A 57,671-nucleotide genomic window follows, 5' to 3' on the forward strand; every position below is an offset into this window, starting at 1 on the left:
ACCGTCGCATATAGCATGGTGGAATTGCCCGGATAGTGGCAGCAGTATTTTGTCTTCCTGCTGAAAGTATTTCCCCATTGTAAGGATGGGGAGCAAAAAGGTCCCCTCGTTATAGATGTTCAAATTAAAGCCTGTGAAGCTAACCCAAGGAATGCTGGAAATAGGGAAAGTATTGGGCGGTTCGTTTGGTTTAGAGGCAAATTGTTTAACCTTTCCGTACTTTTTCATATCATCAAGATAACGACTGTAGAAATCATTAAAATCTTCGCCGTACAAAGTCCACATGCTTGAAAAAGTCTTGTCATCATCATGGAAAATGGTAAAGCTAGGAGACAAACGATCCCAATAGCCTAATGTCCCCTCCGAATTAAAGCATGTGCGAAATTCATGATGGCGGTTTACCACAGTAGCTATCATATGGATGAGTGCGGGATAAAGCTTTATTTCCTGACTCTTGAGTTCTTTCAGCAGCCGGGTAATATCCATATTTGCCGTCATGCTAAAGGTGCATCTGACCTTGTTTAAATAATGCTCAAAGTATGGTTTCCTACTCCAGTTATCCATAATAATCGGATTGAAGTTCATTTATTATAACCTCCTAAAATGATTGCTTTTTCGTTTTAGGAGGTTTGATCCACTGCTTTAACCATATCCTCTTCACAATCCCTTTTATTATTTTAATGCGGAGAAAAAAAAGCCGCTCTCTTTGCGACTTTTTTCATTTATGTTATCCGAAATCTTATGTCTATTCACCTAAAATCCCGACCGAGAGGGATTGCCATTATAACAAAGGAGCACCCAAGGAGTAGCCGACGATCATCAGCAGCAGCACCGTGATGTGGTTCAGCGAAAAAATGAACATCGAACGCGCCCACTTTTCCTCCGGCTTCCGACGATATCCGTCGACGCTCAGAATTAACCAGGCCAAGCTCAGGAGCGCATTCGCCACAGCGATGTACGGATTAAAGGACCAGAACATGAAGCTGCTCAGGAACAATGCAACCAGATATACATTCATCTGCACGTACGTTCTCCGAATGCCCTTGACGACCGGCAGCATCGGGATGTTAGCCGCCCGGTATTCCTCCATACGACGAATCCCGATGGCATAAAAATGTGGCATCTGCCAAATCACCATTAACAGGAACAACGCCATTGCACCAGGGTGAAAAATGTCAGGTGAGATTGCGGCCCAACCGATCAGCGGAGGCATTGCACCTGACAAGCTGCCCACCTCCGTATTATAGATGGTTCTGCGCTTCGTCCACATGGTATAAGGCACGACATAGAGGAACAGCCCCAGAAAGCCGCAGTAAGCGGCAAGCGGAGAAGAAATATACAATGCGACAAGGCCGCCTGCCGCGATCCAGATCCCCATGATCAGCCCGCTCCCGACGTCAACGATTCCGGATACAGTCGGCCGATTTTTCGTCCGTTCCATAATGGCATCGATATCGCGATCGTATAAATTATTGAAGATGCCGGCCGCTCCGATCACCAAGGCAGATCCGATCAAAGCCAACACAATGTTGCCGATCTTATCGAAGAACGATAAGTTATGAACGTACAGCGCCATGCTAAGCCCTGCGATCATCGCAATGAGATTCGACTTGATAATACCAAACTTTATCGTTTCAAAGAGCACCTTCGTAATGGAGATCGGCATTCGTTCGATACTATTTGTATTGCTTTGCATCAGCATGAGAATAACACTCCCTGTATGTGTTTTCATTTCTATAGGTTATTTCTTTAGGTTACTTCTATAGGTTACCATAAAGCTTCATTAGATGTGCCATTATTCCATCAACCCTCATGATTCTGTCAAAAACCCTTGTCGCTTTCGTGAACAACCCGTTTGCATGTCCAAGACGGCACTGTAATCAAGCTTTAGACTGACTCTTGAAATTTATGAACTAAATTCAGTTTACTCCTATAAATTGGATTTATTCACAAATAAAAAATGAGTTGAGGAAGCTAATAAGCATAGAAAAAGAGGATCGTTCAACTGGATAAAGAGGAGGTAAGAGAAAAGGGGCAGGCTGCAAGCCAATAGGAAAAAATCGAAAAATTTCATTAACTTTACCGCAGAAATGTTGGGATGAAATAGATCAAATAAGGGTAGCCCTATAAATAACTTAGGGCTACCCTTGATGAATCAACAATCATTGTAGTGACCAAATTTTAAGGTCTAATCAATACTTTGAGCGCTTTACGGTTGTCAATGGCTTGATACCCCTCCGGTACGCCATCAAATCAACCGTTACGTCAAACACGCGTCCTGGTTCGAGGGTTCCGTCCAGAATGTCCGGCAATAATTCTTCCATGTATGCACGTGTTGGTTGATAGAAGAATCCTTAAAACCCAGGAAGCCTTAAAAACAGCAGTTATTGAACTTATGTCTGAGAAAAGTTTTGACGATATTACCATTCAGGATCTTTCGGATCAAGCAAACATCAGCCGTGGAACGATATATCTTCACTATATGGATAAATACGATTTGCTGGATAAGCTCATCGAGAAGCATATTGACGAGCTCCGGGAAAGATGCGAAGCATCAGCAGATTTGGATTTTGTAACGGGGTCCGTAATATGGACGGAGTATTTTGAAACTAATTACGCATTTTTCTCCACCATGCTGGCTAGCAAAGGAGCCTCCCTCTTCCGCAGCCGTTTTCTCGAATTTCTTATTGAAGAGTTCCAAGACGAAGTCGATAACAACCATGGCAAGAATGAAGGGTTGAATAAAGAGCTTGTCGTGCAATTCGTGGCATCTTCCTATGTAGGCGTAATCGAATGGTGGTTTATGAACGAGAGACCGGTAACTTATATCGTATTAGCAGAGCAATTAGGGGCTTTATTGGAAAGAATTTGTGAGTAGGAAGCTATACATTCGTCATTAATCAAATCGGTAATAAGACCAGGTTTATTTATACAGCCCACACAAGGCGATTCCTAAAGGGTCAATTTCCCTTACTGTCCATAATGAATTATGATTCTATAAAAAGGGAAGTGACTCCTCTGCCCATGAAATTAACGAGGTCTCAGCAGTTAGCTCAAGATCATATAACAAATTACGCAAGAAGCCGCAAAAATGAGGTGGAGCAAACCATTAGGGAAATTCTTCGAATGTCCAACATCGAGCCGAAGACATTTGAAGAGGCTATCACTAAACTAAAATCTCACGCAAATGTCGCGCTACACTTTCACCCAGATAGATTAGACCCGACCATGAAAAGCGTTGCTGAAGCACTACTTGAGCAGGGAATTTATAAAAGCCAGTTTGAGACTTTCCTATCGAATGGAAGTGTATCAGCATTTTCAGGTGGTGAACGTGACGTTTGGGAGAAGAAAATGTTTGGCGGAGCGTACCAAATAAATGGCTCAACCAATAGCGAACGGCCCAAGTATGGGGCACTCAATGTCATGTTACATCCCGATGGACCTGCTCCACGTTTTGGATCATGCTATTTCCTTTTATCCACTGAGGTCTCTCATCGTTGCACTTATACTTATTTGGATTCTCACCAAGACCCCAAGGAAAAAGGGACGTATGAGGAATTTGACCTCATTTTGGCCGCTCTCATGAGGGATGCGTTCTATAGTGATTTTGCCATTGGTGAAAAAAACCTGACGGTTCAAAAGTTAATCGACCATATGCTCGTTAATCTTGAGAAACCATTCCAAAATCCATCAAATAAAGAGCCAAACCGAAATCTTAACCACTATATCGAAGCTCAGGTTCATGGTGACATTTTTCTTAAAGAAGACGTAAAGATGCTTGTTGCCGATCCATCATTTAAGGGCACCCATACAGGACGAATCTTAGAACAGATATGTTTAAAGTATTCAATCGATCTTTACTGGCACATGGGCTTTACACTTTTGGTTGATGAGGTTCCTATGAATTTTAGAGGTCCTTCGATGCCTTCACTAGCCAAAAGAATTGCGCAAAGTCATTTTATTGATGCAAATATGATTGGCTCTGCAGCTATGGACTTGAAACGAAATCCAAGCAATTGGAGCGATAGAGGAACCTATAATGAAGTTCTGCAACAATTAAAATTACTCTGGCATGTTTTAGTGAGATATGGAAAGCCAATGGAAAAGTGAATAATCTTCCGTGAAGATGGAGCAATTCTGTACCCTTATCCTTCAGTCACAAGGAGTTTGAATTGTTGGCAAGTTTCTGGAGGATCCTCTAGTTTGGAGTCTTGGCCAACCCAATTTACATTAGACACTTATATAAGTTCGTGATATAGTTTTGTTCATGAAACCTAAAAATAACCTGACTGAGTTGAACGTTAGCGACTTCGCTATGGTGTTCGAAGATTTAACGAGGATTTTCATTCGGATGCCGTCCATTGAAAAACTAAGCTTCACTACCCTTTCCGTCCTGCACACGTTGTCCCTCAAGAGCCCCATGCGGCTTACTGAGCTGACCGTTAATGAGCAAGTTACGCAGTCGGGAATCACACAATTGGTGACCCGACTTGAACGAGACGGGCTCGTCGAGCGCCGACCAGATCCAAATGATGGCCGAGTCGTTCAAGTGCATATTACCACGCTGGGGGCAAATGTTATTGATTCGCGTCGTTTGAATCGCATAACGAAGCTCTCGAAATTCAGTGAAGGGCTCACTCAAGAGGAAAAACAGGCAATTGCCTCCGCCATTCCCGCATTGAAGCGTCTGGTCGAACTGGGAACCGATTCGTAGTCGCGGTTGCATTTCCGTTGTTCATACCCGAGTGACGGACGAAACAAACGAATACAAGGAGGAACACTTATGACAACAGCTCCTTTCGTGCTTGAACCGAGTCCGATCCACGTATCAGATGAGTTACTTGCTGATCTTCAAAATCGTTTAAAGTCCACCAGATGGCCACTCGATGCCGGTAATGATGACTGGTTTTACGGTGTTAGTCGGAACTACCTTGAGAAACTTGTCGACTACTGGATTAACGAGTTTGACTGGCGCAAATCCGAGAAGGCGATCAACGCCTACCAACACTATAAAGTAAATGTTGACGGAGTTCCCGTGCACTTTATGCGTAAACCTGGCGTGGGGCCTAACCCTGTACCCTTGATTCTGTCCCATGGCTGGCCTTGGACGTTCTGGCATTGGTCCAAGGTCATTGATCCACTAGCGGACCCTGGCGCATTCGGGGGCGATCCGGCTGAAGCATTCGACGTAATCGTGCCCTCCCTTCCTGGCTTTGGATTCTCGACGCCACTGCCGAGCCATCCAGACATGAACTTTTGGAAAATTGCCGATCTCTGGCATACGCTCATGACCGATACTCTCGGCTATGCGAAATACGCGGCAGGGGGATGCGATGTAGGTGCTCTAGTGACCGGTCAACTGGGACACAAATATAGTGACGAGCTCTACGCCATACACATCGGGTCTGCTCTAAAACTGAACTTTTTCAACGGAGATCGCGGTTGGGATTTCGCCGGAGGCCGTCCCATTCCCGACAACATCCCTGAGAAAATCAAATCGCAAATTTTGGAGTTTGATCGCCGTTTCGCATCGCATCTCGCCGTTCACGTTCTTGATCCAAGCACACTCGCCTACGGTCTGAGCGACTCGCCAGTTGGAATGCTCGCATGGATCTTGGAACGATGGACCAAATGGAGTGACAATAACGGCAATGTCGAGAATGTCTTTACTAAGGACGACATCCTTACACACGCAACCATCTTCTGGGTCAACAACGCCATTGAAACCTCAATGCGCATCTATGCAAACAATAACCGCTATCCATGGACACCCGATCATAGTCGCTCGCCTGTCATTGAAGCACCAACCGGTATTACCTTTGTGGGCTACGAAAATCCGCCGGGTATCACGACCGAAAATCGCGTACCGAATTTTCTCGACAGCGATCGGGCTCTTTGGTATAAACATGTCAACATCACAGCCCACGAGCATGGTGGACACTTCATCCCCTGGGAAGTTCCGGACAAATGGGTTGACGATTTGCGCCGCACCTTCCGAGGACGTCGATAAAGGATTCAACCGAATCGAGCTTTCAATAAAGGATCGTGGTTCTTTGGTCGTTTAGGATAATTAAACAAAAAGGGTACCACCTATTAGTCATGCATAATAGGTAGAACCCTTTTTGTTATTTGATTTTATTAAGTTTAGGTTTTGATAGATCTTAGTCTAATTCTTTTGAGGCTTCTTAATCATTTCTACGCCGTCAAAGGTAAGGCTTTCAATTTCCGTTTCCTTTTTCAACATATATCTATCAAAAAACGCCTTTGTATAAGAGGTAATAATATTGCGCTGTTCCATGGCATCTCGGGTTCCTCTGGAGGCTTCATTTGTAGTAGTAAACAAGGAATCGGAGAAGTCACCATGAGTTACATTATCAATAATGGCAAAGTAGGTTTCCTGGCTGTTGGATTCAAGAAGAAATGCATTCGTATTATACGCAAGCACGGTGCCGAGCTGCATGAAGGGTTTCTTAAGGTCGCTATCCAGGGCACCTAACATATTACCGTCAAGATTTACAGCGCCGACAAATCGCTCATCGTCACGGCTAACAATTGCCGCTGTCGTTCCTCCAAAAGAATGTCCAAACACACCCATACCGATTTCAAGCTGCAATTTGCCTTTAAACATGGATTCAATGTCACCTGTATTCATTTTGTACAGACTATCTGCGACATATCTAATATCCTCGCTCTGTAAAACGGCATATTTTGCAAACTTCACTGCTTCAGGCGCCGAAGTCAATTTGCGAGCAATCTCAATCGCTTCTTCTTCCTCGAGCTTCTCTGTCACAATTTCAGGGGGAGTTAGGGAGGCCGCTTCCATTCCGTATTTCGTTAATTCGTCCATAAATTCCTCTGTCATACCAACAGTTCGTCCATCCTTGAGTTTGTACACACCACTTTCGGCATGGCCGATTGATACCACAATATAGCCGGAGCTTGCCAGGTCTTGAGAGAACAAAGTGCCTTGCTGCGGGTAAGCGCCTGCGCCATGAACAAAGAATAAAACCGGATATTGCTTTTCCTTTTCAGACAAGGCCAGATCTTCGTAAGACCATGTCTTAAAATTGGAGTCAAAAAGCTGCTCACCACCCGCTGTAGCCCCTAATCTAACCAGAAGCTCATCCCTCAATGAATGAAACTCCGGAAATGCATATTCTGCCGTTGGCTTGCCTTCACTACTGTCGGACGGATAGAAAAATAACGCCGTCAGTTCCCTTTCTGAATTGTCTGATGCTTTGTACTTGAAGTCCATCTGTGTACGCCCGACCGTATAACTTCCGACCGGTTTTGGAAATTCATCCTGTGCAGAAGTGCCGCTATTTTCCGGTTTCGGAGATTCCTCATGTGCGGAAGTACCGCTATTTTCCGGTTTCGGAAATTCCTCATGTGCGGAAGTGCCGCTATTTTTGCCGCAGGCGGAGAGCATGGTCAGTGCGAGAACAATTGCCAGTGTCGCTGTCAGTATTTTTTTCATAATTTCTCCTCCAATTTAAGTTATTGAATCGTGTTGACTTGTCCTGTGAAGAAGCATTCACCGAAGAGCATTCGACTCACTACTCTTCATATTCAGAGTCTTTTATTAATCCATGAAGGAAAAATTTATCAAAATATTTGCGAACCTTGAGTTGCATATCTTCTTCCTCAATGCCGGCCTCTCTGTAAAATAAAATCAGATTAAACTGTACAGTCGCATATATAAAGGAAATCAGGTCGTCGTCAATGTCGGGCCGGAGCTTGCCGTCGTACCTCAACCGGCGCAAACTGTCCTTGAATATGGCGATGGATTCGTCTTTGAACAGATCCAGGTATAAGTGAAGCAAGACATCCACGGGAAGATTTATTACTGTTTTAACAAACTTGACTTCCAATTCATTCAATGGCTCAGCCGTGTTGTCACGAACCATAAGTTCGTAAACGTACTCTTGACCATCGTTTTTTAAAAAATCCTTTTTTTTCTGCGAAACATTACATAACATTACATAATAAAGATCATCCTTATCCTTAAAATACCTGTAAAATGTTGCCGGATGCAGAGACAATGTTTCAAGAATCAGCTTTATCGTGACGTCTTCGTACTTGTGATCGATAAAAAGTTGCATGGCCTTATTCAGCAGCTCATCCTGCTTCTCTTTATCCAAATTAAGAAATGCCTTTTGGAACATGTGAATCACCTCTCAAATAGTTGTGAATTAATTCATATTATATTGATAAAACATTATTAAGTCAAATCAAGTCTATTTTCACTAATTGAATGCCTACTGAATAAATGCCGATTTTCTACTGGGCAGTGCCCATGGCAGCAAGACCATGAGAATTTGGTAAAGAGCGTACTGAATTTCATCGGTGTCTTTTAGGAAGCTCTTTAACACGTCGGTAGAAAGTTGATTTTGATAGTCCACTCCGATGTATGGCCCCTGTAGCCGCAAACGCTTTTTCACATCTTTTGAAACGGTAAAAATGGGCAAAAAAATACGTCTCAAAAAGCATGCTTCTTGAGACGCTTTAGTACATAAAACTTGTTCATTATATCAATTAAAACTGTCTCTCGAAATCACATTCCCCCAGCCTAGTGTCTCGGATATTTCTTCATACTCTTGTACTTATTTAGAATTTTGTAGTTGCTCCCTTAATTCTTCCTCTAGAAATCCAGTAATCACTCCATTTTCAATCATGAAATAATCAAGAAATTTTTTCTTCTGAAAACTAGCTATGTGTCTTTGAAATCCCAAGCATTGTCTACATTACCTTCTAAATAAAAAAGTCCCGATGACCTAACTAAGCATCATCGGGACTTTTCTAGCGGTTCCACACTACCCCTTAGGAGGATGATATCCCTTAATCGTTTTACCCATAAAACAAAGATGAACAGATTCAAAACATTAAATCACTAGCTCACGTACGTTCACGATTTCCGGTAAGCTCTCAAGCGAGAGTAAAACCTCTTTCGAAGTCTGTTTATCGATGGTCAGCACCAAGATCGCAGAGCCGCCAACGACCTTCCGGCCTACCTGCATCGTTGCAATATTGACATCATTGTCGCCGAGCAAGGTCCCCACTCTGCCGATAATGCCCGGTTTATCGTTATGCGATACCAGCAGCAGATTGCCGGAAGGCGAGACATCTACCGGATATTGATCAATCAGGACTATACGCTCCCCTATCCCGGTCAGGAGCGTTCCTGCCAGCGTCTTTTCCTCCTGCTTTGTTTTTATAGTGACAGTTAAAAGGTTGGTGAAACTGCTCGAGGTATTTGATTTCTGAACTACGATGTTCACATCACGGATTTTGGCTAAGTGCATCGCATTAACAATATTAATGGATTCCAACTGATGCATAAATATACCCTTTACAATGTGACGCGTGAGCGGACTCGTATCTACATCAACCAGATCTCCCGCATAGTTAACCACAATCTCATGCACAGCGCCTAGGGCAATTTGTCCGAGAATCGCACCAATTTTTTCCGCAAGGTTGAAATAAGGCTGTAGCTTGCTCAGCACGTTGGCCGGTATCGTAGGCATGTTGACTGCGTTCTTGAACGGCTGACCTCTTAAGATATGCAGTACTTCCTCAGATACATCAAAAGCTACATTTTCCTGGGCTTCAATTGTAGAAGCGCCAAGATGTGGCGTGACGATAATGCGCGGATTGTTCAAGAAAGGATGATCCGCCTGCGGAGGCTCCACTTCAAATACGTCGAACGCAGCTCCTGCGACGATGCCTTCGTTAACGGCATCGACCAGTGCAAGCTCATCAATATTTCCGCCGCTTTCTTGATTCTCTTCTTTACTGACAGCCATGCTTCGTGCAAATTTTTCATTTGGTATACTTTATCAATCAAGGAATAGTATCATCTTTTCAATTTCATTGGTGTTTCACCACCTTCCCCCTACTCTTGATGCGCTCATACTCTTCGATTAATCGTTCTAAATCTAGCTTTGCCCGCTGCCGATTATGCTTCTTATACCCTTAGCAGATATTCGTATTGTTAGCGTTACAGCGGTTGAAAAAGAAGTACCATCAAACGATGGTTGATCGCCATTTTGGGTACTACTCTGTTTACAAAATCATCTGGATTCTTTAGATGAATCATTAATGAATGCTGTTTAATGAAACGCTTCGACATACAGAAAAGGTGCTTAACATTAACAGCTCAAGTTAACGTTAAGCACCAGTATTTTTGTTACAACAATCTTATTGCTGTTACTATCCCTTACAGGCTGCTTTTGGACTAAGCTTATTTTCTTCGCATCAACACAAAATTTTGAATCATTTCCTCAATCAGCTGATCCGGTGAACGATCGATTAGCCAGTTTTGACCGAACATTTGAAACACTTTAATCGTCGGAAAGTCACTCCAGAAACCGACAAACTCATCCGTCAACTCTACTTTGTCGAACACATGCTGGTTCATCTCCGTAAGATTGTCCAAGAGAATCGATTTCGCGGTCGAATCGCTGAGCCAATCGCTGAGCAAGCTAAATTTATGCAGCGTCATTTCCTCGCTTTTGAACTGGCAGTGTATTCTTTCCCTGATTCGAATGTCTCGGGATGAACTGCCAATAACAAGCTGGAAATAACCTGTTTCAGCGACCCATTTATTATACTTGGTGTTATAATACGCGAAATCCCGTTCTTCCAGGACGAAGTGAATATCCTTGCTTTCCCCTGGCAGCAGTTCCACCTTCGCGAAAGCTTTCAATTCCTTGTCGGGACGTACCCACTTGCAATCCTCATCGTGCACATATAGTTGGACAACTTCTTTGCCTGGTACACTCCCCGTATTCTTCAATCGGAAGGTAACGGACACCTGGTCTCCCTGCTGCACGGCTTTTAAATCCGTGTAAACAAAGCTCGTGTATGACAAGCCATGTCCAAATGGGAATTGCGGTGCAATCTCCTTACTATCATAATACCGATACCCTACGAAAAGACCCTCGCGATAATACAGCTTGCCGTTCTCTCCGCGAATCCGCTTATGGGATGGATTGTCGGAAAGCTTGACAGGGAAGCTCTCTGAAAGCTTGCCCGAGGGATTCACCTTACCAAACAAAATTTCAGCTATCGCTCTGCCTCCACCCTGGCCTGTGAGCCATGCATGGAGAATGCCAGGAACGTGCTGCGCCCAAGGTCGCATCGCAAGCGCTGTACCGCTGCTCGTCACAACGATGCATCTCGGTTGAGCTGCGCATACTTGTTCAATCAACTTCACTTGATGCGGCGGCAGATTGATTCCCTCTAGATCACGCATTTCTGATTCGGCATATTCTGGCTGTCCTACGAACAAAATCGCGATATCGCTACGCGCCGCTAGTTGAACGCTCTCTTGAATCAGCGCATCGTCCACTTGATCATCCTGTGGATATCCGTCAGCATAGGAAAGCGTAATCGATTCCCCCGCAAGCTCACGAATCTCTTCCCACGGCACATCAACCCGAGATGCGGTAACCTTGGCACTCCCTGCACCTTGCATTCTCGGCCGTTTGGCAAAGCTGCCGATCACAGCGATCGATGAGGTCTTCTCCGGAAGGATCGGTAAAATTTGATTATCGTTTTTCAGTAGCACGATACTTTCTGCCGCGGCTTTTCTTGCAAGTTGATGGAAGTCCAATTCTGATTTCTCCACTAGGTCTACAGGATCCATTGTTTTACGAACCAGCTCCAGAATACGGTAAACGACACGGTCTAGGTCAGCCTCGTTCAACTTGTCGCTTTTAACTGCCTCAATAATGGCTTTCGTATTGTAGTGGGCAGGCCCCGGCATTTCGATATCCAATCCAGCCTTCAAACCACGGATTCGGTCATTCACCGCTGTCCAATCAGATAGCACTACACCCTCATAACCCCACTCATCACGGAGAATGTCTTGGAGCAGATGCTCATTTTCACTGGTGTACGAACCGTTCAGCAGATTATACGAGCACATAATCGTCCAAGGATTGGCCTTCTTGATAATTCGTTCAAAGGCACTCAAGTAAATTTCTCGCAGTGTACGCTCGTCCACCTCCGAGCTTGTGACGAGCTTCTCATACTCCTGATTGTTGCCGGCAAAATGCTTCACTGAAGCGCCAACCCCTTGGCTCTGCAGCCCATTCACGAACGCGGCGCCAAGCTCGCCGCTGAGGCAAGGATCCTCCGAATAATATTCGAAATTCCGCCCTCCAAGCGGCGTACGTTTCATATTAATCCCAGGACCTAGCAAGAGCTCTACGCCCATTTGCTTGCCCTCGATGCCCAGCGCAACACCAACCTCGTGCAGCAGGTCGATATTCCATGAGGAACCGATCGCCGAACCCGTTGGATAACAGGTTGCCGGCATATTTTCACCAGTGATTCCCATTTCATCGTCACTATTCGTTTTACGAATACCGTTGGTGCCGTCGTACATATGAAGCGGTGGAATATCCAATCGCTCAACGCCCTTTGTCATCCACATATTTAAACCTGCGCATAGGCCCGCTTTTTCCTCCAGCGTCAATGCTTGCAGTAGTATCTCTGTCTTTTGTTTCATTAGTTGTCAGCTCCTCTTTCCTCATAATCCTCAGCTTGCTGTTAGTGATGTACTTCTTGCTGTTCTTTCTTTAACTCTTGCATATCGTAAATTTTGTAGAACGGGTACCAAACTGCGAACATAATAAGTAGCACAACGGCCAGCAGCAGAAGCCCGTTAAGCCCCGACATCAAATACGTCGAAATCCCAATTGGGGTATACCATAACTGGAACACTTTACTCGGAATTGCCGCCAGCCCCCAATCTAGGGCGAGATAAACGATAATTGGTGTAACGATACCATTAATCCACATCGGAATCATAAGAATCGGATTAAACGCGACCGGCGCGCCGTAAATGACCGGCTCATTAATATTGAACAACGAAGGAACAATCGTCGCTTTGCCAATCGTCTTCAGCTTTGTCGACTTTGCAAAAAGAAACCAGATGACCAGTGGTAGTGTTGCCCCCATGCCTCCTACACCGAGCCAGCCGCTGAAGAACGTTTCGAACGTATTAATGTTAATCGGATCCAGACCTTGCGCGACTAATTTCGCGTTCTCTTCAATCGCTGGAATCCAGATCGAATACAGAATTGGCGTAATGACCCATGGGCTAACTCCGAACGAATAGAGCACGACCCCGATAATATTAAATAAGGTGAATCCGACAAGTGTTTGGCTAATAGTATGCAGGGGTTTAAAGATACTGACGATCAAGCCGAAAATGTCGAAATGCAGCTGATAGATCAATATCCACCCCAAGGTAAGAATCAGCGCAATGGGAACGAGAAAGTCGAACCAATCGACGATGAACTCGGGCAGCTTCGTATCTTTTTTGAACCAGGAAAACTTATTGAACGCATTCATGATGGCAGCAACGGCAATTCCGACAAGCAAAGCTGTAATCATACCCGACGGACCGAACCGTTCCAGCACGAATTGAATGGTACCATCATCGCCAAATGTTGGCTTTAACAGTATCAAGTACAGCGAAAGTCCCGTCGCGCCTGAAATGAGCTTGATTTTGTGGCGTTCTTTTTTCTGCATGACCATATACGGTGTCAAAAAGGCAATGAAAATGCCGAGAAGTCCAAAACTGAACGTTGTGATCGGCGTCAAATCCGGCATACCCGGAATATAATCCTTTAGAATAGACACCAGCGTAATTAAGGAACCGATAAAAATCATTGGAAGCGTAACCATAATTGCTTCCTGAATCGAATCTACCCATACGTTCTTGGTAAAGGCTTCAAGACGCGGGGCAAACCGCTCTGTCATCCACTTCATAAGACGATCCATCATATTAATCCCCTCCAAATGTATATCTCTCCTAAACATCTACAAACTCAGTATATATCGATGTGATAACGCTTTCTTGTCCTTCCTTGCGCAGATCAGGGTTCTTTTTTGTTTAAACGGTATTCCTATCCTAGCTTTGCCTTTAATAAATTAAGGTTATACAGCAAATAACACCCCTGCCTAAGAGCAAGGGTGCTATCGTACACAAAAAAGATCCTTTAGTATTGTTTCGACAAGGTGATCAGTACCACGCCGTGAGGCGGGAGAATGCAGGTATCCTCATAATGCTCTGTATTCTGAAGATGAAATGTCTTCATGGTCGGGCCACATCTGCTGCGCAAATAACTTTCTTCCTCTACGCTCAGGTAAACTGGTGCGCCTAACCGAATCCATTCGTCATACACAGAGCCTTCCTCACGGTTCAGCTGATACTTTGTTACTTTGTAGCTCCCCTGTAACTCCTCCAGCCTAACCTGGAAGGCCTTGTCCCCTTTTTCTTCGAATACTGTATACCGGCTCGTTTCTGTAAGGCCTGACCAATCCCCGCTTGCAAAGAGCTGATCGACGTGCACGTAATTGTACATCAACACCTGTATGCTGCCATCGCTGTTGCCTGTTACGATAAAACCCTCGCCTTCTGCCATTACACAATCGCCGAGCTTCCCCAGCAGTTCAAGCGCATAATAGCTAGGTTTTTTCAGCCCTAACCGATTCATAAGTCCGAATCCGCCGTAAAACAGGGAAGGCAGAACGCGGCTTTCTTCGAATACATCTGTAAAAGACCAATAAGCGATTCCCTCCACCAGTCCTCTGGTGTGCAAGGCATGATGAATAACGAATGGCGCCATAAACATGGTATCGTGGAGGTAGTTTCGATCATAAAGCGAAAAATTCCATTCGGTAATAAACAGCTCAAGCGATGCATTTGCTTCTGTCCCGATCTGATCTATTAAACGATGAATAGTGTCTATATAGAAGGAAGGCGGCATAATCGTAGTGAGCTTCTCCGCCTCTTCCTTCTTATTGGGATACTCGGAATAGACATGAAAAGAGAAAAAGTCCAGCGGTGCTCTTTCCTGTTGACAAAAGGCCATAAAATCCCCCGCCCAGCTATCATTCCAAATCGATCCGTAACCGAGTGCGGGTCCCCCTACTTTAAGCTCCGGAGCAATCGCTTTAATGGTATCGGCCGTTGACTTATAGAAGCTAAAAAACTCTTCCTTCGTTCCGGCCCAACATAAACCTGTGAGGTCAGGCTCGTTCCATACTTCAAAGTACCACGTTGCAACCTCGTCCCGCCCATAGCGATTCAAACAGTGACGCACAAAATTGCCGACTAGGGCATCCCATTTGCTCTGATCAGCCGGAGGAGCAATATTCCCCTTCCACCAAAATATCGTCTCATCCGAGCGCCGAAGCAAAGTCGGCATGAAGCTCAGCTCCACAAATGGCCGTATGCCAGACTCCAGCAAAAAGTCATACAGCTCATCGATATAGGCCCAATTATAAATGGCGTTCCCGTCTTCGGTCTCTTGATACACCATCATTTCGTCATTGAAAATGCCGTGGAAACGAATGTGTGAAAATCTTAAGTTTCGCTGCAGGTCGCGAAACTGCTCCTGCCAGTCCGAACGTAGTCCTTCAAGCGCCCTTCCGGCACCAATGATTTGCTTCCATGGCTTTACGCAAGGTTCTACGTTAACATTTGACCCCACATGAATACGGCTGGGTTCCTGATTCAATCTTTTCAAGGAAGATATATGGGTGTCTCCTTTATCCTCCTCTAGATAGCGGAATAAAGTCTCCATCGCTTGTATGGTGTCGATCACATAGTAATCGCTATTCGGTGACTCTTTGGTAAGAGATGCCAATTGATCACGATTACGCGTTACAACGGTTTTCAGCGATTCCCTGAAAGACGTTGGCGTCATATCGTACTTTTCCTTAAAGTACTTATTAAACAACTTGACGTTAGCGAAGCCGCAGTCTAAGGCAATCTGGGTTATGCTTTTGCTGCTTGCTTCCGTCATCTCGGCCACCGCCTTCTCCAGGCGAACCGACGTCAAATATTTTTGAAATGGCATGCCGATTTTGCCGCTGAAAAAATGAGCGAAATAATGCAAGCTTAAATACTCTTGATCGGCGATCGATTGAAGGGTGAGTTTCTCTCTATAATGACCATCAATATATTTTAAAACCCGGTTAAGTCGGGTATAATCTTGCGGCTTGCCATCGGTCTGCAGCGCTTCGTTCTTGCCGGCGGAAAATTTTCGGGTAAGATACCCTGTCAATTGATGCAACAGACCTAACGAGAAGCTGCGAAAACCTGGCGCAGTTTTGGTCGATTCCCAAACAAGCTGGGCTAAATATCGACGGATTTGGTTATAGTATCCCCGATCTTCCACCGTTTGACGGGAAGAATTGCAGGCAATATAAGTTTCTTCCTCCAATAATGTAGGGCTGAATTGTAGCGTAAGAAGCACATTGTCTTGCTGGGTGCGTTCTACCTTGTGTACGGACATGCTATTTACTACAAGAATATCGTCTTGTTCTAGCTCATACTGTTGCTGGTCCACCAGGAGCGTTACCGCTCCTTGCAGGACATAAATGATCTCAACTTCTTTGTGCCAATGGTAAGGAACATGCGCAACACTATTCACGAACAAGTGCATAGGCATGTCATCCTGATGTTTGATAAATTCGTATAGGTATCGCATGGGGTGACCTCCCTTTCCGTACACATAGTATGTACTGAAAGAGAGGAAGATACAATATGAAGTCACTTATACCTTAGTTTGCAACTCACCTAGGTGATAGTACTGCTGAACTCACCACCATTTCTAGTATGATCCAACCGATAGCGTAAGGGATGAACTGGCATTTCAAATAAAGCCAAGAATCTATAAATACAAAAATGGGTTGAGGGTAATGTCCTCAACCCATTTAGTCAACAGCCCTAACCATTTAACAAACTTTTCCTGGTAGTTCTACTACTCGTTACTTTTATCGTACTGTTATATGACACAAGAACTTCCCTCCCATGGTCACTCATCAGACATAATCGAAATCTTGTATCATTCTTGTCGTGCGAAATGACAATGATTATATCTTCAAGGCCGGATTTGCCCGCTGCCAGTGATTTTGTACTTGTGAGAAGTAAGCTCTGGGAGTCCCAAAGGACCACGGGCATGCAACTTCTGAGTGCTGATGCCGATCTCCGCGCCGAAGCCAAACTCGAAACCGTCGGTAAACCTCGTCGAAGCGTTATGATAAACGGCAGATGCGTCGACTTCATTCAAGAAAAGTAAAGCGTTCCGGTCATCTTCGGTTATGATGCATTCGGAATGCTTCGTACTATGTGCACGGATATGAGCGAGTGCTTCCTCAAGTCCGCTGACCACACGTACGTTCAAAATATAGTCATTATACTCCGTGTCCCAGTCTTCGGAAGAAGCGGGATACATATCAGGTACGAGTTCGATTGATCGGCGGTCACCTCGCAGCTCCACGTTCGCTTCGCGGAACGCGGTAGCAAGATCAGGCAGTTCTCGGACTGCAAATTCCTCATGAATAAGAAGAGTCTCAATTGAATTGCATGCGGATGGCCGCTGTACCTTGGCGTTGAGGGCGATGGCTCGAGCCATTGATGGTTCGGCACTGTCGTCGATAAAAGTATGACAAATGCCGGTACCTGTTTCAATGACGGGCACGCTGGAGTTCTTAAGGACATTCTGAATCAGGGAAGCACCTCCGCGCGGAATCAGCACATCGATATAGCCTTTCAGCTTTAGCATTTCGTCGATGGATGCACGATCTGAGTTTTCAATCAATTGAATGGTACCGGCAGGGAGTCCAAAGGAGGCAAGTACTTCAACCAAAATCTCCACGATTCTTTTGTTCGTATTGATTGCCGCCGAGCCGCCACGAAGTAAGACTGCATTTCCTGTCTTAAAACAAAGGCCGACAGCGTCGACAGTGACGTTTGGCCGGGCTTCATAAATAATGCCGATGACTCCGAGCGGCACACGCACCTTCTTGATGCGCAGCCCGTTTGGGCGCGAAAATTCCTGCAGCGTCTCGCCGATCGGATCCGGCAACCCGGCGATTAGTCGTAGCCCTTCGGCCATCGCTTCGATCCTCTTCTCATTCAGCGTGAGACGGTCGAGCAGGGATGCGCTAAGTTTTTCGCCGCCTCGCGCCAGATCAGCCGCATTGGCCTCGATGATGTTTATCGTATTCCGCAGCAGTGCGTCGGCCATGCGATTAAGCGCCTCATTCTTGCGTTTGGCGGATACATTCGCAAGCAGTGGAGTCGCTCCCCGCGCCAGAGTTGCTTTAAGAATCACTTCAGACATAGAGCACCTCCAATTGGGATATTGTTCCTGCAAGTTAATAAGCTCATTCTATCGTTTCAATAGATGAATGAGAAATCTGTGCATACAGGAACGTTCATTCTACTAAAAACAAAAAAATAAAATCATTATCTTTGTAATATTTTCATCGTTAATTTTACTGTTCGATGAAGTTTTTCCTTATAAGTGGAAGTTCTCGCCATGTTGGAATGTTCAGTAAAGAATTGATCATCACCTCTGAAGGTCATTACCATCATTTTCAGCAAATTTCCTGACGGCGGATTTATAAAATTATTATATGTTCAGCCGAAGCAATCTACTCTTTTGTGCAGCTCCCGTATCGTCGCTTCCATTCCCTTTCCCTTTTCTGTCAGCTCATACTCGATACGCAGAGCGTCTCCGGATACACATGGCGAATAAAGATACGCGCCACCAGCACCAAATCATTTCCGCCCTTGGCGAAACGATCCGCCAACCACTGTTCCGTATATTTAACTCTTGGTTTGAGCCAGCATTTTATCAACGGGTTTGCTCATCTGATTTAAAATAAACTGAGGTGCAACACGACTCATGAACTTCAGCGCACTGCTCTGGCCCGGTAGGATTTCAAAGCGATCCTTTTCCAAACCCTTGATTGCGTACCTAACCAGTTTATCGGCCTCCATTGGCTTTACGCCTTTGATCTCGTAACCTTCAAGAGCTTTAATTAAAGGGGTCTGAATAGTTGGAGGCGCCAATTCAAACACTTTAATATTAGTATTTTTTAGCTGCATTCGCAGTGATTGTGTAAATGAGTGAATACCGGCTTTCGTCGCACAATATACCGGGAATACTGGATAAGGAACAAATGCAAGTGCGGATGAGACATTCATAATCGCAGAGGATTTCTTCGCCTTTAAATGCGATAAGAATTGGTTCACCATGCGGATCGAACCGCTGAGGTTAATTTCAATCTCGCTACTAATATCCTCTAAGTCAACCTCTTTGGTATGAAAGTTCAATTTACGCATAACCCCAGCGTTATTGATCAGAAAATTCAGTTCTGGAAATTGACTGGTTACTTTTTCAAAAAGGTCGGAAATGGCCTTCGGATTGCTTACATCACACTGAAATGTGTAAATGAATGGAAGTTTCTTTTTTGCTAGATCCAGCTTGGACTGATCCCGCCCGGTAATAATTACGGTGTTCCCAAGCTGAATGAGCTGAGTAGCAAGCTCGAATCCAATCCCGGATGTTCCACCCGTTATAAGAATTGTGTTGGAATCCATTTTCATAAAAATCAATCCTTTCTCTTTGAATGATTTATATAGTGGCTTTGCATGCTTTATTGTGCAAGCTTATTGCCAAAACTGAGAATCTCATCGAACATGCTTTACTTCGTTCGTTTCCATCCATTCATAATGAAAGCTTCCGTTTGCTTGATCCGCTCGAACGTATGTGCCAGGCGTTGTTCAAAGCGTCGATCGACAACCTTCAACTTAAATCATATCGATCGCCGCCTTCGGTTTTGAATGTTTTTTCATGCGCTCATTGAACCACCAATGATTGCCGTGTTTCTCCAATTATGCATCGGGTTCAACCCCCTACGCACAATAGTGTATACACACTGCCATTAAGCAAAGCATTTCTCAAAGTTCATCAACAATTTGGGATTCCCTTTGATTCGCAGTTTTCTTGTCAGCAATGCCGCAGCCACATTTTTTTCCTTCCCCACGATCTTAAGCCACGTTCTGCTATCCACCGTAATCCGAATATCCGGCTTGCCGTGAAAACCGTCCCGAATCTGGAGCTTATTGTCACGAATGTCGAATGTCGTTTGTCTCCTTTCATCTCCAGTGAATGTAAAATGATAGGTGCTGTTTAAACCTGTTGCCTGCTTCGGCTGGAATGCATGAGGCATCAGGGTGATCAATAGGCGGATCGTGTTCGGCCTGAGTCCATTCCCGACGCGCTTTACCGTTTTATGGGGAAAACGTTTCATGACATACGCTTCCGCATCGGAGCCCGGGGTTACATAGATCGTCTCCTCTTTGGCCTGCAACGGCTTTAATATATCATTCAAGAACCCTTTACGGTCTTTCAAAAACGGCCCAATCACATCATCGCCCGCCGGACAAACCGATAAGCAATAAGCCGCTTTATAGTTAGCCCCGAAACTCAAACTTTGCCACCAGGAAGTCGTTTCGGTTATCGGTACTTCATTCCGATACTCTTTGAAGTTCTTACTGTCCACGATCGTTTCCACAAAGTCGCTAAAACCGCCCATAAACTCACGATAATTGTGCGTAGCGCATGAAGAAAAATTAAATTGTCCATCCGCACCGATTGCGCCCACAGGGCAGGCAGATACGCAAAGCTTGCATTCCAGACACGGGTTGTAGTCAATCGGTCGGTCTTCCTTGTTGACCCGGGCATCGATCATAACGGCGCCAAGCAGAATAAAGTTTCCGAATTTCGGATGAATCACGTTGCGATGGATGCCCATATGGCCTAACCCTGCCGCAACGGCAACAGGCTTAAGAGAAACGACCCAGGTCTTGCCGGGAAACTTATCCATCTCCATCGGGAAACCCATAACTGAATTTAATGCCCGTATCCCTCGCGCTTCCAATGCGGACACGATGTGATGGGCTGTCTCCGCTACCTTATCGCCGGTATGATGAAATTCAATATTGGCAAGGGATCGTGCCGGTGTGCGGATCGGTTCTCGATTCATTTTGGCAACGAAACTAATCATCGTCTTAGCATGCGGAAATGCGGACAGAATGTCATTACGCTGATCATCCAATTCGGAGCGTTCAATGGATATAACCCCGACATCGTCAGCTCCGGCCTTAAGACACAATTCACGTATCCACTCATAATCAAGCGTTTCGTTGTCAAGAGTGGCGGATTGCGCAGAGGACTCGTAGTAACGCACAACAGTGGGATGTTTTTTCATATCGGCCACTTTCATCTATCCTTTCTAATTACGTGTATATACACCTATTTGACGAAAAAAATTAATCTCGCTTGTTCAGCTTAACGACATCAGATAATTGACCAAGCAAAGCTTTGTAAGGGTCCTCACCCATATAGTCTCGAATACGGGTTTGCGCCTGTTCCCATAACGGCAGCGTACGCTTAAGAAGGTCCTGTCCATCGGGTGTCAGAGCAATAAATCGTTTCCTGCGATCCTCCCCTTCCGTGATCGAAACCCACCCCTGTCTCTCAAGCGGCTTGAGATCCCGTGGCAATGTGGTCCTATCCATCAGAAGTATTTCGGAGAGAGATGTAATGGTGACAGACCCGGCCTGTTCAAGTGCCATAAGGACAGACAATTGGGTTGCCCGAAGCCCGACTGGTCTTAAATATTCATCATATACACTGGTAATGAACCGGGACGCTTTTCTTAAATTCAAGCAAGCGCACTCTGACATATAATTGGTCGTCCCTGAAAAATCTGAAGTTGAATTATGTTTTCTCATAAATGCGAGTATATACACATATTGTGTCGATGTCAATCTTGATAATCATCTTAAACCTGGACGGATCATTTTTAAGCAGAGTAGAGAACTGAAATTTCATTGGAGGGCACAAGCCTTCTTATTTCCATTTCATTTTATCTACAATCCCATTATCGAAACAAAAAAACCTACTGCAGGTCCGATTGGTAATATCCAAGTTCCTGTCCTCATTTCCGTACAAGAACTTGGTTCCTAAAAAAAATTCGCTAATTTAGCGATTTTGATCGAAAAAGATTTTCTTTTCATCAACCAATTTGGATGGGGTGACATCATTACCTTTAGAATCTACCACGGATACCGCAAGCATCGTTGTTTGAACTTGCCCTCGAATCATTTTCAAGTAATTTTGCCGAAGCTCCTTCTGTTCTGATCTCTCCTGGTCGGTCAAACCACTACTACTTTGTTTCCTGCTTAATTCATTAATTCTGTCCAGATATGGGATAAGCATGTTCATACGCTCCTCTGTTTTTATTTGTGGAACCAAGCTTGATTAAACTTAGCAAATTTGATCATACATATTTAGCAAGCTAAATATATGTCGAAGAAATAGAGAGTCATACTATATTCCTCTCCATTTGTTGCATTAGTTTTCTTAATATCAACCGATCTTCCGTAGAAATGAATTGAAGCAATTTCTCCTGCTGTTCTCTCCATTTCATCTCAACCGGTATTTCTAATTCTTTTCCTTTGTCCGTTAGAAAAATACGCATGATTCTTGCATCTTGTACATCACGTTTACGATATATAAATCCGTTCTGCTCCAGTGATTTAACCATGTTCGTTACCGTAGGCGGTTCGCACTTCAAGTGTTCACATAGTTGCATCTGTGTTACCCCATCACCCAACCACAGACGATACAACAAATTATCTTGTCCTACATAGAGATTAAGTTCCCTAAGAGATTCACTATAATTTCGACGCATTTGGAAGGAAATCCTATCCAACGACTGTCGAATATCACAATCTACTGCATCTGTCATGAACTATCCCTCCGAGTCATCCAATTGATATTTAGCAGACTAAATGTATCACGGTGAACTACAGGTGTCAATTTACCTTAGAGCTACCGCCTATTGGGGGGCAGCTCTAAGGTTCAAAAGGACTTTGTTCGAAACTTATTTTTTGGCAAATCCTTGTTTGTTCAAATACTCCATCATTTGAGGCTGAATACTTCTCTGGAGATGATCTTGGATGTGGTCACTCCATCCTTTTACTTTTTTCACGGTGAAAGGGGCTCTCGTCGGACGATTTTCATAATACTTCAACATGGTTTCATCATAGATAGCTAATTTTTCTTGATCAAGAGATTGATACTGATTTTCAAGTAAAACCATGGATTGAGGCAGCCGAGGTTTCAGCTCAGGCTTTTTTTCAGCTGGATGACCGATGCATAGCCCCACTAAAGGAATCACATACTTCGGTAAACCCAATACGTCAGATAGTTCGTTAATATTTGCTCTGATCCCACCAATATATACCCCGCCTAGCCCCATGGATTCGGCAGCAGTCAACGCATTTTGTGCTACCAGTCCGGCGTCGAATGAACCGATTAACAGAAATTCAATATATTCGATATCCACTTCCGGAGCAATTTGATGATTCCGGTTGAAATCTGCACAGAAAATCCAAAACTCAGCCGCTTCTTCAACATAAGGTTGATTGACAGAAAGGTGTCTGACTTTTTTTCGAAGAATCGGATCGGTGATTCGAATAATGGACACGGCCTGCAGGAGACTGAACGATGAAGTTTGATTCGCTGCCTGAAAGATCGCATCGATTTGTTCCTGAGTTAGGGGTTGAGATGTGTAAGAACGAAATGATGTATGGTTATGAAGCAATTGAGGTGTATGATTCATTAAAATTCTCTCCTCTATTCGTTTATTCCATATTCCCGCATTCCATATTCGTAAGGAATGCTCATATTCTCGCGTAGTGTTTTTCCTTCATATTCCTTATGGAACAAACCACGCTCCTGCAAGATGGGTATAACCTGATTTACAAAATCCGCAACACCATCAAAAGATACATCGGGTACGACTGAGAATCCGTCACATGCTTCAGCCAAAAACCATTCTTCTAAAAAGTCAGCAACCTGTGTGGGTGTGCCTGCAACGACGGGATGATAGTTGATTACCCCGTGAGCGAGAACATCCCGAACGGATAGACCTTGCAACAACAATTTCAAGGCTATTGGAGAACGTGGGTCCCTTGGGTTGGCATATGCATTTTTCAACAAGTCAGCCGGTATTGGCTTATCGATATCAACCAAGTTTACCGATAAGGGTACACCAATCATGGAACCGAGATAACTTACCCTATTGGGGATTTCCTGGGGATTGAAGTTCATAAGCTGTTTCCGACGATTCAGAGCTTCTTCTTCCGTTGAAGCCAGAGAAAACATAAAACCTGCAAACATCTTGATATCATCAGGGTTTCGACCGAAACGGACAGCACTTTGTCGGATTGCTTGTCTGTGTTCACGAGCAGACGCTATATCATAAGGATTGGCGTAGACACCCGAAGCATATTTCCCCGCCAATTCTAGTCCTTCTCTTCCTCCACCTGCCTGGAAAATAACAGGCTGTCCTTGCTCGGAAGGGGGAATGGGCAGAGGACCACGAGATGCATAATATTGACCCTGAAGGTTTATAGGCTGGATTTTGTCCATATCGGCAAATTTCCCTCCTTCTACATCTAACGTCCATGCGTCTGATTCCCAACTCCCCCACAAGGCCTGAACAATTTGTATGCTCTCATGTGCCTTGTCATATCGTTCTTTGCGTTCGGTAACCCGGGCACCGAAATTTGCTGCCGCTAAGGGGTCGGATGTGGTAACCGCATTCCATCCCACACGTCCATGACTGATTACATCCAGTGCTTTGAACTGACGTGCGATGTTGTATGGGTAATTAAATGTCGTAGAGAGAGTAGCAACAAGCCCAATGTGTTTCGTCTCTCTTGCTACAGCCATCAGTGCCAACATAGGATCCATAGGGAACATAGGCGTCTGAGAACCTAAGTTGTTGGATAATACGGGAGTATCGGCAATGAAGATCATTTGAAATTTTCCTTGTTCAGCTAATTTAGCCCGCTCCACATAACTATCCATATTGGTGTAAGCTGCAGGGTCCGTGCCAGGCATCCTCCATGCGCTGAATTCAGCACCATATCCAGAAACCATCTGTAGTGCCAGTTGCATCTTACTTCTTTTTTCCATAACGTTCTTCTCCTTCATTACGGATGGGCCAAGAGTGGAATCACCCTTTTGTAGCGCCATAATAATTAGCCTGCTAAATAAATATTAAATGATTTTGTTCTGTTCAGTGACATTGACACCATCATAAATTTATTTGTTACATCTGCAAAGAGGGCAATTTGAATGAACATAGTACAACTTTTTGTACCTTTAGATTAGGAGTGTTTGCAAACGGTAAAAAATCCGCAGCTGCAATGTGCTTGCTTGTTCGCTGCGGATTCGAGTTTTTAAACATTAAAAGTATTGACGTTCACCGGTCTGTGCTGATTTTTCAACGGCATCAAGTAACTGATGAAGCTTCACCGCATCCGCGAAAGTAGGAGCTAAGGATGTTCCCTCTTGAATATCTTGGGCGAACTTACGATAAGCTTGAGCCATATTCAGAACAAACCCTGAGTCATTCTTTAGAGATTGCGGGGCCCAGTAATAGGAATCCGGAATGGTTAGTTCACGAAGCTCGTTATCAGTAGGTCCTGCACCACGTAATTGGTGTGATCCGAATTGAATGGATGCAGGCGCACTCAGCACGATTGTGCCCTTATCTCCAAAAATTTCAAGTGTTAGTCCTGTTTGATGAATTAGCTCAATAACTGCATGATATCCATAGGGAATGTCTCTTCTGCTTGTATTCTACGCTCGTATAGGTCGTACCAGCCTCTGGCCAACTCAATTACTATTCCAATTACTGTCCTTAATCCCCCTCAACTCTTTGGTCAAATCGGTCTGCAAACTGCAGGCGCAGGCACAAATCTCAGAGTTCAATTTAAGGGAACTGTTTCTGTACAACTCCCCTTAGCCCTTGTAGGAATTACTATTACCGTTGTAAGAGGAACATTGGCAACCGATACTGTTATTTATTCTGCAACTTCTACATTTGGTTCTGACTAACTCTAAATTATGATAATAAGAGACATTTTACTCTATCAGTTTATTTACTGGTAGAGATTTCTAGTTTGATAAGTTCTGATTACACACAATGTCTGGATTGCTACATATCATATTAAGTTAAATTGGCGAGCAGAAATTAAGTAGATAGATGACTAATCGATAATCGTTACAAGTTCTTGCCCTTGGCTCGGGACAAGAACTTGTAACGAAAAAGTACGTTTACCATCAAGCTCAAACGGATCAACGACTTCAAGAGAAGCCGTTCTTGCACCAAAGCCCGACATTAAGTGCCTGTGGAGTCTTTTGATAATTATTGCTGATCAGCATATTGACTCTCTCCCAACGATAATTTTTATTTGCTATCAGCTTTAATTGAGGCATAGCTTGGTAACAATGAAACCGACAGTCATAGAAGGATGAAATTAATGGTCTGTTGCTGCTTTGGTCGCCATATCGTTAAGTTGCATTACAAAAGCTCCTTCATTCGGGCCTTGATTATCACGAATCATTTTCGCTTGTTCCACTAGAACCTCTTCAGCATCCGTACCGAGTAATCTTATTGTTTCTTCAATGAATGCTTCAAGTGGCATCGCATGCGGACTGTCACTAAGATCTGTCATGAGTTCCGTTTGAACCCCAGGTGGTATGATTTCTAATACTTTTACTGTTGTATCTTTAAACAAATAACGTTGTGATAAGGTATAGGAATGGAGCGCTGCTTTGGTCGCCGAATACACCGCAGTCGCTGCGTACGGAACAAACCCGACCGCAGAAGTCGTATTAATGATCACAGCTTCTTCTTTAGACTTCAAATGTTCGATTAATGAAGACGTCATTCGAATTGGTCCAAGCAAGTTTGTTGAGACCGTTGAAACCAGAACCTCTTCATTAATCACACCCGCAGCCTCATCGAAAAGCATGATGCCAGCGTTATTAAATAAGACATTCAAATCAGGGAAGTCCCGAATAAGTTGCTTAGCGGTTGCCTCAATACTGGAAAGATCCTGTATGTCCAGTTCAACTGAAGACATTCCGGGATTAGCACTTATTACTTCCTCCAGACGCTCTTTTCTTCTACCTGAGATGATTACTTTGTTTCCAAGGTTGTGTAAAGCTTCTGCCAATGCACGTCCAATTCCTGAACCGCCACCTGTAATGAAGATCGTGTTTCCTGTAAGTTTCATTTAAAATTCCTCCAATATTTGATTTTTAATTACTTTGAAATTTTATTACATTGTTAGATGAAATCTGTACTTACAATTAACCTTGCACTTTAAAGTTTCTGAATGGACTAACCACCTTCTTAGTATTATACTATTACAACAATAGTTGCTTTAGTAGTTCAATTGTATCCGGAACATCATTGAGGAACAACCAACAATGCGAGCCATTTGTTGGTTTTAAAAAAGGAGCTATATCCATGGGACTTAAAGTAAGAAATATTCGTACAACTCGAACAAGAGAATCCATTTTTGAGTCACTTTTTGAACTGATGGAAGAAAAAGATTTTGATAAAATAACAATACAAAATTTAACGGAACGGGCCCAAATCAATAGAGCAACTTTTTATGCTCATTTCCAAGATAAATATGAATTGTTGAATGAGATTATCCGAAAATCAGCGGAAGAACTTATTCAACAACATACTAATGGTGTGTGTACATTTACAAAAGACAATATGATGCAATTAGTATTCGCAGCATTTGAGTATCATCAACAAGTCAAAAAGAAATGTCGCCGGAACTATAACAAAATTATTCCTCTACTCTCTTCAAAATTAGTCATTGCACTAAAGCATTATTTGAATCTTTGTATGCAGGAAATATACTCTGATGAACGTACTTTGTACGTACAAATCTATGCCAACATGATTAATGAAGCAGTTACTCTGCATACTGCTGAACAAACTAAACTAACAGAACAAAGTATAGCTGAGCATATTGTTCAAATGATACAAATTGACTAATCGAAAACATCGAACTAAGCATTAAAAGTATTGACGTTCACCGGTCTGTGCTGATTTTTCAACGGCATCAAGTAACTGATGAAGCTTCACCGCATCCGCGAAAGTAGGAGCTAAGGATGTTCCCTCTTGAATATCTTGGGCGAACTTACGATAAGCTTGAGCCATATTCAGAACAAACCCTGAGTCATTCTTTAGAGATTGCGGGGCCCAGTAATAGGAATCCGGAATGGTTAGTTCACGAAGCTCGTTATCAGTAGGTCCTGCACCGCGTAATTGGTGTGATCCGAATTGAATGGATGCAGGCGCACTCAGCACGATTGTGCCCTTATCTCCAAAAATTTCAAGTGTTAGTCCTGTTTGATGTTTGACTCCTCCTTGAATATGAACACTGGCCGCGGCACCACTCGTTAATTTTCCAGTAATCAGTATTTGATCATCTGTCGTCTTCTTGATGACTTTCTGAATATCCACCAATTCGACTTCAGGAAACTGCTGTGCTGTAAGGGCAGAAAGTTCGGTAAAGTCCCCGAGCATGTAGGTAAATGCATCCAGATTATGTCCACCTACAATTGTTAGCAAGTTCCCTCCAATCTTCCGATCAAACAAGTACGCACTGGACTTGTCACCCACGCCACCCATGCCATCAATGGAGATCTTTAGATTGGCAGACAATACTTTTCCAACATAACCTTCTGCCAATAAATCTTTCACATACTGAATGGCTGGGGCTTGTCTGGCCTGTAATCCAATCGCATTTGGCAATTTTGAGGAAGCTACCCATTCTTGCATTTCAAGTGCTTCATTCGTATTTGATCCCAGTGGCCATTCGCAATAGATCGGTTTTCCAGCAGGCACAATGGCTTTAACCGCATTATAATGTTCCTTGACGTTAATACTGACGACGACCATGTCCACATCAGGATGTTGAGCCAGATCCTCCATGTTATCAAAGCCGTGATCTGCATGGAAAGCTTCTGCGCTCTTCTTCGCACTCGCCATATTACTTGTCCCCACTGCAGTAAGCTCAAACTCATCCAAATGCTCAATGGCTGGAATATGTGTACCACTCGCCCAACCATTATTAATTGAAGCACCTATGATTCCTGTACGAATTTTTTTATCCAATGAAAACATCTCCCTTATTTTTAAATGTACTAATTCAGCTGTATCCTGTTCTTAATCAGATCAATCACTTATGAAAAAATCTTGATATGTTCTACTGTTCATCTCATTCAACTGTTCTGCGTATTGATTAAGCTTGTCCTGGCTTCTGGATACCAGAGCGATGCGAAAACCATGTTTTCCAAAAGTTTAGGCCAGTGAGAAACCTAGGCCGGGCCCAGCGCCGATTATAGCCATTGTTTTCAAAAAGTAACCTCTCTTCTTTGGGTAATTACACAATTGGAATAGCAACTCCAAATAATCTCTTTGCTCATTCTGATATTAAATCAAAAATATTTAGCCTGTTACATACATAAAGAAGATGGAGAGCTCATGATAAATTCCTCTCCAATTTCTGAATTAATTGTCGAAGGTTCAAACGCTCTTCTATAGTAACGGCCTGTAGCAATTTTTCCTGTTGTGCTTTCCATTTGATCTTAACAGGAACCTCTAATTCTTTTCCTTTGTCGGTGAGATAAATTCGCATGACTCTTGCATCTTGTTCATCACGTTTCCGGGTTATAAACCCATTTTGCTCTAATGATTTAACCATATTGGTTACCGTAGGAGGTTCGCATTTTAGATGTTCACTGAGTTGCATTTGTGTGATTCCATCATCTAACCACAAGCGACACAGTAAATTATCTTGACCCGCGTAAAGGTTTAGTTCTCTTAGAGAGTCGCTATAATGTCGACGCATTTGAGAGGAAACTCGGTCTAACGACTGACGAATATCACAATCCACTTGATCTGTCATTCATTCATCCTCACTCTCATTTTATTTAGCGGGCTGGCTATATCGAGGGAGATGGATGTGAAAATTAACGTATGATGAACTTCCTTCAAATTTTATTAACATAAATAAAAGTGATAGTATATGAGGCTTTGATTATAGCTGGCCTCATATACTAACTTTAGATTTGCAACCTCTTGAGACTGCCCTAATCTTTTGATGGGTATTTCTTGCGCGCGTTCTGTAATTTGGTCTTTGCTCAGAGCCTTGGATAAAGCTTGAATAGCAATGCATTGATATCTAGTGCCAAGTTCCAATAATCAATGGTTGTATCCTTGTAGGACTTCGTAGCTGCAATTCCAGCATTGTTGACTAAAATATCAACTTTCCCATAAATTTCCACGATTTTTCTGACTACCTCATTCCAATCGTTCTCGGAAGATACATCAGTCGATTAGCCATGTCTTCTGCACTCGTTGATTTTTCCGTTTGACCGGTTCATTTCTCCTCTTTTCTAACAATTTATTACTTCTTATACCTGTTTTCAGGGTATGGCAGTTCTAAATTACCTCGTAGTGTGTTGTCCTCATATTCCTTTCGGAATATGCCCTTATCTTGCAAAATAGGTACAACTAATTGAATAAAATCCTCAAATCCTGCCGGATAGTCTTGTCTAATCAGCAATATATCCATAACGCCTGCTCTATACCAATGTTCTATTTTTTCTGCAACATTCTCAGCGGATCCCATCAATGTAGGTTTTGGCATGCGATAACCTTTAGGCATCCATGATTCCATTTCCCTTAGCTTTTCTAATGCTTCTTTTTCCGTTTCGCCAACTATGGGGCTATGTGAAGGCATAATCAGTAGATCGTTTGGTGAACGTCCTTGATTTTGCACTCTTTTTTTGAGTTCAAAAACGAATCCTTTAAGATAATCAAAATCATCTGGCGCCATGATGACTTCGGCATGCTTTGCAGCTACATTCATGAAGTCCAAGGAGGTGCCGGCTTGAAAGACGACCGGTCTTCCTTGTCGAGATCGACTAACATTTAATGGCCCCTCCACTGAAAAGTAATTCCCGCTGTAATTTATCGGATGCATTTTACTAGGATCAAAAAATATCCCGCTTCCTTTATCACGTATGAAAGCATCGTCCTCGTACGAATCCCATAGGCCTTCAACGATCTCTAAAAACTCTTTTTTCATGGGATAAAGATCTGCTTTACTTAAATGGGACCGACTGTAATTGGCTAATCCTCCTGGATTGGAGGTGATCGCATTCCATCCTGCTCGGCCTTTGCTAATCTTGTCCAGCGAGGCTATCTGCCTGGCAACCGTAAATGGATCAGCATACGAAGTAGCTATTGTTGCGGCCAAGCCAATGGAGTGAGTCACCATACTTAATGCAGACAATATAGATACGCCCTCAAACATGCTTAGATAGTGTGGTATCATGCCAGGTCCAATATGGCTGACGTCAGCTAAAAAAATGAGATCAAACTTACCCTGCTCAAGCTGTATGGCTTTTTGAACGTAATAATCAACATTTTCACTGGCATCTGCAGGAATATCGGGGTGGCGCCAACCCGTGTGATTCCAACCAACGCCATCAATGATACCACCTAATTTAAGTTTTCTTCTTTCCATTGTTGGGTGGTCTCCTTTACGCGAGTTCATTGCTCCCCCTGCGATAAATTTAATTCCTTCGCCAATAATTCATGCCCTTTCTTTCGGCTTTCTTGATTAGGATAAAAGTCTGCAATCATGATTTCATCCACTAAACTTGCTTTCGCAATTTGTTGAAGTTGCTCAGCAACCTGTCCAACGCTTCCAATCACAAAACGTTCTTTATTTCGTTCCCTCGCCAGCTCTTCATGAGGAGTGTATGTGTGATTTTTGGCTTCTTCAGGTGTAGGAAACGTAAGATTTCTCGTCCCTGTACTCATCTGTGCCCACATTAACTCCGCCGGTCCTGCTATATATTTAGCCTCTTCTTCCGTCTCAGCTGTAATAACGATCGTCGTTAACATACTTTGGGGTTCACTTAAATACGACGAAGGTTTAAAACCCGAATGATAAGCTCTTAACATGGGAATAGCTAGTTGTGGGGCCAAATGAGCAGCAAATACAAATCCTAATCCTTTTTCCAAGGCAAAATGCAATCCACCCTCGCTAGATCCCAACATAAACATATCTGGAACCATTGATTTATCACCAGGAGGATTGATGTGACTAAACGGGTGGTTTTCTTTAAAGTTACGTTCAAAAAAGGAAAGCAGGTTATCTAATTGCTCAGGAAAATCATTAACCTCCATTAATTCTCGTGATCTTAACAATGCCAACATCGTTCTGCCATCAGTACCCGAAGCCCTGCCAATCCCGAGGTCAATACGCCCTGGATATAATCCTTCGAGAAGAGTAAAGTTCTCCATCACTTTCAAGGGGCTGTGGTTAGGCAACATGATCCCCCCGGAACCTACTCGAATGCTTTTGGTGTGAGCTGCTGCATGCAGGCTCAGCAAGTCTGGTGAAGTACCCATCAAAGTTGTTGTGTTATGGTGTTCAGTGAACCAATACCTGTTGAATCCCCACTGTTCTGCGAATTGAACCATTTCCGTCATGTCTTGAAGACTTTTCGTAGCCGCAGTTCCTTTATAAATATGAACAAAGTCCAAAATCGAAAGTTTTAGTCTATTGGCTGTATTCACTTATCAATTACTCCTTTCTGTGTTATATTTTAATTAGCTTACTAAATATAAATTCGAAATTTCATTTAGCTTACTAACTGTTTACTTGTGTTTGATGACATAATCATAAAGTCATTAGGTTCATTTGCAAAGAGGGCAATATAGATGAACCTAGTACAACTTTTTGTACCTTTAGAGTGGGAGTGACAATAATGAAGGTTTGTAATGAAGGATTTGAGCAAGAATTTATGGATGAAAATAGAGACATGTATGCGATAGCCTTAACTCAAAATGTCCTTTCAGGACGTTGGAAATATTTTATATTATGGTATCTAAAAGGAGAAACACGCCGTTACACGGATATAAAAAAATTTCTTGGAGATTTATCACAAGGCTCTCTCACAAAGCAGCTTAAAGAGTTGGAGAACGATGGAGTTATAAAACGTGATGTTTATCCAGAAGTTCCTCCGCGAGTAGAGTATTCGTTAACAGACAAGGGAAACAAATTACTACCGATCCTTGAAAAAATGGAGGACTTCGGTAAAGAATACGGTGAAAAACCTTAAGCTCGATAGAGTTCCAAACTAAGGCGTATACGCAAACTTATTTAGGCCATAAACGAATGGAATGCAGCGCCAAAAAAGTCATGAGCATATTCCGGCTCCATCACCATTTTTGTCGCCATCTGGACGACGCTTTCTTGGAGAGCAGGAATGCCTTAGGGGCGCATCTTCCCGTCCGACTTCAGTATTTCCTTTCTCCTTGCTGATAAGGAATGTTACTTCCCTACTTTCAGACTGTTTTGGACTTCGTTTACAAATCCTTCTTCCCCGTAGTCGTCTTTGACGATATAAGTGATGCTTATCCCATCCAAACCACCGCTCCGCCCCTTGCTTTCACTCGCCTACATGCTTGCCAGATGATATCGTCACGGTGCACTTTGTGACTTAGCTCCTACCTCGACCGAACTCTCACCGGCTAGTTGTGCCTAGCTTCGCTAGTCATACTATTTAGAAAAAGGCTGCCGAAAATTTCTCGACAGCCCGTATCCTCTCTAACCTTCGCGTGTTCCTGGTATGCTTGCTCAACTGGTAAGTCTTGCCATTAGTTCAATGGGGAACATCCTGTCGACAGGATGAGCAGATTCCCCCTTCGTTTCAATAGATTGAATTATTAGCTCAGAGGCATTCTTCGCCAGATCGTTAATCGGATGCCGGATCGTGGACAGACTGAGCAACTCGGATACAGTCGGCATATCATCCACACCCAATACCGCAAGCTTCTCCGGTATGGACAGATTCAGATCCTTACAAGCCTTCAACACCCCAATGGCAGTGATATCATTGAGGCAGAACAACGCCTGCGGTAGCTGGCCATTCTTGACCAACTGCATCACAGTTTCGTACCCGAAGCTTTCTGTCATATCTCCTGTAATGACCGTCGTCAGATTCCCTTTCTCCTGAAGAGAGCGGGAAGCACCATTCAACCTATCGTCGAAACCAGGAACCTCACCATGTGGATAGGTCAGAATGATAATTTTCTGATATCCCTGAGACATTAAATGGTCCACTCCCGTTTGGCCGCATTGATAGTCATTCACTCGGACAATATGGGCGCCGTAGGATAGATTATGCCTGCCAATGGTAATTACCGGAACGTTGAGTTCCATAAGTCTGGGCATGAATTTTTCTGTCTCCGAGGTGGCCTTTACGATAATTCCATCGACCATTTGGATATTCATAAATATCTCATCAAAGTCCAGGAGGATCAGCTTGTAGCCCATAGTCTTCAGTTGTTGCTTCAACACCTTGGCAAAATGCAAGAAATACAAATCTTCAAAATAACCATCGTATGTACTGTTTGACAGAACCAGTCCGATGGTATGCATTTTGCCGGTAATCAGGCTTTTGGCAACGGGATTTACCTGATATCCGAGCTTGGTGATCGAGTCGCTTATTTTATCTCGTGTCTCCTGACGCATCCGGTGAAAATTGCCGTTCATGAAATGAGAGACCGTTGCAGGCGATACGCCCGCGTCTTTGGCGACCTGAACTACCGTAACTCTTTTTTTTGCCATTTGATGCACCTCTGCGAATTTACTTGGACAACGCCTGCACCTCCGCAGTTATCGCGGACGCCTGTCCATTACTGCCGGAAATTCTGGGAACGACTGATGCGGTTCAGTCTGATACCAGTAGCTTACCGAACTAATATCGTCACTTCGTTCAAATAAAGCTTGGCCATCATGTCCAATTTGCTGTACGGTCACCCTCAGATCTTCTTCGAACAGTATTGGATCAAGGATATGCCAACGATAGAAGCCCCGCATCGGGCAAGCCGCCCCATCATAAATATGTGACCGTGTATTGTCTCTCGTCTCAAAATAAGGAAAACCCATAAAGGGAGTCGAGTAGGTTTGCTCATGTACCGGGTTTCCGTTATCATACTTTACAAACCCCCATGCACCGCCGAAATAGTCCTCGGCCCCGGTACCGCAAATCGTCGGCCAATCTTGGTCGCCGTCGATATAGAATTTCACTTCTCCTTCACCATACCAGTAACGGGATAGAGAAGTCCAGGACATATAGGTACCGATAAATTTGCCTCTTCCTTTAATTCCATCAATAAGGGTGTAATCCTGCCTCAGCACAGTAGGATTTTCTCTGCGAAATTGGGCGTGAAAATACTCGATATCCTCATCCAATTCATCAACCAGCATATAGTCGAATTGATAGAAAAACGCCTCAATACTCTGCGGATGCTCATTCGTAATCGTTACTTTCGCAGCTTGGCGGAAGGGCATGGCAAAGTAGCTGTTCATACCGCCGACCGGATTAACGACAATCGGCAGTGAATTGACAACCGTACGTGCCCCAAAGCCATTGCAGAAGAAATCGCCCAGCGGTACTTCAACGGATGGATGTTCTTCATTGTCCCAGTACATGCGCAGCACAAGATCACGCAGGACGAACCAGCCCGATTCGGTCTTATCGGTAACGGTCATCCAGATATGCTGAATGATTCCGGGTCCTTCAATATCAACAAGCGTTGCGGTTTCTCCCTGCGCGAGCGAGATGAACGCTTTGCCTTTGCGGGTAACGCCAAGGGGACCTTCCGCTTTACCGCCCTCCCCTTTGAGGCCCTGTGGATTCTCCGCCGTAATCGCTCTGCTCCTACCTTTCATTCTACCAAACAGCTGATTCATGGATTGCATGGTTAATCGTCTCCTTATCCTTTAACTGCGCCATCAGATACACCGGCCATCACATATTTATTCAAGAACAAGTACGTAACAATAATGGGAATAATGCTGATGCTGATTGCTGCAAAAGTCTGGCCCCAGTCTGTAGCCCCAAAGGCACCAATAAATTCCTGCAGCCCAACGGCAATCGTCTTGTATGCCTTATCATTCGTGAACGTATTAGAGAACACGAAATCATTCCAGATGAAAATAAAGTTAATAGATGCCACCGTAATGGTGGTATTAACCGTAAGCGGCGAAACAATTCGGAAAAACACCTGAAAAATGTTGCATCCGTCGATTACTGCAGCCTCTAGGAGTTCACCCGGCACATATCTGTAGAAGCTGGTGAAGATCAGAATAGACAATGGCAAGGCAAAACCAACCTGAGGCAGGATCAGCGCCGCATACGAATTGAGCAAACCATAATCTTTGTACATAATAAACAGAGGAATCAGCGTAACCTGAATCGGAATCATAATGCCTATCGTGAAGAACAACAGCAGCTTCGAATTCAGTCGGTTGATCATTTTGACAAGGGCAAAGCCTGCCGTCGCGCTCAGAAACACAATCAGTGCGAGACAGGTAAACGTCACAATAGCGGTGTTCTTGATATATAGCAGCAGGCTGCTCTCCCGGAATACACTCGCATAGTTTTCGAACGACCAGGACGAAGGCATTGCAAACGGCTGTGTAGTCAACTCGATGCTCGACTTAAAGCTGGATAGCATCAGCCAGACTACCGGATAAATTTGAATCAGCAGAATCGCAATGACCAGAATATACAAAAGAGAATAGGAGAGCTTTTTCTTCTTGGACATGTCAGGCATCTCCTTTTCTTGAATTAAAAATAGCCCGTATGAGCAATACTGCAAGCAGACTTTCGATAACGATGAACACAGCAATCGAACTTCCGTATCCATACTGGATGGTGGAGAACGCTTGTTTATACATATAGGTGGTAACCAACTCTGTTGAAGACCCTGGCACACCGATAATGTAAGGAATATCGAAGCCCCTCAGAGCCCCTGTAGTACACATAATCAAAGATAGGCCTAGCACATGCATGATGCTCGGAAGCTTAATATAACGAATAAGTTGCCAGCCGTTTACACCGTCAATCTTAGCCGCTTCTTCAATTTCTTTGGGAATTGCAATTAGCGCCGCATAAAAGATAACCATATACATCCCGATAAATCGCCATCCCTCAGGGATGGATACAGCGATTAATGCAGTATCGGGATTGGAGAGCCAGGCGGACTGAAGATGGCTCAGGCCCACCCAATCTAGAAACATATTCAATAGACCAAGAGGCTGAAGGGAATAAAAATTTCGGAACATTTGCGCAATAGCTATGGTTACAACAACTGCTGGCAGGTAATACAGTGTTCTGAAGATTCCAGCACCTTTGTTAACATAGGAGAGCAACAGGGCAAAAAACAAGCCGATAAACACTTGCATAAATACCACTATTACCACATATATCAGATTGTTTTGCACAGCATTCCAGAAATACGAATCTTTGAACATTGCAATATAATTATCAAAACCGATGTAACGTGGCTCCTGAATGCCGTTCCATTGTTGAAAGCTGTAATTCAGCGACTGGATAATAGGGACAAAAACCGTTCCCAGATAAAATATCAAAGCCGGCAAGATGAAGACTAGCCATGCTTTTTTGTCTTTAAGCACATTCATTTAGGGTCACCCCTCTTTTGTAATTACGCTATTATTAATATAGAGCTCCACCCGGACCTCAAGGCCCAGGCGGAGAAATATCATCGTATAAGAAGAACTACTTTATTTATTTGCCGGCTGTGTTCTTGGCAATGGCATCATCAATCTGCTTGGCAAAATCCTCTGGAGTCATAAAGCCCATGGTCAGTTTGGTAATCAGGTCGCTCATCACCGAGTTGGTGTTCGGATCAAGCAGAGTATCCCAAGGCTTGGCAAACTCTGAGCCGTAGTTGTCCATATCCTTTTTAATCCGCAGGAACAGTTCGGAGAATTTGGACTCGTCATCAATGGTGAATTTTAGCGGTGACATTTGTTGTTTGGCCACATAGACATCACTGTAATTTTTCAGCACATAGCTCAGGAATTCCTTAGGCAGTCCATCGAATGTTTTCGCGGAAGCTCCAAGTCCGATGCCGCTGTTGCCGAAAAATTCATTGTTCGGTGTGACCGCATTGCTGGTGGTTGGCAGATAGAAATAATCCACATTGCCCTTGAGTCCTTCCGGCAGGCTGTCTTCCACAAAGGATGGTATTTCCCAAGTTCCCATGTTGTACATGGCAGCCTGGCCGTTCAGAAACAGATTTCTGGCTGTCGTATAATCGGTGGTAGCGAATCCATCCTGAAAGTATTTTCCGATTTGAGAAGCAAAGTTCGCCGCCTGCATGCCTGTCGCATCGGACATTTTGGCTTTGCCTTGACTCAAATCCCGGATGAACTGATTGCCTGTGGTCCGGAACGGGTACATAGCCGCATAACGCAATACTGGCCATACATCAACGCCGTCAACAGCGATAGGTGTAATTCCCTTGTCTTTAAGCGCATCGCTGACCGCAAGCAGATCGTCGAGGGTTTTGGGCACTTCAAGGTTGTTGTCAGCAAATATTTTTTTGTTATACCATGTCATTTCCATATGGTATTCCATCGGCAGAAGATACAGGCTTCCATCCGGCAACTCCTGATATTTTAGCGCAGGCTCATAGAACTGGTCGTACACTCCCTCCTCCTTCAGGAATTTCTCCATGTCCACCAGGTAGCCTGCGTTTACAAGTTCCTGAGCGAAAGGATCGGCATCACTATCAATGAAGTCCGGCATATTTCCTGAAGCAACCAGCGTTCTCAGTTTGGTCAGGTAAGAAGGCCTGTCCGCTGTTACCTGAATATCCAGCTTAAAGCCCGGATGATCGGCGGCGAATCGGTCGGCAAGCTCACGAACCGTCTGAACAATAGCCCCATTCTCCGGTCTGGCCGAGAGCCAGGTCAGCGTTTGCTCCTTAGGTGAATTCGAGGAACCAGCATTATCTGAGCTATTGTTGTCTGCGGAGCTACCGCAGCCTGCCAGAACAGTTGCTGCCAAGGAGAAAACTGCAAGACCAGTGATAACCTTTGACAATTTTTTTGTCATATTAAAACCCCTCCAATAAATTAATCCCTATAATTGCCGTGAAGCCTTTTTGCCAGTTAAAGCTCAACATTTGTCTTCATGGTGATGTCCTGAACCTTTACAGCTCCTTCATTTACGAAAAAACCAAAATGACCGTCCTTGAAGTTATAGATTCTCGTTGTCATGGCGACTTCATCATTTACATACAGGCATAGGATATCTTCTTCGAGAATCAACTGAAAATGAATCTGGCTGTGACTCGCAAAATCAAATGGACGCTCCAGCTCAATCATTTGCGGCTTGTCCCCGGCAATTTGCCATTGAAAGAATCCCGGTTCTGTTCTTGGCCACATATCAAAGGCAATCCGGTTGTGAAAAGGATCAAATTTGATGAAGTAACCATTGTCCAGCGCCTTGTCCGTGCGAACTGCGATGCCAAAGTCCTTCACACGCTGCCAATCCGTAAAGGAAGCCTCAAGCATGACCTGAGAAGGCAAAGAGTTAAGCACGCTATAAGCTAGACCATCCGGAGAAGAAAGCTGCAGCCAGTTATCCTGCTGAATGCAATTTTTCTCCTCTTGCAGCAGAATTCGCTCTTCCTTGTTAAAATGTCCATAGATGGAAGACGGCATTCTCACAAGAAGTTCTCCGTGTTCGTTCTGGTGCAGCTCATGGGCAACCAGAGTGCCCGCCCACTCCCAATCCCCAAAATCATTCGAGCCCTTCTTCGATGGAACCCAGCCAAAGGCGTACCGCTTCAAGCCGTCGGAAGCTGTTTTGGCTGCATAAAATCCTCTGCCATCAAAGGTGTCCAGCGTCGGTGATGTGTATAAGCCATCGATTGTTTTGCTCTTTTTATAATGGGTGACGAACTTCTCACTGAAGGTGGAGTAGATCAGGTAGTGCCATTCCCCCATCTTGAAATAATCGGGACATTCCATCGTAATGTATTTATCCGGGCTGTAGAAGGGTTCACCATATTTCCAGTTCACAAGGTCATCAGAAGTCAGAAGTGCGATGCACCCTCCTCTTTTCTCGGAAGAGTTCATTTCCCTGGTGGTGACCAGCATCCAATATTCCTGCTTCTCTTCGTTGAAGAATACAAAGGGATCACGCCAATCAAATTGCTCATAAATCACTTCATCCCCGTACAGTTTAAAACCGCTATCCTTCGTCCAATGAATGCCGTCGGTACCCGTAGCCCGCAGCACAACTTGTAAGGGCTTACCATCCTTGCAAAACGCAGGGTTGGGATTATGTCCCGTGTAGAAAAGATGGTACATACCTTCCTTGTCCTTGATCACAGAGCCGGTATACGCATTCCGGTCTAGAGCAGTTTCATCTCCGTTCGGCAGAACCTCTCCATAATCCTTAAAGTCAAGTCCATTTCTGGTGGCGAGCAAATTCCATGAGGTATGGTTGCCATAGTCTCCTCTCTCTCTCTCGTCGTGAAGATAGTAGAGCTTGTACTCCCCATTGTCATAAAACGGAATCACATCACCAACCCAGCCATTCGCAGGCCTGTAGAACACTTTCCTCATTCTCATCATCTCCATTAGTAAAACGTTTTACAAACATATAGTAACACAATTTTTAGTCTTGTCAACGGTTTCATTTGTTTGTATATTAGTATTAATGATGCGGAAAACATTTTTGTAATTATATTATAGTAAAACGTTTACCAAAAATAAAAATTGGAAAGTCCATCCTTTCCTAACAGAGGAGACGTAACATGATTATTGGGGCAATTGAAGCAGGCGGAACAAAATTCATCTGCGGAGTGGGCAATGAGGAAGGTGAAATTCTGGACCGGATCAGCTTTAAGACGGAGACTCCGGATAAGACATTGCAACAGGCGGTTGATTATTTTAAAGATAAAGGGGTGCAGGCTATTGGTATCGGGTCATTCGGGCCGATTAATATGGATCTATCCAGCCCCTTGTACGGGCATGTGACCACTACACCCAAGCCGGGCTGGGGAGGTTTTGACTTCGTGGGGGTTATGAAACAGCATTTTCCAGTGCCGATTGGGTTCGATACGGATGTGAATGCTGCCGCCCTTGGTGAAGTCCAATGGGGCGCGGCCCGGGGGTTGGACAACTGCGTCTACTATACAATCGGGACAGGTGTTGGAGTGGGCGTATATGCAGAAGGCAGGCTGATCCACGGACTTGTTCATCCCGAAGGCGGTCATGTCCTGACTCGGCGGCATCCAGAGGATCGCTTCGAAGGCCTATGTCCATATCATGGCGACTGCCTGGAAGGATTGGCCTCTGGATCGGCAATCGAGAAGCGTTGGGGCGTCAAAGGTACTATGTTGCCAGCGGAGCATCAGGCATGGAAAATGGAAGCTTATTATTTGGGCCAAGCCATCGCAGGCGTGATTCTTCTGATGTCTCCGAAGCGTGTGATCCTGGGCGGAGGCGTCATGCACCAGAAACAATTGTTTCCACTGATCCGAAGCGAAGTCCGTCAGGCGCTGAACGGCTATGTTGCTGCGCCTGAAATCCTGGAGCCAATGGATACTTATATAGTACCTCCTGGTCTAGGTGACAATGCTGGCTTAAGCGGCGCTCTGGCGCTAGGGATCAAGGCTATAAAGGGATGGGCTTAAGAGGTAAATTATATGAGTGCAGGTGTACAAAACCGGAGGCTGCCCGTTATTAGATACGGACAGCCTCTCGCTTGAATCAGAAAGCCTATTCGAATCAGCTTTCCTCCTTGGCGTGTATTTTATCATTCTGGGGAGTTTCAATCTTAACCCGGTTAAATTCCGCTGTGCCCTGGCTGACGAACATGGCCAGCTTTCCATGTTGAATGTCGTACATTCTGGCACTCATTGCTACTTCTCCGCCAACATAAATTTCGCAAATCGTGCCATCAATAAATACCTTTAGCTCATATTCATGTTCCGGCAGCAGCTTGAACGGACGTTCCAGCTCAACCTCGTAGGGGAAGGTTTTGCCCCCTTCTTCAGATTGCATAATTGGCCCGCGGAAGGTAATTCGGCTACGTTGGGGCTCAAGCGTGATGTAATAGGCAAAATCCAGACTTTCGCCTGCCCGAACCATGAATCCGAGACCCTGGGTCGACTCCGAGAAACGAACTGCTGCAGAAATCTTGCACAAATCGGGGAGTTCCTCCTTTGTGATACAACCGGCAAAGTTATAAGGAGATACGCAGAGTAGTGCATCGTCCGTGATCGACCAATCTCCAGTGATTCCCTCAAAATTCACGGTTAACTGTTTGGTAAAGGCTGAGTCAACCGTTTCGGGTACGTTGACGCCAAGCGTTCCATCCGGACGCTGAATAATTTCGTGCACAATCATATTCCCCCCCCAATCCCAAGTGTCATAATCTTTGCCTGAAGCTTTTGGCGGGTTCCAGCCGAACAGATCGTCATTTTTTGTTGGATTCCAGCCGAACAAATAGCGTTTCTGACCATCGGACGCCGACTTGGCCGCATAATAAGCGCGTCCATCAAAAGCCTCTTCTTCTGGAGTTATCCAAGGGCCATTTAAAGATTGACTCATCCGATAAAAGGTCCCGAAACGCCCCGTATAAGAAGAATAGATCAAATACCACCAATCTCCGATACGGAACAAGTCCGGGCACTCATGCGCGCCTACATGCAGGTTCGGAGCATACAACGGCTCGCGGTACTCCCAATGCTTGAGATCTTTGGAAGAGAGTAGACCCGTACAGCCTTTTCGGTTTGTCGGTCCTTTGGCCAGAGCAGCAATTAACATCCAGTATTGACCTTCTTCTTCATTCCAGAAAACAAAGGGATCACGCCAGTCTGCCAGCTCATAAATCTCGCCATCCGGACCAAAAGTATCTTCAGGAATGGGCTCCCATGTTTTTAAATCCTTGCTGACGGCATGACAAGCAAACTGCTTTCCTTCAGGAAAAATACAGTAGAACATATGATAGACATCGTCAACTTTTAGAATATGGCCGGTCCCGCCTTCAATCTTGCAAGCACCATCTTCTCTGTAATGCACGAAATCTTTCGTTCCAAGCAAATGCCAGCCATGATCAAGGCCTTCCTTGTGGTTGTCTCTCCACCCATGCAGATAGAATAGCTTAAACTCTCCATCTTCATAATAGGGAATAACGTCTCCTACCCAAGCATTATCTGGACGATAAAAAAATTCCTTCATATTATAACCCTCCTCTAAGTGGCTAAGCGTTCATTCAACGAAACCGGCATATAAGCATCTCTTGTATCCCGCTCCTGATACCAATATACGGTTGCGGCATATAAACACTGGTTATTAATGCCCCACTGATTTCCTTTAGCAGTTATTGATTGACTTTTTCAAGCAACAGTGATGTGACTTGTGCACTTTCTGCACGGCTTACTTTTTCATGCGGCATAAATAATTGGTTCCCGCGGCCGCTGATTAATCCAAGCTCCTGTAGGGCAGCAACAGAATTTGCAGCCCAATTGCTGATTGTACCGGCATCCTTAAAATTACTTAAGCGATTAACGGCGTTGCTCTGTTTTGTATGGAATAGATATGCTTTGTAAAGCATAGCCGCCATTTCTTCACGGCTTATGCTTTGCTCCGGTGCAAAGGTGTTTATGCTTCTTCCGGTGACAATTCCCGCTTCATATGTTGCAGCTATTGAAGCAGCGTACCATTTCGTTGGTTCCACATCCTTGAATATGACTGAGTGAGCCGGTGTTATTCCGAGTGCACGAGCGATCAAGGAAGCAAACTCAGCCCGTGTCACGTTTTGTTTTGGTGCAAATGCCGTATCGCTTACACCAAAGACAAATTGTTTGGCAGCCATCTTTTGAATCACCTCATGGGCCCAATACGATGCATCAACATCTTCAAATGACTTGTCATAGATAAGGACGCCAAATTTACTGAAATGATTCACTTTTGAAGTCCATTTATCCCTTGAATAGCTTCCGCCCCTATACTCCAGGTTCCCTTCATCGGCGATGGAATAAATGCCTGTCAGGTGCTGGAGCGAATTCGCCTTCGCACTCATCCTGATTGTGACGAATGTAGAGAATTTATTAAGCGTAAGCGCGGTACCGTCGGCCTTCACGATAGATAATTTAAATTCATAAATCTCCCCGGTTGCAGAGATGTCTGCGTGGTTTTTCTGTCCTGCCCGAGCAAGTAGTTCCTTGCTCTGCTCGGAAGACAAAGGTTCCATTTCAAAAGAGATTTTTGCATGTGCAAGCTCGCTGTCCGTGACCAACGCCTGTAATTCCTTTAATACGGCTGCGGGGATTTCGATTTCCACATCTGTGTTTGTAACCTTTAAAGCATTTTTCCCGTCATTTGCCGGTATGGTGGTTGGAAACAGCACCTGCCGCTCCCCCTTTGCTATCTCAAATGACAAGTTGCTCTGATTCTCCGGTTTGTTTACCGAAATTATAGGCTGACTTGGAGGAGGGGTTGGATTAACCGGATTCTCCACCTTAACCGGTACATTGAAATCATCGACATTAATATGTCCGAAACCGCCTGTGGATTGGTCAACTACCTTGATGTAAAGCTCCTGGCCGATATATTGCGACGCATCCCAAGTCTTACGTTGGTACTCCTCATAATTTGTAGCAGTCTCTTTAAACAGTTCTTTGCCGTCCGAGACTCGAACCAACGCAACATACAGCTTATCAATATCATTCCCGCCGCTGACCAGGAAGTTGATCTTGCCGTTCCCGCCAAGGAAGAAATTCTGCGATTTCAGCGTTCCCGTTAAGCTGTCACCCCCAGCTTCCTCGTTGAAGCCCCACAAATGATAGCCGCCCGGAATTTTATGCGACGGATTGAAGTAGATCGTGTCCCAGAAAAACTGAGCATCGGTCACATGGACATCCTGGAAAGCGTCTCCTTCTGAAATCCAGCCTGTTAAGTCCCCTGTAGCAAAATCATGGTTAGGTAGCTCCGTAGTATCGGTGTACACGGAATTGTCCCAGTTATCAGGTACATCGACCGGAACTGCTTGTTCACCCGTCAAAGCATTCATATTCCATACTTCCATCGACTTGACCGTAATATCTTTGTCGGCCCATACCTGTAAGCCCAAGGAATCGTATCTTCCTACATAGACGCGTGTGGTCAATTTTTTCTTGTAATTGGCAAAAGCTTCGATAACGGAGCGATCCAAGAAGATATGCAACTTCAGGTTCTCTCCGTTCAGATCCACATATCCGCCTTGGATGCCATCCACACGAACATCTGGATCAATGCTGCTCTTGGTCCGGTCTACATTGAAGGTCCCGTTCATCTTGTCATAGTAAATCATTGTTTCTTCTTGGCCATTATCGGATCGCCGTACCTTAAGACCGAATTTTTGAGCTTCGCCCGGATCAATTTCCATCACGATCTCCAGCATGTCCCCTTTGACATTTTGGATCAATTGATTGGCAGCCTGCAAATTTTTATCTGCAAAATCAACCAATTTAGCATCTCGTAGCCCCTGTAATTCTTGAATCGGCTCTATTCGCAATTTATCTTGCTCATCCAAGCTTAGTGAAACCGGCAGTGCCAAATTATGGGCCCATCCAGCTTGATATTCAGCCTGCGGTGTTCTTACATTCTGCACCATGGAATAAATAACCGTTCTTCCGTCTGGGGTAACCATACCGCTCTCTGCGGTTAAATAACCGTCACCCACATCCATTTTGGAAGGCGCCTCCTGATCGGGTATAAATTTAAAGTTATCCCGGTCCCAGGTGCCAATCCAGTAAAACACTTCAACATCTCTTTGCACATCGTTTGCCGGAGGAACATGCTCCGGCTTTTCATGAGGATTGACTATGAAGATATGCTTTTGCTTGCCCGTGCTATCCTTTCCTAACGGTAGTAGTACCGGCAGTTCCCACACCGTCCCAAGCTCCGGATATAGGCTTCTGTCACTGACGTATAAAGGCCCCTTATACTCCCAGTTGTACATATCGTCGGATACATACACCAAAGCTGTGCCGCTGCTGAAGTCTTGAAGACCGGATGTTACTAACTGATACCACTTATCCGTCTCTTGGTCATACCATACAAACGGGTCCCTGAATTCATTGTGAATACCGTTTCCATTTTGTTCTGTAACCGGTTCAGGATATTTATCCCATTTTTCTAAATTAGTGTCCGATAAATCAGCCGGAGTTGCTATCCCTGTTCTTTGGTTCGGAGACAGCGAGTCATTACCAGCGGTGTAAAACAGAACAGGATTGCCGTCGCGGTCATATGCTGCACTGCCTGACCATGCACCATCCGGGTCAAGGGTACCCGCTTCAGGCGCAAGAGCAGGTCTCACATTTTCCCAATGCACCATATCGTCGCTCACCCAATGTCCCCAGTGGATTTGATGCCAGTATGGACCTTGCGGGTTATGCTGATAAAACAAATGATATTTGCCGTTATAATAAATCGGTGCATGCGCTTCATTCATCCAGTTTTGTGGAGGCATCGCATGGTACTGCGGACGGTGCTGATCACCGTCGAACACACTGGGGTCCTCATCAATATCCCCATTGGGAATTTCCGGAACCGTGCCGCCGTGAAGCGTCTTTACACTCTCATATTCAGCAAGGATCTCTTGATCTGTGAGTGCTTTATTCTGCAGTTTCACTTCATCGATGAGTCCACTGAACATATTGTACGAGAACAGGCCTGCCAGCTCTACGGGTTTATTATTTTTCCCGATAATCAGGCTTTCCGCAGAAGGTGTTATCGGAACGTTGACAGGAGTTGCTTGGGATGCTACTTCCTGACCGTTTAAATATAATTTAATGACTCCATCCCTTTTATCGAACGTAGCCGCCACGTAATTCCACATGTATTTCTCAAGTGGATGATCATTAACCCATACCTGAATCCACTGTCCACCAATACCGACCTGCATCGACCAACTGCCGTGCCGGTACATGCCAAGCGCGAAGCCTTCCGCCTTATCCTGGTCGGACTGATTTACAATTGCAGACAGCTTGTTGCCGTCTCCCCATTCATAGCTGCGTGGAGCAACCCAGGCTTCAATCGTTAACGCATCGCCTACTGGAATGGTATCCTTAGCATTGACCTCAATATCATTCGAGTAGCCGTCAAACAGCAATGCGCCGCCTTTTACTCCGCGCGGAGTCCATCTTGGATCTTTGGAGTCCATATATCTGGCGTTGTTAAATACATAGTTCACATCATGCTCTAGACCGCTTACTTCCTCAAGCGCCTTTTTCCCTGCGCCTTCATCAAGATTCATGTAAAAAATAGTGCCCGTATTATTGGCTTGAAAAGCATCCACGGAAATACGGGCTTGACTGGATTGATCGACAACCTTGATATAAAACTTCTTATTGTAGTGTTTCTGCATTTTCCAGGAAATCTTCTCATTCGCACTGACATCCCCGGTCTTCTCAAGTAGCGCATTAGTGCTGGCATCATATAGCGCGACGTAAGCATCTTCTGGATTGTCGATGCCTAAAACGGTGAAGGTAATCGTTCCGGTTCCCTGAAGCATGAAGGTACTGGAGATTATAGAGCCGACTTCTTCCAAGATGGACTTGGCAAAAAAGCTGCCTTCTTTGCCAGCCCCGGCTTCATCAGTCACTTGAAAAGCATCACCATCAATCGTCCAGCCCTCGAAGTTTCCGTTTTCAAAACTGCGGTTTGCGATTTCGGTCGGGATAATGTTATCCACCATGATTCCATCTTCTGGTACGAGTTCATTGAAGGTGTTGAAGGCATCCGCAAAGATCACTCCCCAATCCGAAGCTGCATGATCAACGACTTCAAGATACAGTTTTTTTCCGATATGCTTGGAGAGATCGGCTTTATATTGCTCCATATTCGCAAGTCTCAAGCCCTGTGCCGGTTCTGGGAAACCCGACTCGTTAAACTCTGTATTTCCGTACCTGGCAATCAATTCGCCAGTGTCCGCTTCGATGACGCTCACATATACTTGATCCATATGCTTGCCGCCGCCTAGTCTGAAAGTAATCCATCCAGTTCCCCCCAATTCAAAGGTACTGGAACGAAGCACGCCAGTTGCAGCTTCGGGATACTTCCAGCCATTTAAATGATAAGCGCCTTCCTGGTTGTACGGGATTTGTTCATCCCACCAGGTAGTTTCATCGGAAACGCTGTTTGGCCCGAATGCTTCGCCTTCTACAACGGTCCATCCGGTCAAATCCCCAGTTTCAAAGCTTGGATTGTCTATCCGGTAGCGCGTGAAATCTGGCTTGATATCCTTGGCAATGATGCCCTCGGCAGGCTCGGATTCATGATACATAAAGAATGCATCTGCAAAAATCAATCCCCAGTCTGAGGTTGCATTATCTACAATCTCTACGTACAGCTTCTTGCCTAAATAATCGGATAGATTTGCCTTATACTGCTCCATATTGGCAAGCCGCATACCCTGAGCGGGATTCGGAAAGCCTACGTCAGCGAATACGCTATTGCCATACCTGGCAATCACTTGGCCCGTATCTGCTTCCACGATATTTACATATGCCTTGTCAGGATTTTTTGCACCGCCAAGCTTAAAGCTGATCCAACCGCTGCCTCCCAGCTCGAAAGTGCTAGAACGGAGCACACCTGTCTCAGCCTCATTATATTTCCAGCCGTTTAAATGATAATTCCCCTCTTGGTTATAAGGAATTTGTTCCGACCACCAAGTACCCTCTTCCGATACGCTGTTCTGACCGAAGGCTTGACCTCTAATAACTGTCCAGCCTGACATGTCCCCAGTTTCAAACCCTGGGTTCTGAATTTGATAGACCGTATCCGTGACAGATGTTCTCAAACTACTACTTGGACTCTGATTGACCGCATCTGTAACAGACGATCCCATATCCACCATTGGAGCAGAAGTATCTGTTTCTGCTGCGGCTGAGGCCGTAATCCCCGGAGTCACTAGCTGAAGAAACAAAACCCCTATAATCAAATTGGAGATCCATGATTTGCTTCTTTGTTTGTCTATCACGAATAAGCCTCCTATGTTATTAAATTGTAAAATAAAACGCTTCCAACAAGGTTTTTTTGCTTGAGTATTGCCCGCATTTATAGGGTAAGGAGCGCCAAGGCGCTCACATTACCATATAGAATGCATATTCCATATTTCCATCGATTTTACCAGCGGTTCACCATCTCCCCAGAGCTCAAGACCCAAGGCATCCTTACGGCTCGGATATACCCGGGTCGTCAGACTTTTCAAGCCGTTGGCGTAAGTTTCAACCATAGAGCGGTCCAGATAAATATGCAGCTTAAGATTCTCCCCTGACAGCTCCAGCTTACCTCCTTGTACTCCTTTACATTTCTCACCGGAATGCAGTGTCGTTTTGGTCCGGTCAGCGAAGAGCATGGATTCATTTATGTCATAATACAGCAGCGTTTCTTCCTCTCCATCCGGCGATCGCCGGATTTTGATTCCAAGTTGTTTGGCACTACCAGGCTCCAGCTCTAATTGAATCTCAAGCATGTCTCCTTGAACATCCTTGAGAAGGCTATTTGCTTCACTTAATGACTTGTCCCTGAGCGATAGCCTCTTCTTGTCGCGCAGCGATTGTAGCTCCTCAATCGGCTCGATACCCAAGCGCCCATCCTCTCTCAAATACACACTTATCGGCAGGCCGCCGTTATGGGCCCAGCCCGATTGATACTCCAATTCAGATGTACGGTCACCTTGAGCAATAGTAAAAATAATTTTTCTGCCCGTCACAGGATCAACCATTCCACTTGGACCTGTAAAATGGAAATCGCCGACATCAATTAATTGAGGTTCCTCTTGATCGGGTTTGAACGATAGATTGTCTTTGTCCAGCTGTCCGATCCAGTAGAAGACCTCTACATCTGCCCCTGCTCCAACAGGGCTGACCAGCAGAAGATGCTTGTAATCTCCCTGCTTGTCAGTTCCAAGAGGGAGAAGGACAGGCAATTCCCATATAGGACCAAGATAAGGGAATTTACGAATATCTGCTTGATAGAAAGATCCTTTGTATGTCCAATTCAACATATCTTCTGATACAAATGCCAGCGCTGCTCCGCCCTCCCCTTCAATTCCGGAACCCGAACCAACCAGGGCATACCAGCCGTCCTCATCCTTCCATACAAACGGGTCACGGAAATCTCCGAATACCCCCATTCCATTTTTTTGTACAATAAGCGGCTCGGGATGTTTGACCCATCGGACCAAATCAATATCTTTGTCTTCGGAGTAGGTGCTTCTAGCAAGCGCGACGCTTTGATTTGGTGAGGCACTATCATTACCTGCTGTAAAAAACAAGACAGGAAGGCTATCAGCATCATAAGTCGCGCTCCCAGACCATATTCCATCCGGTGCAAGCTGATCCTTCTCAGGCGCTAGAGCAATAGGTAGATCACGCCAATGCACCATATCCTCACTCACCCAATGTCCCCAATGAATATGATGAAAGTAGGGCCCTTGAGGATTATGTTGATAGAACAAGTGGTATTGCCCCTCAAAGTAGATCGGTGCGTGAGGTTCGTTCATCCAATGAGCCGGCGGGCTAACATGATACTGTGGTCTGTGCCGATCTGTTAGCAAAAGGGTACGATCCAGCTTGATATCATCATATTGTAATTGTGGATGGACGCCTCCATGTTCTAAATCCAGCACTTCTTGATAAGAAGTGGCCACCTCTTCCGCACTCAGTACCCGGCTGTAGATTTTAAGTTCATCAATGATGCCGCTAAACATATGAAGGCTGAATACTTTTGCCAGCTTGCTACTATGATTATTTTTAGCGATGAATAAATCTGTGCCTACTGCCTCAGTTATACGCGAATCGCGAGGTAAAGCTTCCGAAGCGATTTCTCTGCCATTCAAATACAGCTTGATTTCACCCTCGTGCCCATTGAACACAGCGCTCACGTAGGACCAATCATTCTTTGGCAATTCGTAGCCATCCGGCGACCAGATTTCCTTCCACTCTCCTCCTTCCAGCCCTACTTGAAAGGACCATGACCCGTGGCGGAACATGCCAAGTAGATACCCCTGTTTGTTATCCCTATTGTGGCGGTTCACGATGGCAGCCAGCTTGCCTTCATGACCCCATTCATGGGTTCGCGGGGCAACCCATACTCCGATACTGAGAGCCGAGAGGTATTCCGGTTCGCCATTACGCTCTTCCCTATGAACGCAATGGGCAATGTATGATGAGTAGCCATCGAACAGGAGCCCGCTTCCTTTAACCCCGTGTCTCCACGGCGGAGTAGATGGTTCGGTAAACTCCGCTTGGTTAAATACGTACTGGATATTATTTATGGATTTCGATACGCTCTCCAAAGTGCTTGCCCCGGTTCCTTCATCAAACGCCCAATGCATAATTAATCCCCGGTTATCCGTTGTATTGCTCATACATCATTCCTCCCTAATATCACCTCTGTGCTTTCATCTGAAGCATGAATAGATTTAAGCGAATGGATTTGAAGCGATTTGAGGACAACCTGTCCTGATTTTGCGCTTACCTCAATATTCTCTATCGGTGCATCAGGGAAAATCTGATCGGTCAGCACAACCAAACCATTATCCGCGTACACTTCTACCGCATTGCGGTCCAACCAGATATGCAACTTCAGCTGTCCATTTACCGCAGCCAGGCTGGCTCCGTGCTGGCATGCAAACGCCGGGTGGAAATTGGTCTCACCTGATTTCGAGCGGTCGGTGAACAGCCACTCCATAGCAGAGTCGTACCCGATAACAATCTCGCTCTGTCCAGAGGATTTCAGATGGAAACGCACTTCGTCCCCTAACCGGAAATCCATCTCCGCTTCAATCTCTAGCAGATCATTATTCGACTTCTGCATAAAAGAGGTCACTGGCGTAACTGTGATATCATTCCAGCTCATGGATTCTTTGCGTAGCTGCCCGATTTCCCTGACAGGCATTTGGGTCAGCACTATACTGCCATCCTTGCTGGTGAGTGACAAGGTGCGCGGCAGGGTCATTGCTCCTCTCCAGGAACCGGTAGGCGTCTCATTGGCATACTTCCAGTTGCTCATCCAACCAATGATCACACGGCGTCCGTCCTGCTCAGGGATATCTGACCAGGTAACTCCTGCATAGTTGTCTCTGCCATAATCCAGCCACATGATATGATCAGCCGGATTATCATTAATGAAGGTATTTCCGTCGAACTCTCCAACAAAATATTGTGTACGCGAACCTTCCGGACAATTGGGATTGTCTCCGATGCTTATGATCAGTACCCATTTGGAACGTCCGGTGTCATCCACCGGCAACTCAAACAGATCCGGGCATTCCCAAACACCATCATGTGAGCCTTCTTCTCTGCCGAATTCACCCGTCAGTGACCATTCACGCAAATTATCGGATGCATAGAACCGGGCGTGGTCTCCCGCAACAATAGTCATAATCCACCGCTCACTTTGCGCATGCCAGAACACCTTCGGGTCACGGAAGTCTATCAAATTATCCTCGACAAGCACTGGATTCCCGTCATACTTGTGCCAGGTTTGGCCTTTATCACTGCTGTAAGCCAGGCTCTGGCGCTGGCGTGGCTGTCTCGTCTCCGGATGGATATCCGCATGCGTAAAGATTGCAACGAGTCCATGGGAATCTTTAAATAAGCCGCTGCTATTATTCCAATCCACTACACAGCAGCCAGAAAATATCGCTCCATGCTCATCCGGGAATAGAGCAACAGGTGCGTGCTCCCAGTGAACCAGGTCTTCACTTATAGCATGGCCCCAATGCATCGGCCCCCATTTATTACTGTAAGGATGATATTGATAGAATAAATGATAGCTTCCCTCATAATAGACTAATCCGTTTGGATCATTCGCCCAATTGGAGGGTGGTGAAAAATGATACCCCGGTCTGAAACGCTCTTCATTGTACGGTTTGCTGGACTCTATCATCTGATTAATCTCATCTGTCGTCGGCATGGACCCAAGAGCCCCCTTTCGTGTTGTTACTAACGCGCCGCCGGCATTAGCAAAAGTCAGCATGCTAATGATTTGCTGTTTGGTTAGATCTTCCAATGAACTTCCGCCTTCCAGGATCTTATATAACAAGCAGCCCAGAAAAGCATCGCCAGCTCCTGTTGTGTCGATGGCATTCACCTGAAATCCAGACACATATCCATCCTGACCAGCCAACCGGTAATAACAGCCTTGTTCCGCTAAAGTGACGACGACCAACACGATACCGAATTGTTGTTGCAACTCTAGCGAGCCCTGTTCCATATCGCTAGTCCCAGTTATAAAAAAGAGCTCTTCTTCCGATATTTTCAAGATATCGGCGTACTTCATACCCCAAAGGATATTATGTTTTGCTTCCTCCTTGCTCTCCCATAAAGCAAACCGGATATTCGGATCGAACGAGAGCAACACTCCTGCTTCCTTGGCTCTGAGAACTGCCGTCCTGGTTGCGGTACGGGCCGGTTCATGGGTCATGGACAATGAGCCAAAATGCAGGGCTTGGCAGGTTTCAATCCGATCGAGCGGGACATCCTTCGAGTGTAAGAAGGTATCTGCTCCCGGCTTTCGGAAGAAGCTGAACGATCTGTCTCCCTTATCATCCAGATGGACAAAGGCAAGCGTTGTACTCGCTTCATTTGTGAATGAAACTTCAGACACATCAACACCACTACTTAGCAGTGTGTTGTGCAGCAGGGAACCGAATTGGTCCTCCCCAACCTTGCTAATCAATGCAGTTCTGGCTCCTAATCGGGATAGCACAACGGCTACGTTAGCCGGAGCACCTCCTGGATTGCATTCAAACTGCTCGTTCCCCCCAGTTGTATGGCCTGCTGGAGTAAAGTCAATCAATGCTTCTCCAATAGTAATAACATCAAGCACAGTTTCTCCCCACCTGTCATCTATTTATTTATTTTTAGATTTGCGTTATAGCGATCCAGTCCGTTTTGATAAATCTCCATTAATTCGTTTAGGCCCATCTTTTCCAGTGTTTTCACATAGCTTTCCCACTCCTCATCCGCGCCGCCATTAACAATGAATTTTCCCCTTTGGGTATTTACATACTTAATCAATTCAGGCTCGATCTTGTTGATTTTGTCCAGTTCGTCTGGTTCAAAGAAAATACTCGGATAGTTTTCCTTTTCCATGTATGGATCGTAATATTGCTTTAAATCTTCAACACGCTGTTGAGCTCGTGGTTCCAGATCAACAACTTTCCCCAAGTCCTGTATGGTAATGACGCCAGGTCCGCCTGCGCCTGGAGCAACTTTTTGACGGAATTCACCTGCAGAAGCTCCCTCAGGAAGCGGCAGGTTCACCAATTTACCATTTTCGTCTTTCTTGTATACAATATCTAGTGGACCCCAATGAATCTGAGCAGCCATGTACGGTTCATACTGTTCATCGATCCAACGCATCGTGATTTCCGGATTACTGTTCTCTTTTGTAATCACAAAGGCCCCACGCCCTGGACCACCGCCATTGCCGCGTCCGATTGTTTGATCCCCATTTGGTCCTTTAAGTGGAGATAGTAGAACATAATCCTTACCACGTTCAGTTCCTACAACCTCTTCAATTTCCCACCAGATATAAGATCCAAGTGTCTCATCTGTCGTTTTTCCTTTTGCCAGATACTGTGCCGCATCTTGCGTGAAAGATTCGGGGTCAATCAGACCCTGCTTATACCATTTTTCATGGAAGTAATTCAGGGCTTCCTTATATTCAGGCTGAGTAGCAGTAAAAATAACTTTTCCATCTCTGACTACTCGATGCTCCATATTATCAGGAAGACCAAATGCTCCAAAAATTCCGGCAATATCCATGCACCACTGCATATGCATGAAACTCAACGGGATTTCATCTTGCTTACCATTACCATTTGGATCCTTTGTTTTAAAGGCAAGCAGAGCTTCCGTATATTCATCCAGTGTTTGTGGCACTTCTAGACCCAGCTTATCTAGCCATTTTTTATTGATGACATGGAAAAAGGGGTTGGTTCCGAGATTATTCTCTTCGAATGATGGCAGCCCATAAATATGTCCATCCGGTGCTGTAATCGATGATCTGATGTCGGGTCGGCCATCAAGAAGCGCTTTCAAATTTGGCGCATATTGATCAATCAAATCTTCCAGTGGAATAATGGTTCCGTCTTTACCGTAATTGATCAGCTCGTAATCGGTGAATCCAGCTCCGTAAAATGCATCCGGCAGATCTCCGCTTGCCAATAACAAATTTTTCTTTTCAGCAAAATCAGTATCAGGGATGTTTTCCCATTCTATCTTTACGTTTGTTTGCTCTTCCAGCCGCTTGAAAATTTCCATCTCCGAGTATTTCGGAGCCAAGGCAGCTTTCGGGGACACCATTCTCAACGATACTGCTTCTTGAACAATCGGAAGACCGGTTTTATTGAAATTGGCTTCTAGATTTGTATTTTCTGCCTGATTCTTTGATCCGTTACTGTTTCCCGAACATCCACTAACCACAAACGCTCCGGCCAACACAAGAATCCCCACATTTTTAAATAAAGATTTCATTGTACATAACCTCCCTTAGTTGTCATCCAACATGCTGAAAATCACTTTCTTACATGCTTCATCTGAATACTGCTTGTACATCCCCCCTTTCAAGCATTACGTCCACATCACCCCTTGATTGATCCGATCATCACGCCTTTAACAAAGTACTTTTGCAGGAATGGATACAAAATCAACAGTGGCAGACTGGATACAATAATAACACCGTATTTGATTAGTTCTGTGACGCGCATCTTCGCCGCGTAAGATTCAACATCTATCATCATGCCGGAGTTAACCTGATTCTGAACAAGAATGTTGCGAAGCACCAATTGCAGCGGGTATTTGCTTTCATCGCTAAGGTAGATCAAGGAGTCAAAAAAACCATTCCAGAAACCAACGACATGATACAGCACCATTACGGCTAGGATCGATTTGGACAAAGGCAGAACGATGCTCCAAAAAAATCTGGTGTTGGAACATCCGTCAATAGATGCGGCTTCCCACATTTCATCCGGTATGGACGACTGAAAAAAAGTCCTCACGATAATAACATTGAATACACCGCCCGCTCCGGGAATCACGAGTGCCCATATTGTATTTAGCATGTGAAGATCCTTAATCAGCAAATAGGTTGGAATCAGTCCTCCGCTAAAAAACATGGTAACCAACAAAAACCACATAATCACAGACTTACCTGCCAGATTTTTGCGTGCTAAAGGGTAGGCTGCACAAACAGTCACGGCGACTCCAATAAATGTTCCAAGTGTCGCGTATAAAATTGAGTTGGCATACCCAATCCATATAGATGAATCATTGAAAATTCGTTCGTATCCATCTAACGTAAAGCCTTTCGGAAACAACCAAACTTCACCTGAGTATATATAATTGGGGTCACTGAATGATGCTATCAGCACAAAGTACAACGGAAATAATACGAGCAGCATGATGATGGTTAACAAGAAGTAGTTGACTAAGTCAAACCATGCATCCCCTGTGCTCTTTCTCTTCAATAATTGATTCAAAATGAACTCCTCCTTACCACAGGCTAGTTTCAGTTACTTTTTTGGCGATCCGGTTAACGGTGAAAATTAGGATGATATTGATTAGAGAGTTGAACAGGCCAATCGCCGTGGAAAAGCTGTATTGCGCCTTCTGAATCCCCATTTCATACACGTAGGTGGGAATAATATTGGAGGTGGCGTAGTTCAGATCGCTCTGCATTAGAAACGCTTTTTCAAAACCAATGCTCATTATGTTGCCGAGTGCGAGAATCAGCAGAATGACGATCGTCGGCAGAATGCTCGGAATGTCCACGTGCCACACACGCTTCCTTTTGCTCGCTCCATCCATAGTTGCAGCTTCATGCAGTTCGGGATTGACTCCCGCAAGGGCAGCAAGATAAATAATCGTGGCAAATCCGGTCTCCTGCCATATCCCTGATAAGATATACAAGGGACGGAACCAGCCCTCATCGGCCATAAAGAGCACGGGGTCCCCTCCAAACCAGGTGATGATGTGATTCACGATCCCGCTGTTCGGAGATAAAAAAACATTAAGCATACCGACAAGTACAACGGTAGAGATAAAGTGCGGCGCGTAAATTACGGTCTGAACAAATTTCTTATAGGTCTTCCCAAGCATCTGATTCAGCATGATTGCGATAATGATGGGAGCCGGGAAGCCAAACAGCAGGGATAGAAAACTGAGTGTAAGCGTATTCGTAATGATAGTCCAGAAGTTATAGGAATTGAAAAAATCTATAAAGTGCTGAAATCCCACCCATTCACTACCCCATATCCCCTGACTTGGTGAAAAGTCCTTAAAAGCAATTTGCACCCCGTACATCGGATAATACTTGAATACGAGATAAAGAATAATGATCGGCAGTAAGAACAGATACAGTTCATAGTCGCGTTTGACTCGGCTCCATCTCTTTCGTTTTGGTTTGATCATGGAATGATCCAGGCTACTAATTTTTGAATTCACTCTTGTACACCCTTTCCAGTAAAGTATTCTCCGTTTTGAAACGTTTCCAATTCAGTGTGTGCGAAGGGATTTATAGATAAATCGACATCATAAACCGACCGAATAAACGGATACTTTCCAACCTGATCATAATTTGAAACGTTTCCAATTATGGGTAAGAAAAACGCCAGAGGGTCAATTCACACTGTTAAATCGACCATGAGCTGATGCTTTTCCTACCAATCATAATCACGTAGTTTCGCCTTGCCTAAAAGTAACCGGGAGTCGATACACTTGCTGTTCTAAATCCTTGCCTTCAATCTTCTCATAAAGCAGTCTGATGGTCATGCGTGCCATTTCCTCCACCGGTTGTCTGATTGTTGACAACAAAGGATGGAAATAGGGATGATCCTGGATGCCATCGTATCCAATGACCTTTACATCTTCTGGGACCCGAATACCCTGCCTGCCTGCTCTTTCAATATATTTGGCGGCAAATATATCGGTAATGGCAAAAACGCCGTCCACATCGTGATGCTCTTTTAGTAACTCATCAAAAT

44 protein-coding genes and 1 pseudogene (2 of these 45 cut by a window edge) are annotated in these 57,671 nt (G+C 44.7%); 7 read left to right on the top strand and 38 right to left on the bottom strand.

The window, feature by feature from the left end; all coding sequences use genetic code 11:
- Both catA and cyoE read right to left on the bottom strand, forming a co-directional pair.
- Positions 1–585, bottom strand: partial view of a type A chloramphenicol O-acetyltransferase gene (gene catA / locus AC50X8_RS24905; RefSeq protein ID WP_494882132.1) — the 5' portion only. It extends 87 nt beyond the left edge of the window; the window shows 585 of its 672 coding nt (coding positions 1–585); the start codon lies at positions 583–585; its stop codon lies beyond the left edge, outside the window.
- A 196-nt stretch (positions 586–781) separates the two neighbouring features.
- Entirely contained in the window at positions 782–1,702 is a 921-nt protein-coding gene (gene cyoE / locus AC50X8_RS24910; protein WP_494882229.1) for a heme o synthase, read from the bottom strand.
- A gap of 693 nt (positions 1,703–2,395) precedes the next feature.
- Between cyoE and AC50X8_RS24915 the strand changes: the two genes are divergently transcribed.
- The 4 genes from AC50X8_RS24915 (at position 2,396) to AC50X8_RS24930 (ending at position 6,010) form a co-directional block, all read left to right on the top strand.
- The gene (locus tag AC50X8_RS24915) at positions 2,396–2,878 is read left to right on the top strand and encodes a TetR/AcrR family transcriptional regulator (RefSeq protein WP_494882231.1); all 483 of its coding nucleotides are present in this window, start codon (positions 2,396–2,398) and stop codon (positions 2,876–2,878) included.
- A 146-nt stretch (positions 2,879–3,024) separates the two neighbouring features.
- The gene (locus AC50X8_RS24920) at positions 3,025–4,110 is read left to right on the top strand and encodes a DUF3626 domain-containing protein (RefSeq protein ID WP_494862755.1); all 1,086 of its coding nucleotides are present in this window, start codon (positions 3,025–3,027) and stop codon (positions 4,108–4,110) included.
- 184 nt (positions 4,111–4,294) lie between these two features.
- Positions 4,295–4,714 (top strand): MarR family transcriptional regulator, encoded by a 420-nt coding sequence (locus AC50X8_RS24925; protein WP_494882134.1) that lies wholly within the window; start codon positions 4,295–4,297, stop codon positions 4,712–4,714.
- 69 nt (positions 4,715–4,783) lie between these two features.
- Positions 4,784–6,010 carry an epoxide hydrolase family protein gene (locus tag AC50X8_RS24930; RefSeq protein WP_494882136.1) on the top strand — a complete coding sequence of 409 codons (1,227 nt, stop codon included), beginning with the start codon at positions 4,784–4,786 and terminating at the stop codon, positions 6,008–6,010.
- A gap of 156 nt (positions 6,011–6,166) precedes the next feature.
- Here the strand turns inward: AC50X8_RS24930 and AC50X8_RS24935 are convergent, their stop codons facing one another.
- From AC50X8_RS24935 to AC50X8_RS25015, 17 genes and pseudogenes are all read right to left on the bottom strand, one after another.
- Entirely contained in the window at positions 6,167–7,477 is a 1,311-nt protein-coding gene (locus tag AC50X8_RS24935) for an alpha/beta hydrolase (protein WP_494882138.1), read from the bottom strand.
- Between the two features lie 79 nt (positions 7,478–7,556).
- Positions 7,557–8,165: a TetR/AcrR family transcriptional regulator gene (locus AC50X8_RS24940; protein ID WP_494862760.1), complete on the bottom strand. Its 609-nt coding sequence runs from the start codon at positions 8,163–8,165 to the stop codon at positions 7,557–7,559.
- Positions 8,166–8,258: 93 nt separating this feature from the next.
- Positions 8,259–8,483, bottom strand: coding sequence for a hypothetical protein (locus AC50X8_RS24945; protein WP_494882140.1), 225 nt, complete (start codon positions 8,481–8,483; stop codon positions 8,259–8,261).
- 399 nt (positions 8,484–8,882) lie between these two features.
- Positions 8,883–9,782, bottom strand: a pseudogene (locus AC50X8_RS24950) (NAD(P)-dependent oxidoreductase); the annotation flags it as partial.
- 458 nt (positions 9,783–10,240) lie between these two features.
- Positions 10,241–12,514, bottom strand: a complete 2,274-nt coding sequence (locus AC50X8_RS24955) for a beta-glucosidase family protein (protein ID WP_494882142.1) — start codon at positions 12,512–12,514, stop codon at positions 10,241–10,243.
- A 41-nt stretch (positions 12,515–12,555) separates the two neighbouring features.
- Complete coding sequence (locus tag AC50X8_RS24960) at positions 12,556–13,794, bottom strand: PTS sugar transporter subunit IIC (RefSeq protein WP_494882233.1); 1,239 nt, start codon at positions 13,792–13,794, stop codon at positions 12,556–12,558.
- A 218-nt stretch (positions 13,795–14,012) separates the two neighbouring features.
- Positions 14,013–16,511 (bottom strand): GH39 family glycosyl hydrolase, encoded by a 2,499-nt coding sequence (locus AC50X8_RS24965; RefSeq protein WP_494882146.1) that lies wholly within the window; start codon positions 16,509–16,511, stop codon positions 14,013–14,015.
- 393 nt (positions 16,512–16,904) lie between these two features.
- Complete coding sequence (locus AC50X8_RS24970; RefSeq protein ID WP_494882151.1) at positions 16,905–18,149, bottom strand: glutamate-5-semialdehyde dehydrogenase; 1,245 nt, start codon at positions 18,147–18,149, stop codon at positions 16,905–16,907.
- Between the two features lie 488 nt (positions 18,150–18,637).
- Positions 18,638–19,420, bottom strand: a complete 783-nt coding sequence (locus tag AC50X8_RS24975) for an SDR family oxidoreductase (protein ID WP_494882153.1) — start codon at positions 19,418–19,420, stop codon at positions 18,638–18,640.
- 338 nt (positions 19,421–19,758) lie between these two features.
- Positions 19,759–21,102, bottom strand: coding sequence for an SCP2 sterol-binding domain-containing protein (locus AC50X8_RS24980; RefSeq protein ID WP_494862770.1), 1,344 nt, complete (start codon positions 21,100–21,102; stop codon positions 19,759–19,761).
- Positions 21,103–21,148: 46 nt separating this feature from the next.
- On the bottom strand, positions 21,149–21,613 hold the full coding sequence (locus AC50X8_RS24985; RefSeq protein WP_494882155.1) for a MarR family winged helix-turn-helix transcriptional regulator: 465 nt from the start codon (positions 21,611–21,613) through the stop codon (positions 21,149–21,151).
- A gap of 250 nt (positions 21,614–21,863) precedes the next feature.
- Complete coding sequence (locus tag AC50X8_RS24990) at positions 21,864–22,100, bottom strand: DUF896 domain-containing protein (protein ID WP_494882157.1); 237 nt, start codon at positions 22,098–22,100, stop codon at positions 21,864–21,866.
- A gap of 106 nt (positions 22,101–22,206) precedes the next feature.
- Complete coding sequence (locus tag AC50X8_RS24995; protein WP_494862774.1) at positions 22,207–22,632, bottom strand: MarR family winged helix-turn-helix transcriptional regulator; 426 nt, start codon at positions 22,630–22,632, stop codon at positions 22,207–22,209.
- A 135-nt stretch (positions 22,633–22,767) separates the two neighbouring features.
- Entirely contained in the window at positions 22,768–23,508 is a 741-nt protein-coding gene (gene nfsA, locus AC50X8_RS25000) for an oxygen-insensitive NADPH nitroreductase (protein ID WP_494882159.1), read from the bottom strand.
- Positions 23,509–23,522: 14 nt separating this feature from the next.
- Positions 23,523–24,869 (bottom strand): NtaA/DmoA family FMN-dependent monooxygenase, encoded by a 1,347-nt coding sequence (locus AC50X8_RS25005; RefSeq protein ID WP_494862778.1) that lies wholly within the window; start codon positions 24,867–24,869, stop codon positions 23,523–23,525.
- Positions 24,870–25,142: 273 nt separating this feature from the next.
- Positions 25,143–25,520 carry a Gfo/Idh/MocA family oxidoreductase gene (locus AC50X8_RS25010; protein ID WP_494882235.1) on the bottom strand — a complete coding sequence of 126 codons (378 nt, stop codon included), beginning with the start codon at positions 25,518–25,520 and terminating at the stop codon, positions 25,143–25,145.
- Between the two features lie 698 nt (positions 25,521–26,218).
- Entirely contained in the window at positions 26,219–26,980 is a 762-nt protein-coding gene (locus AC50X8_RS25015) for an SDR family oxidoreductase (protein ID WP_494862780.1), read from the bottom strand.
- Positions 26,981–27,216: 236 nt separating this feature from the next.
- On the opposite strand from AC50X8_RS25015, the gene AC50X8_RS25020 reads away from it, so the two are divergent.
- Positions 27,217–27,762, top strand: a complete 546-nt coding sequence (locus AC50X8_RS25020) for a TetR/AcrR family transcriptional regulator (RefSeq protein ID WP_056033243.1) — start codon at positions 27,217–27,219, stop codon at positions 27,760–27,762.
- Between the two features lie 21 nt (positions 27,763–27,783).
- Here AC50X8_RS25020 and AC50X8_RS25025 read toward each other — a convergent pair whose 3' ends face one another.
- From AC50X8_RS25025 to AC50X8_RS25045, 5 genes are all read right to left on the bottom strand, one after another.
- Positions 27,784–28,887 carry a Gfo/Idh/MocA family protein gene (locus AC50X8_RS25025; RefSeq protein WP_494862782.1) on the bottom strand — a complete coding sequence of 368 codons (1,104 nt, stop codon included), beginning with the start codon at positions 28,885–28,887 and terminating at the stop codon, positions 27,784–27,786.
- A gap of 367 nt (positions 28,888–29,254) precedes the next feature.
- On the bottom strand, positions 29,255–29,680 hold the full coding sequence (locus AC50X8_RS25030; protein ID WP_046232314.1) for a MarR family winged helix-turn-helix transcriptional regulator: 426 nt from the start codon (positions 29,678–29,680) through the stop codon (positions 29,255–29,257).
- 235 nt (positions 29,681–29,915) lie between these two features.
- Positions 29,916–30,059, bottom strand: coding sequence for an SDR family oxidoreductase (locus tag AC50X8_RS25035; protein WP_235533108.1), 144 nt, complete (start codon positions 30,057–30,059; stop codon positions 29,916–29,918).
- Between the two features lie 122 nt (positions 30,060–30,181).
- A complete protein-coding gene (locus AC50X8_RS25040) occupies positions 30,182–31,306 on the bottom strand; it encodes an NtaA/DmoA family FMN-dependent monooxygenase (protein ID WP_494862785.1) in 1,125 nt (374 codons plus the stop codon).
- A gap of 26 nt (positions 31,307–31,332) precedes the next feature.
- Positions 31,333–32,367 (bottom strand): LLM class flavin-dependent oxidoreductase, encoded by a 1,035-nt coding sequence (locus AC50X8_RS25045; protein WP_046232312.1) that lies wholly within the window; start codon positions 32,365–32,367, stop codon positions 31,333–31,335.
- 191 nt (positions 32,368–32,558) lie between these two features.
- On the opposite strand from AC50X8_RS25045, the gene AC50X8_RS25050 reads away from it, so the two are divergent.
- Positions 32,559–32,912 (top strand): winged helix-turn-helix transcriptional regulator, encoded by a 354-nt coding sequence (locus tag AC50X8_RS25050; RefSeq protein ID WP_081418719.1) that lies wholly within the window; start codon positions 32,559–32,561, stop codon positions 32,910–32,912.
- Between the two features lie 518 nt (positions 32,913–33,430).
- Here the strand turns inward: AC50X8_RS25050 and AC50X8_RS25055 are convergent.
- The 6 genes from AC50X8_RS25055 to AC50X8_RS25080 form a co-directional block, all read right to left on the bottom strand.
- A complete protein-coding gene (locus tag AC50X8_RS25055) occupies positions 33,431–34,423 on the bottom strand; it encodes a LacI family DNA-binding transcriptional regulator (RefSeq protein WP_056033230.1) in 993 nt (330 codons plus the stop codon).
- Positions 34,424–34,471: 48 nt separating this feature from the next.
- A complete protein-coding gene (locus AC50X8_RS25060) occupies positions 34,472–35,560 on the bottom strand; it encodes a glycoside hydrolase family 172 protein (RefSeq protein WP_494882162.1) in 1,089 nt (362 codons plus the stop codon).
- Between the two features lie 14 nt (positions 35,561–35,574).
- A complete protein-coding gene (locus AC50X8_RS25065) occupies positions 35,575–36,408 on the bottom strand; it encodes a carbohydrate ABC transporter permease (RefSeq protein WP_494862800.1) in 834 nt (277 codons plus the stop codon).
- A gap of 1 nt (position 36,409) precedes the next feature.
- Positions 36,410–37,285 (bottom strand): carbohydrate ABC transporter permease, encoded by an 876-nt coding sequence (locus AC50X8_RS25070; protein ID WP_494882164.1) that lies wholly within the window; start codon positions 37,283–37,285, stop codon positions 36,410–36,412.
- 106 nt (positions 37,286–37,391) lie between these two features.
- The gene (locus AC50X8_RS25075) at positions 37,392–38,726 is read right to left on the bottom strand and encodes an ABC transporter substrate-binding protein (protein WP_494882166.1); all 1,335 of its coding nucleotides are present in this window, start codon (positions 38,724–38,726) and stop codon (positions 37,392–37,394) included.
- A 56-nt stretch (positions 38,727–38,782) separates the two neighbouring features.
- Positions 38,783–40,246, bottom strand: coding sequence for a glycoside hydrolase family 32 protein (locus AC50X8_RS25080; protein WP_056033215.1), 1,464 nt, complete (start codon positions 40,244–40,246; stop codon positions 38,783–38,785).
- 191 nt (positions 40,247–40,437) lie between these two features.
- Here AC50X8_RS25080 and AC50X8_RS25085 point away from each other — a divergent pair, with 191 nt between their 5' ends.
- Entirely contained in the window at positions 40,438–41,319 is an 882-nt protein-coding gene (locus AC50X8_RS25085; RefSeq protein ID WP_494882168.1) for an ROK family protein, read from the top strand.
- Positions 41,320–41,413: 94 nt separating this feature from the next.
- Here the strand turns inward: AC50X8_RS25085 and AC50X8_RS25090 are convergent, their stop codons facing one another.
- From AC50X8_RS25090 to AC50X8_RS25125, 8 genes are all read right to left on the bottom strand, one after another.
- A complete protein-coding gene (locus AC50X8_RS25090) occupies positions 41,414–42,868 on the bottom strand; it encodes a GH32 C-terminal domain-containing protein (RefSeq protein ID WP_494862809.1) in 1,455 nt (484 codons plus the stop codon).
- 142 nt (positions 42,869–43,010) lie between these two features.
- Complete coding sequence (locus tag AC50X8_RS25095) at positions 43,011–48,653, bottom strand: S-layer homology domain-containing protein (RefSeq protein WP_494882170.1); 5,643 nt, start codon at positions 48,651–48,653, stop codon at positions 43,011–43,013.
- Between the two features lie 108 nt (positions 48,654–48,761).
- Complete coding sequence (locus AC50X8_RS25100; RefSeq protein ID WP_494862812.1) at positions 48,762–51,047, bottom strand: GH32 C-terminal domain-containing protein; 2,286 nt, start codon at positions 51,045–51,047, stop codon at positions 48,762–48,764.
- Positions 51,044–53,512, bottom strand: a complete 2,469-nt coding sequence (locus tag AC50X8_RS25105) for a PfkB family carbohydrate kinase (protein ID WP_494862814.1) — start codon at positions 53,510–53,512, stop codon at positions 51,044–51,046. The genes AC50X8_RS25100 and AC50X8_RS25105 overlap by 4 nt, the downstream gene beginning before the upstream one ends.
- Before the next feature lie 20 nt (positions 53,513–53,532).
- On the bottom strand, positions 53,533–55,164 hold the full coding sequence (locus AC50X8_RS25110; RefSeq protein WP_494882172.1) for an ABC transporter substrate-binding protein: 1,632 nt from the start codon (positions 55,162–55,164) through the stop codon (positions 53,533–53,535).
- A gap of 107 nt (positions 55,165–55,271) precedes the next feature.
- Positions 55,272–56,168 carry a carbohydrate ABC transporter permease gene (locus tag AC50X8_RS25115; protein ID WP_056033197.1) on the bottom strand — a complete coding sequence of 299 codons (897 nt, stop codon included), beginning with the start codon at positions 56,166–56,168 and terminating at the stop codon, positions 55,272–55,274.
- 13 nt (positions 56,169–56,181) lie between these two features.
- Positions 56,182–57,099 (bottom strand): ABC transporter permease, encoded by a 918-nt coding sequence (locus tag AC50X8_RS25120; RefSeq protein WP_200931605.1) that lies wholly within the window; start codon positions 57,097–57,099, stop codon positions 56,182–56,184.
- 261 nt (positions 57,100–57,360) lie between these two features.
- On the bottom strand, positions 57,361–57,671 hold the end of the coding sequence (locus AC50X8_RS25125) for a LacI family DNA-binding transcriptional regulator (protein WP_056033190.1). The gene runs 658 nt beyond the window's last position; the window shows 311 of its 969 coding nt (coding positions 659–969); its start codon lies off the right edge, out of view; its stop codon occupies positions 57,361–57,363.

It is taken from the genome of Paenibacillus sp. JT22N15, assembly GCF_059383755.1.

Excerpts from the sequence above, each read along its gene's own strand:
- cyoE (WP_494882229.1), bottom strand. The coding sequence starts at position 1,702 with ATGCTGATGCAAAGCAATACAAATAGTATCGAACGAATGCCGATCTCC.
- AC50X8_RS24915 (WP_494882231.1), top strand. The coding sequence starts at position 2,396 with ATGTCTGAGAAAAGTTTTGACGATATTACCATTCAGGATCTTTCGGAT.
- AC50X8_RS24920 (WP_494862755.1), top strand. The coding sequence starts at position 3,025 with ATGAAATTAACGAGGTCTCAGCAGTTAGCTCAAGATCATATAACAAAT.
- AC50X8_RS24930 (WP_494882136.1), top strand. The coding sequence starts at position 4,784 with ATGACAACAGCTCCTTTCGTGCTTGAACCGAGTCCGATCCACGTATCA.
- AC50X8_RS24935 (WP_494882138.1), bottom strand. The coding sequence starts at position 7,477 with ATGAAAAAAATACTGACAGCGACACTGGCAATTGTTCTCGCACTGACC.
- AC50X8_RS24940 (WP_494862760.1), bottom strand. The coding sequence starts at position 8,165 with ATGTTCCAAAAGGCATTTCTTAATTTGGATAAAGAGAAGCAGGATGAG.
- AC50X8_RS24955 (WP_494882142.1), bottom strand. The coding sequence starts at position 12,514 with ATGAAACAAAAGACAGAGATACTACTGCAAGCATTGACGCTGGAGGAA.
- AC50X8_RS24960 (WP_494882233.1), bottom strand. The coding sequence starts at position 13,794 with ATGGATCGTCTTATGAAGTGGATGACAGAGCGGTTTGCCCCGCGTCTT.
- AC50X8_RS24965 (WP_494882146.1), bottom strand. The coding sequence starts at position 16,511 with ATGCGATACCTATACGAATTTATCAAACATCAGGATGACATGCCTATG.
- AC50X8_RS24970 (WP_494882151.1), bottom strand. The coding sequence starts at position 18,149 with ATGTCTGAAGTGATTCTTAAAGCAACTCTGGCGCGGGGAGCGACTCCA.
- AC50X8_RS24975 (WP_494882153.1), bottom strand. The coding sequence starts at position 19,420 with ATGAAAATGGATTCCAACACAATTCTTATAACGGGTGGAACATCCGGG.
- AC50X8_RS24980 (WP_494862770.1), bottom strand. The coding sequence starts at position 21,102 with ATGAAAGTGGCCGATATGAAAAAACATCCCACTGTTGTGCGTTACTAC.
- AC50X8_RS24985 (WP_494882155.1), bottom strand. The coding sequence starts at position 21,613 with ATGAGAAAACATAATTCAACTTCAGATTTTTCAGGGACGACCAATTAT.
- AC50X8_RS24990 (WP_494882157.1), bottom strand. The coding sequence starts at position 22,100 with ATGCTTATCCCATATCTGGACAGAATTAATGAATTAAGCAGGAAACAA.
- AC50X8_RS24995 (WP_494862774.1), bottom strand. The coding sequence starts at position 22,632 with ATGACAGATGCAGTAGATTGTGATATTCGACAGTCGTTGGATAGGATT.
- nfsA (WP_494882159.1), bottom strand. The coding sequence starts at position 23,508 with ATGAATCATACACCTCAATTGCTTCATAACCATACATCATTTCGTTCT.
- AC50X8_RS25005 (WP_494862778.1), bottom strand. The coding sequence starts at position 24,869 with ATGGAAAAAAGAAGTAAGATGCAACTGGCACTACAGATGGTTTCTGGA.
- AC50X8_RS25015 (WP_494862780.1), bottom strand. The coding sequence starts at position 26,980 with ATGAAACTTACAGGAAACACGATCTTCATTACAGGTGGCGGTTCAGGA.
- AC50X8_RS25020 (WP_056033243.1), top strand. The coding sequence starts at position 27,217 with ATGGGACTTAAAGTAAGAAATATTCGTACAACTCGAACAAGAGAATCC.
- AC50X8_RS25030 (WP_046232314.1), bottom strand. The coding sequence starts at position 29,680 with ATGACAGATCAAGTGGATTGTGATATTCGTCAGTCGTTAGACCGAGTT.
- AC50X8_RS25040 (WP_494862785.1), bottom strand. The coding sequence starts at position 31,306 with ATGGAAAGAAGAAAACTTAAATTAGGTGGTATCATTGATGGCGTTGGT.
- AC50X8_RS25050 (WP_081418719.1), top strand. The coding sequence starts at position 32,559 with ATGAAGGTTTGTAATGAAGGATTTGAGCAAGAATTTATGGATGAAAAT.
- AC50X8_RS25055 (WP_056033230.1), bottom strand. The coding sequence starts at position 34,423 with ATGGCAAAAAAAAGAGTTACGGTAGTTCAGGTCGCCAAAGACGCGGGC.
- AC50X8_RS25060 (WP_494882162.1), bottom strand. The coding sequence starts at position 35,560 with ATGCAATCCATGAATCAGCTGTTTGGTAGAATGAAAGGTAGGAGCAGA.
- AC50X8_RS25065 (WP_494862800.1), bottom strand. The coding sequence starts at position 36,408 with ATGTCCAAGAAGAAAAAGCTCTCCTATTCTCTTTTGTATATTCTGGTC.
- AC50X8_RS25070 (WP_494882164.1), bottom strand. The coding sequence starts at position 37,285 with ATGAATGTGCTTAAAGACAAAAAAGCATGGCTAGTCTTCATCTTGCCG.
- AC50X8_RS25075 (WP_494882166.1), bottom strand. The coding sequence starts at position 38,726 with ATGACAAAAAAATTGTCAAAGGTTATCACTGGTCTTGCAGTTTTCTCC.
- AC50X8_RS25080 (WP_056033215.1), bottom strand. The coding sequence starts at position 40,246 with ATGAGGAAAGTGTTCTACAGGCCTGCGAATGGCTGGGTTGGTGATGTG.
- AC50X8_RS25085 (WP_494882168.1), top strand. The coding sequence starts at position 40,438 with ATGATTATTGGGGCAATTGAAGCAGGCGGAACAAAATTCATCTGCGGA.
- AC50X8_RS25090 (WP_494862809.1), bottom strand. The coding sequence starts at position 42,868 with ATGAAGGAATTTTTTTATCGTCCAGATAATGCTTGGGTAGGAGACGTT.
- AC50X8_RS25100 (WP_494862812.1), bottom strand. The coding sequence starts at position 51,047 with ATGAGCAATACAACGGATAACCGGGGATTAATTATGCATTGGGCGTTT.
- AC50X8_RS25110 (WP_494882172.1), bottom strand. The coding sequence starts at position 55,164 with ATGAAATCTTTATTTAAAAATGTGGGGATTCTTGTGTTGGCCGGAGCG.
- AC50X8_RS25120 (WP_200931605.1), bottom strand. The coding sequence starts at position 57,099 with ATGATCAAACCAAAACGAAAGAGATGGAGCCGAGTCAAACGCGACTAT.